At 62.8% G+C, this 56,710-nt stretch carries 54 protein-coding genes (1 of these 54 running past the window's edge); 34 read left to right on the forward strand and 20 right to left on the reverse strand.

Annotated features, from left to right (window positions below; translation table 11 throughout):
• The 6 genes in view from KUG85_RS03720 to KUG85_RS03745 are tightly spaced (at most 33 nt apart) and all read left to right on the forward strand, a layout consistent with a single transcriptional unit that may run on beyond the window.
• Positions 1-1,766: the 3' portion of a TonB-dependent receptor domain-containing protein gene (locus tag KUG85_RS03720; protein ID WP_255606240.1), read on the forward strand. 301 nt of this gene lie to the left of the window's left edge; only the last 1,766 of its 2,067 coding nucleotides appear in the window; its start codon lies off the left edge, out of view; the stop codon is at positions 1,764-1,766.
• Between the two features lies 1 nt (position 1,767).
• On the forward strand, positions 1,768-2,229 hold the full coding sequence (locus tag KUG85_RS03725) for a hypothetical protein (protein ID WP_223004168.1): 462 nt from the start codon (positions 1,768-1,770) through the stop codon (positions 2,227-2,229).
• A 33-nt stretch (positions 2,230-2,262) separates the two neighbouring features.
• Positions 2,263-2,970 carry a MotA/TolQ/ExbB proton channel family protein gene (locus KUG85_RS03730; protein ID WP_223004169.1) on the forward strand — a complete coding sequence of 236 codons (708 nt, stop codon included), beginning with the start codon at positions 2,263-2,265 and terminating at the stop codon, positions 2,968-2,970.
• A complete protein-coding gene (locus KUG85_RS03735; RefSeq protein ID WP_223004170.1) occupies positions 2,960-3,349 on the forward strand; it encodes a biopolymer transporter ExbD in 390 nt (129 codons plus the stop codon). Before KUG85_RS03730 ends, KUG85_RS03735 begins: the two co-directional genes overlap by 11 nt.
• Before the next feature lie 5 nt (positions 3,350-3,354).
• Complete coding sequence (locus KUG85_RS03740; RefSeq protein ID WP_223004171.1) at positions 3,355-3,765, forward strand: ExbD/TolR family protein; 411 nt, start codon at positions 3,355-3,357, stop codon at positions 3,763-3,765.
• Positions 3,766-3,767: 2 nt separating this feature from the next.
• Complete coding sequence (locus KUG85_RS03745) at positions 3,768-4,667, forward strand: cell envelope integrity protein TolA (RefSeq protein ID WP_255606241.1); 900 nt, start codon at positions 3,768-3,770, stop codon at positions 4,665-4,667.
• Positions 4,668-4,792: 125 nt separating this feature from the next.
• On the opposite strand, the gene putA is transcribed toward KUG85_RS03745, so the two are convergent.
• Positions 4,793-8,407 (reverse strand): bifunctional proline dehydrogenase/L-glutamate gamma-semialdehyde dehydrogenase PutA, encoded by a 3,615-nt coding sequence (gene putA, locus KUG85_RS03750; protein WP_223004173.1) that lies wholly within the window; start codon positions 8,405-8,407, stop codon positions 4,793-4,795.
• Positions 8,408-8,567: 160 nt separating this feature from the next.
• On the opposite strand from putA, the gene KUG85_RS03755 reads away from it, so the two are divergent.
• A complete protein-coding gene (locus KUG85_RS03755) occupies positions 8,568-9,020 on the forward strand; it encodes an Lrp/AsnC family transcriptional regulator (protein ID WP_223004174.1) in 453 nt (150 codons plus the stop codon).
• Positions 9,021-9,106: 86 nt separating this feature from the next.
• On the opposite strand, the gene KUG85_RS03760 is transcribed toward KUG85_RS03755, so the two are convergent.
• The 4 genes from KUG85_RS03760 to KUG85_RS03775 form a co-directional block, all read right to left on the reverse strand.
• Positions 9,107-10,336 carry a cytochrome-c peroxidase gene (locus KUG85_RS03760; protein ID WP_223004175.1) on the reverse strand — a complete coding sequence of 410 codons (1,230 nt, stop codon included), beginning with the start codon at positions 10,334-10,336 and terminating at the stop codon, positions 9,107-9,109.
• Between the two features lies 1 nt (position 10,337).
• Positions 10,338-10,757 carry a FixH family protein gene (locus KUG85_RS03765; RefSeq protein WP_223004176.1) on the reverse strand — a complete coding sequence of 140 codons (420 nt, stop codon included), beginning with the start codon at positions 10,755-10,757 and terminating at the stop codon, positions 10,338-10,340.
• A gap of 175 nt (positions 10,758-10,932) precedes the next feature.
• Positions 10,933-12,390, reverse strand: coding sequence for an NAD-dependent succinate-semialdehyde dehydrogenase (locus KUG85_RS03770; protein WP_065817578.1), 1,458 nt, complete (start codon positions 12,388-12,390; stop codon positions 10,933-10,935).
• Between the two features lie 69 nt (positions 12,391-12,459).
• Complete coding sequence (locus KUG85_RS03775) at positions 12,460-13,401, reverse strand: AEC family transporter (RefSeq protein WP_223004177.1); 942 nt, start codon at positions 13,399-13,401, stop codon at positions 12,460-12,462.
• Positions 13,402-13,531: 130 nt separating this feature from the next.
• Here KUG85_RS03775 and KUG85_RS03780 point away from each other — a divergent pair, with 130 nt between their 5' ends.
• The 6 genes from KUG85_RS03780 (at position 13,532) to KUG85_RS03805 (ending at position 18,994) form a co-directional block, all read left to right on the forward strand.
• Complete coding sequence (locus KUG85_RS03780; protein ID WP_223004178.1) at positions 13,532-14,083, forward strand: histidine phosphatase family protein; 552 nt, start codon at positions 13,532-13,534, stop codon at positions 14,081-14,083.
• Between the two features lie 107 nt (positions 14,084-14,190).
• Entirely contained in the window at positions 14,191-14,469 is a 279-nt protein-coding gene (locus KUG85_RS03785) for an acyl carrier protein (RefSeq protein ID WP_007009717.1), read from the forward strand.
• 33 nt (positions 14,470-14,502) lie between these two features.
• Complete coding sequence (locus tag KUG85_RS03790) at positions 14,503-15,690, forward strand: beta-ketoacyl-ACP synthase (protein ID WP_223004179.1); 1,188 nt, start codon at positions 14,503-14,505, stop codon at positions 15,688-15,690.
• Positions 15,691-15,775: 85 nt separating this feature from the next.
• Positions 15,776-16,996, forward strand: a complete 1,221-nt coding sequence (locus KUG85_RS03795) for a beta-ketoacyl-ACP synthase (RefSeq protein WP_065817582.1) — start codon at positions 15,776-15,778, stop codon at positions 16,994-16,996.
• 39 nt (positions 16,997-17,035) lie between these two features.
• Positions 17,036-18,064, forward strand: a complete 1,029-nt coding sequence (locus tag KUG85_RS03800) for a zinc-binding dehydrogenase (RefSeq protein WP_223004180.1) — start codon at positions 17,036-17,038, stop codon at positions 18,062-18,064.
• A gap of 9 nt (positions 18,065-18,073) precedes the next feature.
• Positions 18,074-18,994: a lipid A biosynthesis lauroyl acyltransferase gene (locus KUG85_RS03805; RefSeq protein WP_223004181.1), complete on the forward strand. Its 921-nt coding sequence runs from the start codon at positions 18,074-18,076 to the stop codon at positions 18,992-18,994.
• 16 nt (positions 18,995-19,010) lie between these two features.
• Here the strand turns inward: KUG85_RS03805 and KUG85_RS03810 are convergent, their stop codons facing one another.
• A complete protein-coding gene (locus tag KUG85_RS03810; protein ID WP_065817761.1) occupies positions 19,011-19,442 on the reverse strand; it encodes a L,D-transpeptidase in 432 nt (143 codons plus the stop codon).
• A 188-nt stretch (positions 19,443-19,630) separates the two neighbouring features.
• Between KUG85_RS03810 and KUG85_RS03815 the strand changes: the two genes are divergently transcribed.
• The 5 genes from KUG85_RS03815 (at position 19,631) to KUG85_RS03835 (ending at position 25,975) form a co-directional block, all read left to right on the forward strand.
• Positions 19,631-20,914 carry an acetylornithine deacetylase/succinyl-diaminopimelate desuccinylase family protein gene (locus tag KUG85_RS03815; protein WP_223004182.1) on the forward strand — a complete coding sequence of 428 codons (1,284 nt, stop codon included), beginning with the start codon at positions 19,631-19,633 and terminating at the stop codon, positions 20,912-20,914.
• Between the two features lie 82 nt (positions 20,915-20,996).
• Positions 20,997-22,478, forward strand: a complete 1,482-nt coding sequence (locus KUG85_RS03820) for an ABC transporter substrate-binding protein (protein ID WP_223004183.1) — start codon at positions 20,997-20,999, stop codon at positions 22,476-22,478.
• Between the two features lie 49 nt (positions 22,479-22,527).
• A complete protein-coding gene (locus KUG85_RS03825; protein ID WP_223004184.1) occupies positions 22,528-23,475 on the forward strand; it encodes an ABC transporter permease in 948 nt (315 codons plus the stop codon).
• Positions 23,472-24,344, forward strand: coding sequence for an ABC transporter permease (locus KUG85_RS03830; protein WP_223004185.1), 873 nt, complete (start codon positions 23,472-23,474; stop codon positions 24,342-24,344). Before KUG85_RS03825 ends, KUG85_RS03830 begins: the two co-directional genes overlap by 4 nt.
• Complete coding sequence (locus KUG85_RS03835; protein WP_223004186.1) at positions 24,341-25,975, forward strand: ABC transporter ATP-binding protein; 1,635 nt, start codon at positions 24,341-24,343, stop codon at positions 25,973-25,975. The genes KUG85_RS03830 and KUG85_RS03835 overlap by 4 nt, the downstream gene beginning before the upstream one ends.
• An 80-nt stretch (positions 25,976-26,055) precedes the next feature.
• Here KUG85_RS03835 and KUG85_RS03840 read toward each other — a convergent pair whose 3' ends face one another.
• On the reverse strand, positions 26,056-26,427 hold the full coding sequence (locus tag KUG85_RS03840) for a TerB family tellurite resistance protein (protein ID WP_065817589.1): 372 nt from the start codon (positions 26,425-26,427) through the stop codon (positions 26,056-26,058).
• Between the two features lie 258 nt (positions 26,428-26,685).
• Here KUG85_RS03840 and KUG85_RS03845 point away from each other — a divergent pair, with 258 nt between their 5' ends.
• From KUG85_RS03845 to KUG85_RS03860, 4 genes are all read left to right on the forward strand, one after another.
• Entirely contained in the window at positions 26,686-27,471 is a 786-nt protein-coding gene (locus KUG85_RS03845; protein WP_065817590.1) for a TSUP family transporter, read from the forward strand.
• Positions 27,472-27,521: 50 nt separating this feature from the next.
• The gene (locus KUG85_RS03850; RefSeq protein ID WP_007009729.1) at positions 27,522-27,692 is read left to right on the forward strand and encodes a hypothetical protein; all 171 of its coding nucleotides are present in this window, start codon (positions 27,522-27,524) and stop codon (positions 27,690-27,692) included.
• A 40-nt stretch (positions 27,693-27,732) separates the two neighbouring features.
• Positions 27,733-28,584, forward strand: coding sequence for an AraC family transcriptional regulator (locus KUG85_RS03855; protein WP_223004187.1), 852 nt, complete (start codon positions 27,733-27,735; stop codon positions 28,582-28,584).
• Between the two features lie 73 nt (positions 28,585-28,657).
• Positions 28,658-29,092, forward strand: coding sequence for a VOC family protein (locus tag KUG85_RS03860; RefSeq protein WP_223004188.1), 435 nt, complete (start codon positions 28,658-28,660; stop codon positions 29,090-29,092).
• Positions 29,093-29,094: 2 nt separating this feature from the next.
• On the opposite strand, the gene KUG85_RS03865 is transcribed toward KUG85_RS03860, so the two are convergent.
• On the reverse strand, positions 29,095-30,564 hold the full coding sequence (locus KUG85_RS03865; protein WP_223004497.1) for a cobyric acid synthase: 1,470 nt from the start codon (positions 30,562-30,564) through the stop codon (positions 29,095-29,097).
• Positions 30,565-30,690: 126 nt separating this feature from the next.
• Here KUG85_RS03865 and KUG85_RS03870 point away from each other — a divergent pair, with 126 nt between their 5' ends.
• Both KUG85_RS03870 and mmsB read left to right on the forward strand, forming a co-directional pair.
• The gene (locus KUG85_RS03870; protein WP_223004189.1) at positions 30,691-31,860 is read left to right on the forward strand and encodes an isobutyryl-CoA dehydrogenase; all 1,170 of its coding nucleotides are present in this window, start codon (positions 30,691-30,693) and stop codon (positions 31,858-31,860) included.
• A gap of 43 nt (positions 31,861-31,903) precedes the next feature.
• Positions 31,904-32,788, forward strand: a complete 885-nt coding sequence (gene mmsB, locus KUG85_RS03875) for a 3-hydroxyisobutyrate dehydrogenase (RefSeq protein WP_223004190.1) — start codon at positions 31,904-31,906, stop codon at positions 32,786-32,788.
• 455 nt (positions 32,789-33,243) lie between these two features.
• On the opposite strand, the gene KUG85_RS03880 is transcribed toward mmsB, so the two are convergent.
• Positions 33,244-34,626, reverse strand: coding sequence for an aspartate aminotransferase family protein (locus tag KUG85_RS03880; RefSeq protein WP_223004191.1), 1,383 nt, complete (start codon positions 34,624-34,626; stop codon positions 33,244-33,246).
• A 435-nt stretch (positions 34,627-35,061) separates the two neighbouring features.
• Between KUG85_RS03880 and KUG85_RS03885 the strand changes: the two genes are divergently transcribed.
• Both KUG85_RS03885 and KUG85_RS03890 read left to right on the forward strand, forming a co-directional pair.
• The gene (locus KUG85_RS03885) at positions 35,062-36,630 is read left to right on the forward strand and encodes a trimethylamine methyltransferase family protein (protein WP_223004192.1); all 1,569 of its coding nucleotides are present in this window, start codon (positions 35,062-35,064) and stop codon (positions 36,628-36,630) included.
• 28 nt (positions 36,631-36,658) lie between these two features.
• Positions 36,659-39,223, forward strand: coding sequence for a GcvT family protein (locus KUG85_RS03890; RefSeq protein WP_223004193.1), 2,565 nt, complete (start codon positions 36,659-36,661; stop codon positions 39,221-39,223).
• An 82-nt stretch (positions 39,224-39,305) separates the two neighbouring features.
• Here the strand turns inward: KUG85_RS03890 and KUG85_RS03895 are convergent, their stop codons facing one another.
• The 3 genes from KUG85_RS03895 to KUG85_RS03905 all read right to left on the reverse strand — a co-directional run bounded on the left by KUG85_RS03895 (position 39,306) and on the right by KUG85_RS03905 (position 41,442).
• A complete protein-coding gene (locus KUG85_RS03895) occupies positions 39,306-39,548 on the reverse strand; it encodes an acyl carrier protein (RefSeq protein WP_223004194.1) in 243 nt (80 codons plus the stop codon).
• A gap of 93 nt (positions 39,549-39,641) precedes the next feature.
• On the reverse strand, positions 39,642-40,391 hold the full coding sequence (locus tag KUG85_RS03900; protein WP_223004195.1) for a phosphate/phosphite/phosphonate ABC transporter substrate-binding protein: 750 nt from the start codon (positions 40,389-40,391) through the stop codon (positions 39,642-39,644).
• A 40-nt stretch (positions 40,392-40,431) separates the two neighbouring features.
• A complete protein-coding gene (locus KUG85_RS03905; RefSeq protein ID WP_223004196.1) occupies positions 40,432-41,442 on the reverse strand; it encodes a fatty acid desaturase in 1,011 nt (336 codons plus the stop codon).
• Positions 41,443-41,625: 183 nt separating this feature from the next.
• Between KUG85_RS03905 and KUG85_RS03910 the strand changes: the two genes are divergently transcribed.
• The 3 genes from KUG85_RS03910 to KUG85_RS03920 all read left to right on the forward strand — a co-directional run bounded on the left by KUG85_RS03910 (position 41,626) and on the right by KUG85_RS03920 (position 45,146).
• Entirely contained in the window at positions 41,626-42,477 is an 852-nt protein-coding gene (locus tag KUG85_RS03910; protein ID WP_083213075.1) for a helix-turn-helix domain-containing protein, read from the forward strand.
• Between the two features lie 94 nt (positions 42,478-42,571).
• Positions 42,572-43,600, forward strand: a complete 1,029-nt coding sequence (gene bmt, locus KUG85_RS03915) for a betaine--homocysteine S-methyltransferase (RefSeq protein WP_223004197.1) — start codon at positions 42,572-42,574, stop codon at positions 43,598-43,600.
• 136 nt (positions 43,601-43,736) lie between these two features.
• Positions 43,737-45,146, forward strand: coding sequence for an MATE family efflux transporter (locus KUG85_RS03920; RefSeq protein WP_223004198.1), 1,410 nt, complete (start codon positions 43,737-43,739; stop codon positions 45,144-45,146).
• Here KUG85_RS03920 and KUG85_RS03925 read toward each other — a convergent pair.
• Positions 45,112-45,588 (reverse strand): hypothetical protein, encoded by a 477-nt coding sequence (locus KUG85_RS03925; RefSeq protein ID WP_065817600.1) that lies wholly within the window; start codon positions 45,586-45,588, stop codon positions 45,112-45,114. The genes KUG85_RS03920 and KUG85_RS03925 overlap by 35 nt on opposite strands.
• A gap of 233 nt (positions 45,589-45,821) precedes the next feature.
• On the opposite strand from KUG85_RS03925, the gene KUG85_RS03930 reads away from it, so the two are divergent.
• Positions 45,822-46,853: a DUF1176 domain-containing protein gene (locus KUG85_RS03930; RefSeq protein WP_223004199.1), complete on the forward strand. Its 1,032-nt coding sequence runs from the start codon at positions 45,822-45,824 to the stop codon at positions 46,851-46,853.
• A gap of 7 nt (positions 46,854-46,860) precedes the next feature.
• On the opposite strand, the gene KUG85_RS03935 is transcribed toward KUG85_RS03930, so the two are convergent.
• Genes KUG85_RS03935 through KUG85_RS03965 form a run of 7 tightly spaced genes read right to left on the reverse strand, consistent with a single transcriptional unit; the run spans position 46,861 to position 53,088 of the window.
• Entirely contained in the window at positions 46,861-47,745 is an 885-nt protein-coding gene (locus KUG85_RS03935) for an alpha/beta fold hydrolase (RefSeq protein WP_223004200.1), read from the reverse strand.
• Positions 47,742-49,352, reverse strand: a complete 1,611-nt coding sequence (locus tag KUG85_RS03940) for an NTP transferase domain-containing protein (protein ID WP_223004201.1) — start codon at positions 49,350-49,352, stop codon at positions 47,742-47,744. Before KUG85_RS03940 ends, KUG85_RS03935 begins: the two co-directional genes overlap by 4 nt.
• On the reverse strand, positions 49,349-50,053 hold the full coding sequence (locus tag KUG85_RS03945; protein WP_223004202.1) for an XdhC family protein: 705 nt from the start codon (positions 50,051-50,053) through the stop codon (positions 49,349-49,351). Before KUG85_RS03945 ends, KUG85_RS03940 begins: the two co-directional genes overlap by 4 nt.
• A complete protein-coding gene (locus tag KUG85_RS03950) occupies positions 50,053-50,391 on the reverse strand; it encodes an XdhC family protein (RefSeq protein WP_223004203.1) in 339 nt (112 codons plus the stop codon). The genes KUG85_RS03945 and KUG85_RS03950 overlap by 1 nt, the downstream gene beginning before the upstream one ends.
• On the reverse strand, positions 50,384-51,646 hold the full coding sequence (locus tag KUG85_RS03955) for a vWA domain-containing protein (protein ID WP_223004204.1): 1,263 nt from the start codon (positions 51,644-51,646) through the stop codon (positions 50,384-50,386). Before KUG85_RS03955 ends, KUG85_RS03950 begins: the two co-directional genes overlap by 8 nt.
• Positions 51,647-52,564 carry an AAA family ATPase gene (locus KUG85_RS03960; protein WP_407673642.1) on the reverse strand — a complete coding sequence of 306 codons (918 nt, stop codon included), beginning with the start codon at positions 52,562-52,564 and terminating at the stop codon, positions 51,647-51,649.
• 29 nt (positions 52,565-52,593) lie between these two features.
• The gene (locus KUG85_RS03965; RefSeq protein ID WP_065817768.1) at positions 52,594-53,088 is read right to left on the reverse strand and encodes a flavin reductase; all 495 of its coding nucleotides are present in this window, start codon (positions 53,086-53,088) and stop codon (positions 52,594-52,596) included.
• A 254-nt stretch (positions 53,089-53,342) separates the two neighbouring features.
• Between KUG85_RS03965 and KUG85_RS03970 the strand changes: the two genes are divergently transcribed.
• Genes KUG85_RS03970 through KUG85_RS03985 form a run of 4 tightly spaced genes read left to right on the forward strand, consistent with a single transcriptional unit; the run spans position 53,343 to position 56,707 of the window.
• A complete protein-coding gene (locus tag KUG85_RS03970; RefSeq protein ID WP_223004206.1) occupies positions 53,343-54,401 on the forward strand; it encodes a branched-chain amino acid ABC transporter substrate-binding protein in 1,059 nt (352 codons plus the stop codon).
• Positions 54,401-55,414, forward strand: coding sequence for a P1 family peptidase (locus tag KUG85_RS03975; RefSeq protein WP_223004207.1), 1,014 nt, complete (start codon positions 54,401-54,403; stop codon positions 55,412-55,414). The genes KUG85_RS03970 and KUG85_RS03975 overlap by 1 nt, the downstream gene beginning before the upstream one ends.
• 31 nt (positions 55,415-55,445) lie before the next feature.
• Positions 55,446-56,171 (forward strand): DUF2259 domain-containing protein, encoded by a 726-nt coding sequence (locus KUG85_RS03980; protein WP_223004208.1) that lies wholly within the window; start codon positions 55,446-55,448, stop codon positions 56,169-56,171.
• A 38-nt stretch (positions 56,172-56,209) separates the two neighbouring features.
• A complete protein-coding gene (locus tag KUG85_RS03985) occupies positions 56,210-56,707 on the forward strand; it encodes a hypothetical protein (RefSeq protein WP_223004209.1) in 498 nt (165 codons plus the stop codon).
• Positions 56,708-56,710: the final 3 nt, after the last annotated feature.

Genomic DNA, 56,710 nt, shown 5'->3' on the forward strand with positions numbered 1-56,710 from the left:
CGGTCAGCAACATCAACATTCGCGGCCTTCAGGACGCCGGACGCGTTTCCGTCATCGTGGATGGCGCCCGCCAGAATTTCCACAAGGCTGGCCATGAAGTGTCCCGCATGTTCTGGCTCGACCCGCAGCTTGTCCAGCAGGTGGACGTCATCCGTGGCCCCAGCGCGAACACGTTTGGTTCAGGCGCGATTGGCGGCGTCGTCTATTTCGAGACCAAGCAGCCCGATGATTTCCTGCGTGACGACGAGAATTACGCGCTGTCGCTCACGGGGCGTTATGAATCGAACGGCTCCGGCTGGACCACGAGCGCGATCGGCGCCTATCGCTTCAACGAAGCCGCCTCCGTTCTGGGCAACATCGTCTGGCGCGACTATGGCGACTATAAGGATGGCGATGGTTCACGCGTCGACAACTCCGGCTTCGACGTGCTGAGCGGCCATGTCAAGGGAACCATCAGACCGACCGAGAACAGTGAGCTGACGCTCGGCTGGACCGGATCCCGCGACGACTGGTCTTCGACGGCAACCCGCGACTACCGGCTCGACAGCGACACGTTCACGGGCGAGTTCAAGATCTCCGACGCCGAGGAGAAGTGGCTGAATCTCAACATCAAGGGTGCGGTCAACAGCATCGATCTGACCCAGACCGACACGGGCCCTCGTCCCGGAACATCGGGCTATGATCTCAGAACGACCAGCTTCGACATCTGGAACACATCCTATTTCGACACCGGGATGGTCGCCCACGAACTGACAGTGGGCGGCGACTGGGTCTATGACGATTTCACCTCGAATGCGGCGTCAGGCGGGTCCGACACTTACAACCCGACCGGCACCCGCAGGGTCTGGGGCGCCTATGTTCAGGACAAGCTCACTTATGACTGGCTCGAAGTCGTCGCCGGGCTGCGCTACGATTCCTACGAACTGGAGGCGTCCGACAAGAATTCAGGCGACCGGTTCTCCCCCCGCCTCAGCGTTGGCGTTTCCCCCTTCAGGGAGGGCGTGCTTTCCGGTCTGCAGTTTTATGGCTCCTATGCAGAAGGTTACCGTGCACCCAACACGTCGGAGGCCTACATCACCGGCGGCCATTCCTTCCCCGGCTTCAGCTTTGCATTCCTGCCAAATCCCGACCTCAGGCCCGAGACCGGCAAGACGTGGGAGGCGGGCATAAACTACAAGGCCGACGGAATCTTCGATGCCGGAGATACGCTGCGGCTCAAGGCAGCCTATTTCCACAACGACATCGACGACTACATCACCATCCCCACTTTCCCGGCAATTCCAGGCAGCGAATGCGCCAGCCTTGGTCACTCCATGTGTGCGCAGTACCAGAACGTCTATGCTGCAGAAATCCAGGGCTTCGAACTCGAGGGGCGCTACGATGCCGGGCGCTATTTCGCCGGTCTCGGCATCTCCGTCATCGACGGTCATCAGACGGACAGGGATGGCGTGCGTTCGGACCTCACGACCATTCCCTCAGCCAGCGTCACGCTCGATGGCGGCATGCGTTTTCTCGAACGCCGCCTGACACTCGGTGGCGAGGTGCAGTTCAACAAGGCCCCCAGCGGCACGACCTTCGCCGAGGATTATACGCTGGTGAATCTCTATGCGAACTATCAGCCCAATGAGAACCTCCGGTTTGATTTCCGCGTCGACAACCTTTTCGATAAGCGTTACGTGCTGCCGATCGTTGACGTCTCCGATGGTATGCATGCACAACCCGGCCTGACCGTGAAGCTCGGCGCAACCGTCCGTTTTGGAGGATAAAATGCCGTCTCGATTACTTCCGTCTTCTCTTCTGTCCACCGCTGGCCGTATCGCGCTGGCGGTGGCCGGCACCCTGGCAGCAACCCTGCCAGGGGCCGCGCAGGAGCCCGCCACCGGCGCGATCAAGCTGGAGCTCAACGCTCTGCAGAAAAGCGAAAAGGGCTGCCGCATCGCATTCGTGGTCGAGAATGCGATGGGCAGGGATATCGCCAGGGCAGCCTACGAGATTGCCCTGTTCAACAAGGAAGGCCTCGTTGACCGGCTTCTGGTCCTCGACTTCCAGGAACTGCCCAACGAGAAAACCAAGGTGCGGCGATTCGATCTCGCCGATGCCGATTGCGATGCGATCGGGCGTGTCCTGATCAACGACGCTTCGGCCTGCGAAGGCGATGGGATCGAGCCCGGTGACTGCATTGCCCGGCTGGAGGCAACCAGCCGCAGCACGGTCACCTTTGGCAAATAACGTTCACAAAACAAACCCCACAGGAATGCCCCAATGTTCGACGGCGTCATCTCTTCCATAGGCTCCTTTCTCAAGCTCGGCGGCCCCGTCGTTGCGATCCTGCTTGTTCTGTCGGTCTTCGCTCTGGCGCTGATACTCCTCAAATTCATGCAGTTTCAGCGCGAGCGGGTCGGCCGGCACGGGCGTTCCAACCGCGCGCTCCATGCCTGGTTCCACCACAATCAGGGCGAGGCACGCTCAATGCTCGCCAATGCGCGTTCGCCGCTGGAGGAAACGCTCGCAACCACCATGCGGCTTGCCGCTGCAAAAGCCGACAAGGGTGCCGTGGAAGACGAGGTCAGCCGCCTGGCGCTTGGCCGCCTGCACGATCTGCAACGCGGGTTTCGCGCGCTCGACGCCATCGCCCAGGTTGCCCCTCTGCTCGGCCTGTTCGGCACGGTTCTCGGCATGATCGAAGCCTTCCAGAAGCTGCAGGAAGCCGGGAATTCGGTGGATCCGTCACTGCTCGCAGGCGGCATCTGGGTGGCGCTTTTGACCACGGCCTGCGGCCTTGCCGTTGCCATGCCCGTTTCGCTCCTTCTCACATGGTTCGAAACACGCATCGAAAACGAGCGGGTCGCCATCGAGACGATGACCGCAACCGTTCTGTCCCACGCGTCGATCGAAAAAGCGGAAGAACAGGCAACGTCGGCAGATTCCGGCGCGCCACGGCTTGTGACAGGTGAGACCTATGCGCATTGACGCAGCTGCGGTCAGAAAGAGAAAGCCCCTGTCGCTCACATCGCTGATCGATGTGATCTTCCTCCTGCTGCTCTTCTTCATGCTGACCTCGACCTTCACCCGCTTCGCCAGGGTCGAGATTTCCGGCGGGCCGGCGTCAGCCTCTGCCGGCGGCAAGCCGCCGGACGTGCTGATCCGCGTCGATGATCCGGCGGGTTGGCGCGTCAATGGCCAGACGCTCGCCGAAGAGGCAGCCATCGTCGAACTCGCACGCCTGAAGGAAGCCGGCGCGGAAACCGCCGTTCTCCTGGTGCGCGGCGAGCTTACATCCCAAGAACTGGTCGAGGCGGTGGAGAGCATTCGTCGCAACACCGAACTCGACCTTTCCGTCGCGAGGTAATTCCCATGCTCCGCCTTGCCCGTCCCACGCAGCCCCGCCAACGGGAAAGCACGATCGCTCTGATCAACATCGTGTTCCTGATGCTGATCTTTTTCCTCGTTGCCGGCACGCTGACCCCGCCGCTCGACAATGACGTCAGCCTGATCTCGACCGTCGAGGCCAATCCGTCGGAACCACCGAATGCGCTGTTCGTCACCGAAGAGGGTGAGATGCGCCTGCGCGGTACGGCGACAGATGCGCAGGGTTTCATGCTCGCGCGCACACAAACCCTCGGTGAAGAGGCTGCAAGACAACTCGAGATCAAGGTGGCAGCGGACCGCGACCTGCCGGCCGCCAAACTCGTCGACATCGTCGGCGCCCTCAAGGCGGCCGGTGCCAGCAGGATCAGCATCATCACGGAACGTACGGCAGAATGAAAATGCGGGCATGGAAATGGGCCGTAGCGCTGGCCGTATCGCTAAGCCTTCACGCAGGGGCGGCGGTCTATGTGATGAGCCGCCCGACAGATGTCGAGATCGCCGGTGGCGGCTCGACGGAAATCGCGATCGCCGGCAACGCCTTTGCCGATATGGTCGCCGCCGGTGAAACAACCGAGGAAGTCGTGCCGGAAACGCAGCCGGAGGTGGAGCCGGTTCAGCCCGAGACGGCAAGCGAGGTGCCGCCCGAGGCACCGGTCGAAACCGTGGTTGACGAAGCCCCGACCCCGGTCGTGGAGGCCGAGCAACCCGTTACCGAGGTGACGGAGGCAGAGACAGCAGAGGCTGTCGAGCCGGTCGAGAACGCGCAGATCGTGGCAGCGCTCTCGGAAGCGCCGGTTCCAACGCCCCGCCCCGCCTACACACCGCCGCCAAGGCCAAAGGTCGAGAAGAAGCAGGTCCAGAGGGCCAAAACGGCACCGCCCAAAAAGCGCAGCGCCGGCTCAAAGGGCCGCGACACACAGGACGCGCGCCGCGGAACAACCTCCGGAAAGCAGAATGCCGGTCAGGCCTCCAAGGGCCGGCAGGTCGCGCGCGCCACACAAAGCGGCAATGCGCGCGTCTCCAACTATCCCGGAAAGGTCGTCTCGAAACTGCGACGCTCGCTGCGCTATCCGAGCGCGGCAAAACGCCAGCGGCTCAAGGGCGAGGTCCGCATACGCTTCACGGTCGCGCGGAACGGTTCCGTGAGCGGCATCCGCATTGTCCGCAGTTCCGGCTCGAGCGTCCTCGACCAGGCCGCCCTCGAGACGGTTCGCCGTGCAGCGCCCTTCCCCCGAATTCCGGATGAAGCCGGTCGTTCGAGCTGGGGTTTTACCGTTCCGCTGGCCTTCCGCCGCTGATCGCGCCAGACCGTCCGCGCAGCCATCGGGCTGCGCGGTGGAGGGTTTCAAGCTGTAGCGCTTCATCTTATCGTTTTTGCGCAATTCCGGACGGAAAACCGGTAGCCACTTTTCCTGGAATTGCTCTAAACCGAAGCCAAAAGGCTCGCATTGCCGCCTGCTGCCGTCGTGTCGACACAGATGGCGCGTTCATGGGCAAAGGCGGCCGGGTAGATCGGCTCGACGATCAGCGGGACAATCGCCCCCTCGCGCCCGGCAAGTGCCCGGCGCAGGTCCCGCAGCCATTCTTCCCCGCCACAGGCGGCCACCAGATCGATGCCGGGAGCGCCCAGTGTCTCCGGAGCCACGGTGCCATCGGCTGCCTCAAGCGGAAGTCCCTGCCCGAGCAGCGGCCTGAGAATGCGGCGTGCTTCCGGGTGCACTGCGAGCACCGCGTTTCCGACCGACAGTGCCTGCACGACCTGCGCCAGAAGAACCTCTTCCTCAGCACCCAGACAGAGCGCGCGGCCGCGCGGCGTCAGCATCAGCGTGTTGGCCTCGCCCGTCGGTCCCGGCAGGTCGAGTGGCCCCTGATCCAGCGCCGCCGAGGCTGCCATCGCTTCCTGTGCCCTGCCACGCAGGAGCTTCCGCAGGACCGGGAGCCTGTCTGCACGCGCTGTCCACTTTGCATCCATCGCAGGCAGGAGACGGCTCACCGCATCGGCGGCAAGCTCGGGACCTGACGGCGCTACCTGCGCGATCTCCGCACCACGCCGGAAGCGGCGCAGATAGTGCGGGCCACCGGCCTTGGGCCCCGTTCCCGAAAGCCCCTCGCCGCCGAAGGGCTGCGAGCCGACGACAGCGCCGATCTGATTTCGGTTCACGTAGATATTGCCGGCATGCACCCTATCGATCACGTGCTGTGCGCGGGCATCGATGCGCGTGTGAAGCCCGAAGGTCAGGCCATAACCCTTTGCGTTAACATCGGAAATGACCCTGTCAATGTCATCCGCCTCGAATGTCGCCACATGGAGGATCGGGCCAAAGATTTCGCGCTCCAGTTCGCCGATCCCGGACACTTTGAAGGCGGATGGCGCCACGAATCGCCCGCCATCCGGCACATCGAGTGCCGCGATCCGGCGCCCCTTGTCGGACATCTGCTGTGCATAGCCGCCGATCGTGTCGAGTGCTTCACTGTCGATCACCGGGCCGACATCGGTCGAAACCTCCCATGGATCGCCAATGCTGAGCGCCTGCATCGCCCCCTTCAGCATCTCGATCACCCGGTGCTCCACATCCTTCTGCACATAGAGCATGCGCAGGGCCGAGCAGCGCTGACCGGCGCTCTGGAAGGCCGAGGCCACGACATCGCGCACGGCCTGCTCGGGCAGTGCCGTGGAATCGACGATCATCGCGTTAAGCCCGCCCGTTTCGGCAATCAGCATTGCGCCCGGACCGGCATTGTCGGCAAGCTGGCGCTCGATCAGCCGTGCCACTTCGGTCGAACCGGTGAAACACACGCCGGCGATCCGGGGGTCGGCCGTCAGCGGACCACCCACTGTCGGGCCATCGCCGATCAGAAGCTGCAGCACATCGGCCGGCACGCCCGCCTCATGCATCATCGTCACGGCGCGGGCGGCGATCAGCGACGTCTGCTCGGCCGGCTTGGCAATCACGGCGTTGCCGGTCACAAGTGCGGCTGCGATCTGGCCGGTGAAAATGGCGAGCGGAAAATTCCACGGCGAAATACACACGATGACACCGCGCGCCTGCGTTTCCCTCTCCACATGCTGCGCCTCGCGTGCGTAATAGCGCAGGAAGTCGACCGCTTCGCGCACTTCGGCAATGCCGTCTGCAAGCGACTTCCCGGCCTCGCGCGTGGCGAGCGCGAAAAACTCTGCCGCGTGCGCCTCGTAGAGATCGGCAATCCGCCGCAGGATGTCGGCGCGCTCTCCAACCGGCGTCTCCGCCCAGCCGGGCTGTGCCCCGAGCGCAATATCCACAGCCGCGCCCGCCTGCTCCCGCGTGGCATCGCGTACCCTGCCAACGGTCTCCGACAGCCGCGCCGGATTGACCACCTCGCGCCTTTCGCCATCTCCCTTCGCCGACGTGATGGAGCTGGCCTCCCATTCATGCGGCGCGGCAAAGGGCGCGCGGGCCGCATCGAGCTCGGCCATGGTCACGGGGTCCGTAATGTCCCAGCCCCGGGCGTTCTTTCTGGAAAGCCCGAAAATCTCCGAGGGGCGTTCAATGGCCGGGTTGGCGGCTTTGCCGTTCGCCTCAATGGCTGCAAACGGGTCGGCAGCGATTTCCTCCGCGCTGACATCCTCATCGACGATCTGATGCACGAAAGAGGAATTCGCGCCGTTCTCCAGAAGCCGCCGCACCAGATAGGCAAGCAGATCCTGATGCGCGCCGACCGGCGCATAGATGCGGCAGCGTGTGTTTTCACGCCTGCGCACGGTCTCGTGCAGCGCTTCGCCCATGCCATGCAGACGCTGAAACTCGAACCGGGTCTTGTCCGGTGCCATGGCGAGGATCGCGGCTGCCGTGTGCGCATTGTGGGTGGCGAATTGCGGATAGATGCGATCCGTCATGCCAAGCAGTTTGCGGGCGCAGGCAACATAGCTCACATCCGTGTTGACCTTGCGTGTAAAGACCGGAAAGCCGTCGAGCCCCATCACCTGGGCGCGCTTGATTTCCGTATCCCAGTAAGCGCCTTTCACAAGGCGCACCATGATGCGTCGGTCAAGCCGCTCTGCAAGCTCATAAAGCCAGTCCAGCACGAAGGGCGCACGCGGTCCATAAGCCTGCACCACGACGCCGAACCCGTCCCAGCCGGCAAGCTCTTCGTCCGCCAGCACCGCTTCGATCACGTCGAGCGACAGGTCGAGGCGATCCGCCTCCTCTGCGTCGATGTTGAGCCCCATGCGGGCGTCGCGGGCTGCAAGGGCCAGGCTTTTCAGCCGCGCGATCATCACCGGCAGCATCTGCGCCTTCTGCGTCGCCTCATAGCGCGGGTGAAGCGCGGAAAGCTTGACGGAAATGCCAGGGTTCTCCCGGATGTCGTCCCGGTTGGAATACCGCTTCAGTGCGGCAATGGCATCCGCATAGGCCTTGTGATAGCGCAGCGCATCGACTTCCGTGCGGGCTGCCTCGCCCAGCATGTCATAGGAATATGTGTATCCCTTCTCTACCATGGACCGGCCGCGCTTCATCGCTTCCTCAATGGTGCGCCCGAGCACGAACTGCTCGCCCATTTCGCGCATGGCGCGCGATACGGCTGTCCGGATCACGGGTTCGCCCATGCGCCGCACGAGGCCGCGCAGGACCGCTTCCACGCCCTCGCCCTCATCGTCGAGCACCCGCCCCGTGAGCATCAGTGCCCAGGTGGATGCGTTGACGAAGATCGAAGCGGATTCGCCCGAATGTGCGGACCAGTCATGCGGCGCAATCTTGTCGCGGATCAAATCGTCCATGGTCTCTGCGTCCGGCACGCGCAGCAGCGCCTCGGCCAGACACATCAGCGCCACGCCTTCCTGCGTCGAGAGACCGTATTCGGAAAGAAACGCCTCCATCATGTGCATGTCGCTCGAGGCGCGCACCGCCCGCACCAGATCGGCTGCATTGGCCGAGATCCGGCCTCTGTCTTCGCTCGACAGGTCGGCCAGGGCGATCAGCCGCTGCAACGCCTCCGCCTCATCGGCCAGATAGTGAGCCCTGATGTCCTCTCGCAGTTTTTCCGGCGCATTCTTCTGCATGACGTCCTCAAATATGGAATGGCTTGCGCGGCGCTCCCGTCACCGCATTTGCGCCGATCATAGCACAGCGAATTCAGTCAATCGGGCTGATTGCTTGCACATTCCAGTTCATATGGACTATCTTCTCGGGAAAAATCAGCCTCAGAAAGGTTCATCCTACATGGCGACAGAACGCGTAGACCGCATCGACCGCAATATCCTGGACGCCCTGACCAAGGATGGCCGGCTTTCCATCGCCGAGCTCGCACGCCGGGTGGGTCTCTCCAAGACGCCGGTTCAGGCACGGCTGCGGCGTCTGGAGAAGGAAGGCTATATTCGCGGCTATTCCGCCATCATCGATCGCGCCCGCATCGGCGAAGGTCACATCGCCTTCGTTCAGGTGGAGCTTGAAGACACGCGTTCATCCGCACTTGCCGCCTTCAACAAGGCGGTGCTTGCCGTGCCCGAGATCGAACAGTGTCACATGACCGCCGCCGGCTTCGACTATCTGCTCAAGGTGCGGACCCGTGACATTTCAAGCTATCGAAAAGTGCTCGGCGAACGCATCTCCGCCCTGCCCCATGTTGCCCGCACCTCGACATTCGTGACGATGGAAACAGTCAAGGACCGCTAGATCGCCGTGCGTCCATCCGGACGCACAAAGGACGATCTAGTCTGGTGATGGAGCATCGGAATAACCCGAAAGCCGGATTCCACTTTTCAGTCCGATGCTCTGACGTCCTCCGCGTCCAGTGTTTTGAGGAACGCAATGAGCGCCTGCCGCCCGCGATCCGTGAACACCACGCCACGAATCTCGCTCTGGCCTGAAACCGCGGCGGGCGCGCTGCTGTAATGGTCGATCACCGCTTCGAGCGAAGCAATCTGGCCGGCATGCATGTAGGGCGGGCGTCCCGCCACGCCGCGCAGCGAAGGCGTCTTGTAGGCCCGCTCCATCGCGGTCGCCTCGCGCTTCATGAAACGCAGGGCTTCACAGGCCTCGGGCGTTGCATCGCTATGGCGTCCCAAGCAGTTGAAAGGGTCGGACTGCACGGCGGCGATGCCCGTGGCACGCCCCAGATCCTCCGGCAGCCCCGCGGCAGGCGCCACGCCCGTATTGTGGAAATGGTCGTCCGTTAAACGCGGCCCGTTGTGGCATTCAAGGCAATTGGCCTTGCCGATGAAAAGCCGCAGCCCCTCGAGTTCCAGATCGGAAAAGGCTGCATTCCCGGCCGGCTGCTGCCCTGCCACTATCGCCCGCGCAAAACGGTCGAAGCGGGTTTCGGTCGGTGCCAGCGTGCGTTCGAAGGCAGCGATCGCCTTGCCGATATTGGCAAACACCTGGTCGACCGCTTCCCGTTGCTCCGGCGCCATTGCAGACCAGTCTGCGCGCTCGGCCTCTGTGCCAAGCGGGCTGGCGTTTTCCGGAGTTTGCGAAAGATCCGGCAGGGAGCCGAAAATCTCCTCATAGGTCCCGGCATAGACCCCGGCGATGTAGCGCGCATATGCAGTGCGGTTGCCGGCGTGCTCTCGCTGGTCCTCCAGAGGTGTGAGCGCCTGCGCCCAGAGGCTGTCGCGCCGCCCGTCCCAGAATTGCCAGATGTTCCATGCGGCACCCGCAAGCGGCATTGTGCGTCGGTCTGTTTCTGCAACCCCGACACCCCGCGGAAGTCCGTCCTGAAACTGCCGGTCGGGGTTGTGGCATGTGGCACAGGAGACGGTTCCGGTGCCGCTAAGCCCCTCATCGAAAAAGAGCCGTCTGCCGAAATCCGCCGCCCGCGGATCATCCGCATACCGATTTCCTGGTGAAGGCGGGAGAGGCCCCAGCGCATCGATGGAGAGAGACGCGATCTTCCCCCTCTCGTCTTCGCTCAGTGCACCGGAATCGCAGGCGGACAACGCAAGAAGACCGCACAGCGCGCCGATTGCAGCGTGGCGGCGCGCCGTCCTCATGTCACAGATCCAGATTGAAAACCGCCTCATCGAGCCCCGGATCGGCCGAGATCCCGATGCGGATTTCCCAGTGCCCGCCCATATTGAAGCGCATTCCCTCCACCCGGTAACGCCCCTCTCCCAGGTTTTCGGCTGCCTGCGGCTCGGTCGGCAGGCCGTGCCCGTGGGCCGGCATGCCGCCATCGACGGCTATCGAAGCATCCGTCACCGGCGCGCCATCGGGCGTGGTGACCGTCACCACCCACTCGTGGGTCTCGTTTACCGGTACGGGCTGTGCGTCGGTCTCGAACATGACCTGATAGAGCCCGTCCCTGCTCACCGTGTTGTAGGCGATGTCGATCTCGGGTGCGGGCGGGGTGAAGAGACGGTAAGCCGCATAAATCGCGACGGCCACTGCGAGCAGGCCCATACTCGCAAGCATGAAGCGCCTTGTTCCGTTAACACGCTGTGGCGGCATGTGGTCCCTCCGACTCGGCAGATGCCCTACTTAACCCGCAGCCCGGCTCCGGTTCCATAGCTACGCTGTCGCAGTCCGGAAAAGACAAAGAAAAACCGGCGTATGGACGCCGGTTTCCCCACTTGATCCTGGCCTGACCCTAGAGCCCCAACCCGCCAATGCAGACATATTTGGTGTCGAGATAGTCTTCGATGCCCTGGTGACCGCCTTCCTTGCCAAGGCCCGATTCCTTGAGACCGCCGAACGGCGCTTCCACCGTGGTGATGATCCCTTCATTGACCCCGACGAGACCGTATTTCAGCCCTTCCATCACACGGAAGGCGCGGCCCAGATCGCCGGTGTAGAAATAACAGGCGAGACCGAAGACGGTGTCATTGGCAAGCTTGACCGCTTCTTCCTCCGTCTCGAAGCGGAAGACCGGCGCCACGGGGCCGAAAATCTCTTCCTGCATGAAGCGCATGTCGGGTGTGGCGTTGGAGATCACGGTGGGCTGGAAGAAAGAGCCGCCCAGCGCATGGCGCGCGCCGCCGGCAGTCACCCTGCCGCCCTTCTCCGTAGCGTCGGCGATCAGTTCCTCCACCTTCTCGACCGCCTTCTCGTCGATCAGCGGTCCCTGCTGGGTCCCGTCCTCTAGGCCGGATCCCACCTTCAGCTTTTCGGCCGCCGCCGAAAGCTTCTCCACAAACCTGTCATAGATGCCGGCCTGCACGAAAAAGCGGTTGGTGCAGACACAGGTCTGACCGGAGTTGCGGTATTTTGCGGCCATGGCACCCTCAACCGCCCGGTCCAGGTCCGCGTCGTCAAAGACGATGAACGGCGCATTGCCGCCCAGTTCCATCGAAACCTTCTTCACCGTGCCCGCGGTCTTCTGGATGAGAAGCTTGCCGATTTCGGTCGAGCCGGTGAAGGTGATCTTGCGCACCAGCGGGTTTTCGCAGAGCTCGTCGCCGATCTCGGAGGCCGAGCCGGTCAGGATGTTCACCACGCCTTTCGGAAATCCGGCCTCTTCGCACAGAACACCCCAGGCGAGCCCGGAATAGGGCGTCTGCGACGCCGGTTTGGCAATCGCGGTGCAGCCTGAGGCAAGCGCCGGGCCAAGCTTGCGTGCCAGCATTGAGGAGGGAAAATTCCACGGCGTGATCGCGCCGATGACGCCGACCGGCTCCTTGGTCACCAGAATGCGGCGGTCCGCCCAGGGCGACGGCACCACGTCGCCATAGACCCGGCGGCCTTCTTCCGCGTACCAGAGAATGTAGGCGGCCGACATGCCCACTTCGCCCTTCGCCTCGGCAAAGGACTTGCCCTGCTCCATCACCAGCAGCTCGGCGAGCGCATCCTGATTGTCCATGATCGCATCGTGGAGCCTGCGCAGAAGTTTTGCGCGGTGGTCGGCAGATGTCTTCTTCCAGGAGTGGAACGCGGTTTCGGCCGCTTCGATCGCGCGGCGGGTTTCAGCCGTGCCGGAGCGCGGCACGGTGCCGATCTTCTGGCCGTTGGCCGGATTGACGACATCGATGGTCTGCCCCGAATCCGCCTCGACCCAGGCTCCATCAATGAAATTGGCCTGGCGCATGAAATGACTGGTCTTCTGAAGCATCTGGGTCTTCTCCTCTGTTTGCGCGGCACCGTACTGTCCCGAGGCGCCCCGGCTAGGGGCTGACTGGCCCTATTGATAGGTCCAGTGAAGCACGGAAAGCCAGAACGCAGTCGAAAGCACGGCGAACGCCGTGGCGATGGTCATCGCGTTGGAGGCGAGCGCCTGTCCCGTGCCGAAGCGTGAAGCGATCAGATAGGGATTGACCCCGGAGGGCAGCCCCGCCGCAACGACGGCGATCTGCGCGCTGAAGATCGGAAGACCGATCAGGAGCGCGACACCAAGGGCAACGGCAGGCATCAGGAAAAGTTTCAGCACAGCGATCACGATTGCGGGACGCACATCGCCCGAAATTCCGAACCGCCGCAGTCCGAGCCCCATCGCAAAGAGTGCCACTGGACCCGCGACATTGGCCAGCGCATCCACGAAACGGGTTCCGAGCGCAGGCATCTCGAGCCCGGAAAAACGCCAGAGCAACCCGGCAATGATGCCGATGATCAGCGGACTGGAGAAAAGCGTTGTCAGAAACTCGCGGACAATTGAAAGCGCACTGCCGCCCTTTCGACCGACGAGCGCGAAAAGCAGAATCGACATGCCCATCATGATCGGCAGATGAACCGAAACGATCAGCGAGAGGACCTCGAACCCCTCCTGCCCGAACACGCCAAGCATGAACGGGATTCCCAGCAGGACGAGGTTGGAGAAACTGGTCGAAAGACCGGCCACCACGCCGGCGCGCGCGTCGCGCCCGAAAAAATGCACAATGATAAAGTGCCCTGCCCCCCAGGCGACGGCAACGGCGCTGAAATAGGTTGTCCAGAGCGCCCAGGGCAGGTTTCCGTCGAATGCGGCGCCCGCCATGGTGCGGAAAAGCAGAAGCGGCACCGCGACGGTCACCGCAAATTCGCTTAGTGCATCGCCGGTTTGCGGCTTCAAAAGGCCGCTCCATCCGGCGACATAGCCGAATGCGACAAGACCAAAGACGAAGGAGACGGTTTCAACGAGTGGAGACATACAGCCTGTTTAGCGACAATGGTTGCCAAGGGAAACCATCAGTCAGACAAATCCACTCAGGGCAGCAAGGCGGCTTTCAAGTCCTGTCCCTGTGCCTATATGCTAGGAAGAATAGTTTGAGGATTGCCATATGTTTCGCCAGCTCGTTGCCATCTTTCTTCTTTTCAGCGTCTTTCCGGCGCAGGCAACCGAGGCGGGATGGGCGCTTTTGCGCAATGGCGGGCAGGTCGTGCTGATGCGCCATGCCATTGCTCCAGGCAGCGGTGACCCGGCCAATTTCGACATTGAGAACTGCGGCACCCAGCGCAACCTGTCCGAGCGCGGGCGCCTGCAGGCCCGCCGTATCGGCGCCCTCGTCGATGCCCGCGCTGCGCCGGTGGAAAAGGTGCTTGCGAGCCGCTACTGCCGGACCCGCGACACGGCCACGCAGGCCTTTGGCTCCGACATGGTCGAGCTCTTTCCCGCGCTTGATCTGCCCGCAGACGACAGCGCCATGGAAAAGCAGAAGGCGGAGATTCTCGCACGAATCAACGACTACACCGGCTCGGGAAACCTGTTCCTGATCACCCATCTTGAAATCATTGAAGCGCTGATCGGCGCCTCGGCGCGAGAAGGCGAGGCCATTATTTTGTCACGCGGAGGCGACAATCTGCATGCCGCCGCGCGCATCAAATTCAACTGATCGTGCCATCAGTGGAGCCTATAACCCCTTTTCCTGCCGGCAAAAAGCGATTAGAGACCCCACGATCATCCTATTGTAAGAGAATCTCCCCAGACTGAGGGCCACACGTGACGACATTCGACAAGGTTGCCGACATCATCGCTGAAACCAGCGAGATCGACCGCGAGAAAATCACCCCCGAAAGCCACACCATCGACGATCTGGGCATCGACAGCCTCGACTTCCTCGACATCGTCTTTGCCATCGACAAGGAATTCGGCATCAAGGTTCCGCTGGAAAAGTGGACCCAGGAGGTCAATGACGGCAAGGTTTCGACGGAAGAGTATTTCGTCATGAAAAACCTCTGCGCCAAGATCGACGACCTGGTGGCTGCAAAGGCCGGCTGAGTTTTCCTGACAGTGCATCGTTAAAGGAACGGCATGAGCCCGCGCGACGTAGTTATCACCGGTATGGGGATCGTTTCCTCGCTTGGCGAGGGTGTAGACGCCCACTGGCAGGCGCTGACGGCGAAAACGCCGTCTCCCGTCCTCGACAGGGAGCGGTTTGCGCCATACAGCATCCATCCCCTCCCCGAGATCGACTGGGGCCAGCAGATCCCGCGCCGCGGCGATCAGCGCCAGATGGAGACCTGGCAGCGGCTGGGCACCTATGCCGCGGGCCTGGCGCTCGACGATGCAGGCTTAAAGGACGACGAAGCGCTCTGCGCGACGATGGACATGGTGGTCGCCGCCGGAGGCGGAGAGCGTGACGAAACGGTGGACGAGGCCATCCTCGCCGCATCGCTCGAGCGTGAGGACCACGACATCCTGCTCAATGAGAAGCTGACGACCGAGCTGCGCCCGACCCTGTTCCTGGCACAGCTTTCAAACCTTCTGGCCGGCAACATCTCCATCGTCCACAAGGTGACGGGATCGTCGCGCACCTTCATGGGCGAGGAAGGGGCAGGCGTTTCGGCCATTGAGACAGCAGCCGCGCGCATCCGCGCCGGCCAGTCGTCTCACGTTCTTGTCGGCGCGTCCTTCCAGACCGAGCATTCCGACATGCTTCTGGCCTATGAGCTTGCCGGCTTCCTGCATCGGGAAGACTGGAAGCCCGTCTGGCAGCGTGCCAATGCGGAAGGCGGCGGCGTGGTTACCGGTTCCGGCGCGGCATTCCTCGTTCTGGAATCGCGCGAACACGCCGAAAAACGTGGCCGCGATGCCTATGCATCGATCGGCCCGGTTGTTTCCCGTCGTAGCCGCCGTCAGAGCGAACCGCTCGCAGACGGCATCGCCGAGATGCTTGACCGGCTTGCCCTCCCCAAAACACCTGTTCTTGCCCTTTCAGGCGCATCCGGTGCCCATGCGGCGACGGCAGCCGAACTGGAAGCGCTCACCCGCCACGACAACCTCGCGCTGCGCGGTTTTTCCTCGCTCACCGGCCATCTGAAAGAGGCTCAGTTCCCCTTCGCCGTAGCGCTGGCCGCCCTTGCCGTGCATCATGGCAGCCCCTACCCGGCGTTCGACGAGAGCGGTGAACCCGCCTTCAATGGCGAGCTGGATGCCGTTCTGGCCACAGCCATCGGCTATCACTGCTACGAGGGAATGGGCCTGGTCAAAAAGGCCTGATCCTTCCGGCCCGGAGGATTTTAGAGAAAGCGATCCCGTGAAAACGACCGACAGCTTTGGAAGACCCGTTATCGCCGTCACCGGAATGGGCGTCGTCACCTCTCTCGGCCAGGGCCGACAGGAAAACTGGGACGCGCTGATCAGCGGGCGCTCCGGCATTCACCCCATCACGCGCTTCCCAACGGACCACATGGCGACCACCATTTCCGGCATGGTCGATTTCCTGCCGTCGAGCACCAGGGGCGCCAGCGTCCACACCCATCATCTTGCCGATCTCGTGGCGGCGGAAGCCATCGAACAGTCCGGGCTTCCGAATTCCGAATTCGGCGGCCCGCTCTTTCTTGCCGCTCCCCCCGTCGAGCTCGACTGGCATCATCGCCTTGCGCTTTATGCCAAGGCCCGCAGTCACAACGGCAATCCTTCGCTCATCGAGGCAGCCCGCGAAGCGCGCGCCATGGAGCTTTTCGAGGAAAGCCAGTTCGGCACCATCGCCGATCGCCTCGCCGAGCGCTATGGCACAAGCGGCCTGCCGATCACCATGTCGACCGCGTGCGCATCGGGCGCAACTGCGATCCAGCTCGGCACCGAAGCGATCCGCCGCGGGGAATGCGACCGGGCGCTTGCCATAGGCGCGGACGGGTCGGCGACCGCCGAAGCGCTGATCCGCTTTTCGCTTCTTTCTGCGCTGACCACCCAGAACGATGCGCCGGAAAAGGCCTCGCGCCCCTTCTCAAAGGACCGCAGCGGCTTTGTCCTTGCCGAAGGAGCCGGTGCGCTCGTCCTGGAATCGCTCGAAAGCGCGCTTGCCCGCGGTGCCGAAATTCTTGGCATCATGCGCGGCTGCGGCGAAAAGGCCGATGATTTCCACCGCACGCGCTCCAAGCCCGACGGCTCGCCCGCCATCGGCGCGGTCCGCGCGGCCCTGGCGGATGCCGGCATGGCCGAAGACGAGATCGAATATGTCAACGCCCACGGCACGTCGACACCGGAAAACGACAAGATGGAGCATCTGTCGCTCTCGACCGTTTTCGGCGAGCGCATGAAGACAACGCCCATCTCCTCCAACAAGTCGATGATCGGCCACACGCTTTCGGCAGCCGGTGCCATCGAGGCCGTTTTCTCGCTGATGACCATGCGCGAGGGCGTCATCCCGCCCACCATCAACTACGATACGCCGGACCCGGCAATCGAGCTCGACGTGGTGCCGAATGTGAAGCGTGAGGCGCAGGTTTCAACCGTATTGTCCAACTCCTTCGGCTTCGGCGGACAGAACACCTGCCTTGTCATGGCCCGCGAACCGGTCTAATCGACCGGTTCCCATTGCCCGAAACCATCGGAATTCATTATGCGCGCACTTCAACTCGTCGCCGACCGCAAGCTTGAAACCGTCGATCTTGCGCCGCCCCCTGCTCCCGGACAGGGCGAGGTGACGTTGAAGATCCGCGCCGTCGCCCTCAACCACATCGATGTGTGGGGCTGGCGCGGCATGGCGTTTGCCAAGCGCAAAATGCCACTCGTGGTCGGTGCGGAAGCCTCCGGCGTGGTGGAAACGGTCGGTCCGGGCGTCAGCAATCTGCTCCCCGGCCAGCTCGTTTCCATCTACGGCGCGCGCACCTGCGGCCTGTGCCGCCCCTGCCGCGAAGGCCGTGACAATCTGTGCGAACATGTCTCCGGCGTGCACGGTTTCCACCTCGACGGCTTTGCGCAGGAAAAGATCAACCTGCCGGCCCGCCTCCTCGTCCCCGCCCCGCCCGGCGTCGACGAGATCGGTGCAGCGGTTGCGCCCGTCACCTTCGGCACCGTCGAGCACATGCTGTTCGACAATGCGAAGCTCGAGCCGGGCGAAACCATTCTCGTTCAGGCCGGCGGCTCCGGCATTGGCACCGCCGCCATCCAGCTTGCCAAGAGCATGGGCTGCACCGTCATCACCACGGTGGGCTCAGAAGACAAGATGGAGAAGGCAAAGGCGCTCGGCGCGGATCATGTCATCAACTACCGCGAGGACCGTTTCGAGGGCGTTGTGCGCAAGATCACGAAGAAGCGCGGTGTCGATGTCGTGTTCGAGCATGTGGGTGCCGATACGTGGGCAGGCTCGCTCCTCTCCATGAAGCGCGGCGGTCGCCTCGTCACCTGCGGCTCCACCTCCGGTGTCTCGACCAACATGAACCTGATGCAGCTCTTCCAGCAGCAGCTCAAGATTTTCGGATCCTTCGGCTGCCGCATGGAAAACATGGCCGACGCCATGCAGAAAATGGCGCGCGGGCTGGCTTCCCCGGTGATCGATACCGAGGTGGGTTTTGCCGACATCGACAAGGCGCTTTCTCGCATGGAAGGCCGCGACGTGTTCGGCAAGATCATCCTGCGCGTTGACTGACCCGCGCCCATGAAGCGCTCTCTGTTCCTTCTCGGCAAACGCCTCAAGACGCTCGAATACTGGCTCACCGCGCGGCTGGTGATCGGCGTTCTGGCGCTCCTGCGCCGCCTGCCACCGGAAAAAGCGCTTGATCTGGCCGAGAAAGTCGCGCGCACTGTCGGCCCGAAAGTGGGTCGCCATCGCCTCGCCGTCGACAATCTGCGGCAGGCCTATCCCGAAAAGAGCGAAGCTGAGATCGAGACCCTAGCCCTCGACATGTGGGGCAACATGGCTCGGCTTGCCGTCGAGTATGTGTTTCTCGACAAGCTGTTCGATTTCGACCCGGAGGCCGAGACCCCTGGTCGTGTCGAGGTGGAAGGTGTTGAGATATTCAAGCGTCTGCGCGACGAAAAAGATGTCCCGCACATTTTCTTCACCGGCCATCTGGGCAATTTCGAATTTCTGCCCATAGCGGCCTCACGCTTCGAGCTCGCCACCACATCCCTCTTCCGACCGCCCAACAATCCCTATGTGGCCGACTACATCCTCAAAACCCGCAGCAGCGCCATGGGCGGGCTCGTGCCGTCACAGGCGGGTGCTGCCCTCCAGCTTGCCCGCGTTCTCGACGATGGCGGCAATATCGGCGTTCTCGTCGACCAGAAGTTTCGCAAGGGCGTGAAGACGCGCTTCTTCGGCCGTGAATGCCGCACCAACCCGCTGCTTCCCAAGCTCGCGCGGCAGTATGACTGCGATGTCTACCCGGCCCGCTGCAAGCGGCTACCCGGCGGGCGCTACCGCCTGATCGTAGAAGACAGGATCACCCTGCCGCGGCAGGGCGACGGCACAATCGACATCGATGCCAGCGCCCAGTTGCTCAACGATGTGGTCGAGCGCTGGGTGCGCGAGGATCCCGGCCAGTGGATGTGGTTCCACAAGCGCTGGCAGATCTAGGGTCAGGCCCGAACGGTCAATCCGTGACCACAATGCGCGTGTTGCCGGGGCCGATCTTTTTCACCAGCGCATAGAGCCGCTTCGCGTTGGATGTGTGCAGGCGCACGCAGCCATGTGAGGCGGGCCGGCCGAGCTTCGACACGGCATTGGTCCCGTGAATGGCATATCCGCCATAGTAAAAGATCGAATACGGCATTGGCGACATGTTGTATTTGCGCGAATGCCACATTCTGTGCATGCGCTTCGGTCGCCATTGCCCGCGTGGCGTCACATAGCCTCGCCGCGCGGTGGACACACGCCAGCGGTGCAGCACGCGCCCGCGATGCATCACCGTCATCGTCTGTTTGGAAACACTGACTTTAGCCACGAGGCTCGCGGCTACACTTTGAGCCACGCCGCCCGAAAGAATCAGGCCTGCAATGGCTACAGCAAAGAAAATTCGTTTCATGAGCGCCCCCCGCTGCATGTGTGAAGTTTCTGCACGTAGACTTGGAATGCTTAGTTTCAATTCATGACGAAACCCCAAACGTCCTTGGTAAATAGAACTATACCTCTGTTTTTCGGGCAAGTTTCCACTCTTCACAATCGCGTGCACGCGATCTTGCCAACAAGGCTGCATATCGCTCTATTGCACACATGAACGAACAGCTTGCCTTGGCAGTGCGCCGCCGGACGGACGACCTCGTCGCACTCACTTCCGATCTGATCCGCTTTCCCACCGTGAACCCGCCGGGTGACGCCTACACACCGTGCTGCGAATACATCGCGCGCCGACTGAAGGCGAAGGGGTTTCAAACGCAGTTCGTCCGGGGCGTCGGTGCGCCGGGCGATTCGGACCGTTTTCCACGCACAAACGTCATCGCGCGGCGCGAAGGCCGCAGCCCCGGCGCCACCGTGCATTTCAACTCCCATATCGACGTGGTGGAAGCGGGCGAAGGCTGGACGGTCGATCCCTATGCCGCCGTCGTGAAGGATGGCAAGGTTTTCGGGCGCGGAGCCTGCGACATGAAGGGAGGTCTTGCCGCCTCCATCATCGCGGCCGAAGCGTTTCTGGAGGTCTATCCGAATTTTCCCGGCGCCATCGAGATCTCCGGCACGGCGGATGAGGAATCGGGCGGCTTTGGCGGGGTCGCCTATCTGGCGCGGGAGGGTTTCTTCTCGAAGCCGCGTGTGGATCACGTCATCATTCCCGAACCGCTCAACAAGGACCGCATCTGCCTCGGCCATCGCGGCGTGTGGTGGGCGGAGATCGAAACGCGCGGCGCCATCGCCCATGGTGCGATGCCCTTCCTCGGCGATTCGGCCATCCGCCACATGGGTGCTTTGCTCCATGCCTTCGAAGAGGAGCTTTTCCCGGCACTCGACGCCAAGGAAACCCGCATGCCGGTCGTGCCCGAAGGCGCGCGCCGCTCCACCATGAACATCAACTCGGTGCATGGCGGCCAGACGGAGGACTTCTTCCCCGGACTGCCCTCGCCCAATGTGGCCGATTCCTGCCGCATGGTGATCGACCGCCGGTTTCTGATCGAGGAAGACATTTCGCAGGTGAAGGGCGAAGTGGTTTCCATCCTCGAACGCCTGAAGCGCGAGCGTCCGAAATTCGACTATTCCATGCGCGACCTGATGGAAGTGCTGCCGCTGATGACCGAGGAGGACGCGCCCGTGCCGAGCGCCATCGCCGCGGGCATCCGTGAGGTTTTCGGCAAGGAGCCGGAATATGTCATTTCGCCCGGCACCTATGACCAGAAGCATATTTCGCGCATCGGGCACCTGCACGACTGCGTCGCCTACGGCCCCGGCATTCTCGACCTCGCCCACCAGCCCGACGAATGGGTCGGGATCGAGGATATGGTGCAATCGGCCACCGTCATGGCCATGAGCCTCGACGTTCTGTTGCGCGGTGTCGCGCCACCTCGATAAACCTCGTTTCAATGCGTGATTTACAGCCGCGCTGAATCACGCTTCAATCCTGAAAAATTACACGGCCCTGCGGGAGAGAGACATGAAGACGATCAAGTCCATTATCGGCGGCGCGACACTGTTATTGGCTGCAGGAACGGCGGCCCTGGCGGCCCGCACCGATCTCGTGATCGGCATCGTTCTGGAACCGCCGCATCTCGACCCGACCGCCAGCGCTGCAGCGGCAATCGACGAGATCCTCTATGCCAATCTCTTCCAGGGCCTGACCCGCATCGGCCGCAATGGCGAGGTTCTGCCCGCCCTTGCCGAAAGCTGGGAGGTTTCCGACGACGGCAGGACCTACACATTCAAGCTGCGTTCCGGCGTCACCTTCCATGACGGCACCACGTTTGATGCCGAGGACGTGAAGTTCACGCTCGACCGCGCCCGTGCGGAAGATTCGACCAATGCGCAGAAGCAGCTTTTCGCTGCCATCGATACCGTCGAGGCAGTCGACCCGGCCACGGTCAAGATCACGCTTTCGGCCCCGCAGGGCTCTTTCCTTTACAATCTCGGCTGGGGCGATGCGGTCATCGTTGCACCCGAATCCGCCGAAACCAACAAGGAAAATCCCATCGGCACCGGCCCCTTCAAATTCGATAAATGGGCAAAGGGATCGTCCGTCACGCTCGTGAAGAACCCGGACTACTGGGGTGAGCCCGTTGCGCTTGAAAAGGCCGAATTCCGCGTCGTGCCCGATGCGGCTGCCGCAATTCCAGCCCTCTTATCGGGCGATGTGCAGGCTTTCCCGCAGATGCCCGCCGGCGACGCCCTCATCCAGATCGAGAGCGACCCGCGCTTCGTGGTCGCCATCGGTGCGACCGAGGGCGAAACGATCCTCTCCACCAACAATGGCAGGGAACCCTTCAGCAACATCAAGGTGCGTCAGGCCATCGCCCATGCGCTGAACCGCGAGGAGATCATCGCCGGCAACGGTTCAGGCTATGGCACGCCCATCGGCTCGCATTTCTCGCCTGCCAACGAGGCCTATGTGGATCTGACCGGCACCTATCCCTACGATCCCGCGAAAGCGAAGGCGCTTCTCGCCGAAGCCGGCTATCCAGATGGTTTCAAGGCGACGCTCAAGCTCCCGCCGCCGCCCTATGCGCGCGATGGCGGACAGGTCGTCGCCTCGCAGCTGCGCCAGGTCGGCATCGAGCTTGAAATCATTCCCGTGGAATGGGCGCAATGGCTCGAACAGGTGTTCAAGAACAAGGATTACGACCTCACCATCGTCTCCCACACGGAGCCGAACGACATCAACATCTACGCGCGCGACGATTATTACTTCAACTATAAGAACCCCGCCTTCAAGGAAGTCATGAACGCGCTTGAGGCGACCGCCGACCCGAAAAAGCGCATCGAGCTCTATCAGACCGCTCAGAAGATCATCGCCCAGGATGCGGTCAACGGTTTCATGTTCCAGCTTCCCAAGATCGGCGTATGGGATGCGAAGCTCGAAGGCATGTGGGAAAACTCGCCCATTCAGGCCAACGACCTTACGGACGTCAGGTGGACTGACTGATCGGTGAAAGGAACCGCGCCGCACACGCGGCCTGGTTCCGGGGTCGCCCATGCTCGCCTATCTCTTAAAACGCATCGCCATCGGCCTCGTCACGCTCATCGTGGCGTCGGCTGTCGTGTTTCTCGTTCTTGAGATTGTCCCGGGCGACCCGGCCCTCGTGATGCTCGGCATGAACGCCGAACCCGAGGCTCTGGCTGCCCTGCGCGAAGAAATGGGCCTCAATCAGCCGGTGCTCATGCGCTATCTCGGCTGGGTCTCGGGCATGGCGACCGGCGATTTCGGCAATTCCTATACCTATTCATCGCCGGTGCTCGAATTGATCGGAGAGCGCGTCATGGTCTCGCTGCCGCTCGCGCTCATCTCGCTCTTCCTGTCCACGGCAATCGCCCTGCCCGTCGGGATTTTCGCCGCCTCGAGGCGCGGAAAGCCTGCCGACACGATCAGCATGGGCGCGGCCCAGATCGGTGTCGCCATCCCCAATTTCTGGTTCGCGCTCATCCTGATCTATCTTTTCGCCGTATGGCTTCGCCTCGTGCCTGCCGGTGGTTTTCCGGGCTGGGATGCAGGACTGTGGGCCGGTTTCAAGGCCCTTCTTCTGCCCGCCATCGCACTGGCGCTACCGCAGGCGGCGATCCTCGCCCGCGTCACCCGGTCGGCCATGCTTGAAGTGCTTGGCGAAGACTATATCCGCACCGCACGCGCCAAGGGCATGCCGCGCCGCATTGTCCTGTGGCACCACGCGCTGCGCAATGCGCTCATTCCGGTCCTCACCATACTCGGCCTGCAATTCGCCTTTCTGCTTGCCGGCACCATCATCATCGAAAACGTGTTCTATCTGCCCGGTCTCGGACGCCTGATTTTCCAGGCCATCACCCAGCGCGATCTCATCGTCGTGGAAGGTGTGGTGATGCTGCTGGTCGCCACGGTCATCGCCGTCAACATTTTGGTCGACATCGGCTATGCCATCGTCGATCCGCGCCTGAGGACCCGCCGATGACCCTAGATGCGCCTACACCGCAAGCCCCGCCCGAACGCCACTTTCTGCAGACGGCGCTTGCCAACCGTTCCTTCGTGATCGGTCTTGTCATCACCGCCATTATCGCCGCCATGGCGCTCCTTTCCTTCATGTGGACCCCCTACGACATCACTCATCTTGTCGTGGCCGACCGCATGAAGGGCCTGTCGCTTGCCCATCCACTCGGCACCGACCATCTCGGTCGCGACATTCTTTCCATGACCATGATCGGCGCGCGCAATTCCATTGCGGTTGCCATTGTCGCCGTCGGTATCGGCATGGGGCTCGGCGTGCCGCTTGGCACATGGGCGGCGGCACGCGGCGGTCTGGTCGATGAAGTGCTCATGCGATTCAACGATCTCGTCTTCGCCTTCCCCGCCCTACTCTCCGCGATCATGATCACCGCCATTTTCGGACCCGGCGCAATCAACGCCATCATCGCCATCGGCATCTTCAACGTACCGGTCTTTGCCCGCGTGGCGCGCGCCGGCGCGCTGTCCATCTGGCCGCGTGAGTTCATCCTCGCTGCCCGTGCCGCCGGCAAGAGCAAGACGCTCATCACCATCGAGCACATCCTGCCCAACATCGTGGCGCTGCTTCTGGTGCAGGGCACGATCCAGTTTGCGCTGGGCATTCTGGCCGAAGCCGGCCTCTCCTATCTCGGCCTCGGCGCGCAGCCTCCCATGCCTTCCTGGGGGCGCATGCTGTTCGAGGCGCAGACGCGCATGATGATCGCCCCGCATCTCGCCATTTTTCCGGGCCTTGCCATCGTCATCACGGTGCTGGGGCTCAACCTTCTGGGCGACGGCCTGCGCGACCTTCTCGACCCGCGGCTGAGGCGCGAACGATGAGCCTTCTCCAGATCGAAAATCTGTCGCTCTCCATCGCCGACTATCCGGTTTTGAAGGACATCGACCTCGAAATCCAGCCCGGCGAGGTTCTTGGCCTTGTCGGCGAATCCGGATCCGGCAAATCGATGACCGCCCTCACCGTCATGCAGCTTCTGCCTGAGCTTGCACGGGCAAAGGGCCATGTCGTCTTCGACGGGATCGACATTCTGTCAGCCCCAGAAGAGGCCATGTGCCGTCTGCGCGGCGACGATCTCGGCATGGTCTTTCAGGAGCCCATGACCGCGCTCAATCCGGTCAAGACCATCGGCGAGCAGGTGGCCGAAGGCATCCGCTGGCACACCGGCGCCAACCGGCCGGATGCCGAGGCACGCGCCCGCGCCATCCTTGAACGCGTCGGCCTGCCCGAGGCCAGATTTCCGCTCTCCCGATATCCCCACGAGCTCTCCGGCGGCCAGCGCCAGCGTGTCGTCATCGCCATTGCCTGCGCGTTGAAACCCAAGCTGCTGATCGCCGACGAGCCGACCACCGCGCTCGACGTGGTGCTTCAGGCGCAAATCCTCGACCTACTGCGCGATCTGGTGGAAGAAAACCGCATGGGGCTTCTGCTCATCTCGCACGATCTCGCCGTCGTCGCAGACATGGCCGACCGCGTCACCGTGATGCGCCATGGCGCTGTCATGGAAAGCGGCCCTACCGCGCACGTTCTGAGCCAGCAGAAACATCCCTATACGCGTCAGCTCGCCGAAGCCTCCACCCATGTGCCGGCGAGAGCCCGGCCGCAGGAAGCAGACAGCGACAGGCGTCAGACGCCGCTCCTCACCGTTTCCAGCGTAACGCGTGATTATCCCGGCCGTCGCAGGGGGCTGTTTTCCCGCCCCGAACCCTTCCGCGCCGTGGACAATGTCAGTTTCTCGCTCATGCCCGGTCATGCCGTGGCGCTGGTCGGGCGGTCGGGATGCGGAAAATCCACGCTGGCCCGCATGATCCTGGCGCTCGACACGCCGACATCGGGCGAAATCCGGCTCGATGGCGAGGCGCTCGGCGGCAGGAGCGAGCATGAGCTGCGCCACGCCCGCCGCAACATGCAGGTGGTGTTTCAGGACCCCTATGGCTCCTTCAACCCGCGCCATCAGGTGGAGCGGCTGGTGGCAGAACCCCTGCATCTGCTTGATCAGAAACCCTCGGCCAGCGAGCGCCGCGAACGGGTGGGCGAAGCGCTCGAATCCGTCGGCCTGAAAGCCGGTGACATGCATAAATACCCGCATGAGTTTTCCGGCGGCCAGCGCCAGCGCATTTCCATCGCCCGCGCCATCATCACCCGCCCGAAGCTCATCGTCGCCGACGAACCGGTCTCAGCCCTCGACGTCTCGATCCGTGCACAGGTTCTCGACCTCTTCGCCGATCTCAACCAGCGCCTCGATTTGACCTATCTCTTCATCACGCATGATCTCACGGTTGCCCGCGCGATCACCGACGAAGTCATGGTCATGCACGAGGGACGCATCGTCGAAAGCGGCCCTACCGCAAATGTTTTGAGACACCCGGAATCGGAAGCGGCCCAGGCGCTTGTCAATGCCGCCCCCGATCTGGAGCGAGCCATAAGTGCGCGGCTGGCCGGGCAAGTTGTTTGAGTTCCTGCTTCACATCATATGTGCACGCATTGCAGTCGCAGTGCAGCCGGCGGGCTCTTCTCACGCCCGCAGGCTCCGTTTCAGCCCGACAGATGCGCCACTTCGTCCGCACCTAGGCCCAGCACGTCGCACACCCGTGCCGTCAGTCGCTCGGTCCGGGAGGCAAGCTCCGCGTCACGCATAGCCAGTTCAAACAGTGTTTCGGCGAGGATCAGCCGCCGCTCCTGGCTCATCTGACGCAGGCTCGCTCTCGCCTGCATCACTTCAGCCTCCGTTGCCAGCGCTTCGAGCGCGGCGACAATATCCGCGGTGTCGTCCTCGGAAAGCTTGAGCATTTCGGAAGCGAAACGGCCAAGAACAGCCTTTTCCCGGTTTCCCGGCACCTCATCGGTCAATGCCAGACGAAGCAGAAGGAGCACGTCGGCGGCCATGGCATTCAAAGCGGCTGACATCGAAGGCCCCTCCGCTCCTGAACCGGACTCTGGCGATGCAAACATGGCTTGCTCCCGGTTTCTTCGTCCGTCACGATGACGCTCTGGCAGTAATCAATTACAACACTTCCAGACAGGCTCACCAAGCAGCTTCGCCAGGGCAGTTCTGTCATTCATTGCACCACAGCGCAAAGCTTCCTGTACAGTCGCAAATCCACCTTGCGGTGTGTATCCAGTTGTGCTGCAAGAAGCCATCTTACCGCTGGCTACCCCCTGAACATGTTTGAAGCAAGTCTCGAAATTCTCCTGCTGTTGACGCTGGCCGCATTTTTTGCCGGTTTCATGGACGCGATTGCCGGCGGTGGGGGTCTCGTCACCATCCCGGCACTGTTGCTCGCGGGCTTCCCGCCGGTGCTGGCGCTCGGCACCAACAAGCTGCAGGGCATGTTCGGCAGCGGAGCCGCTGCATACGCCTATGCAAAAGCCGGGCATGTCCGCGTTTCGAGCCAGATTTTTCCGGCAGTTTTCTCTTTCCTGGCGTCCATCGCCGGTGCGCTTGTGGCCACGGTTCTGCCGGCCGATCTGCTGCGCGGCATGCTCCCTTTCCTGCTGATAGCGGTCGCGCTCTATTTCGCGTTTAAACCGAATTTGAACGACATTGACCGCGCACAGCGCATCACCCCGTTTCTGTTTGGCCTGACCATCGCGCCCCTGCTGGGGTTTTATGACGGCGCCTTCGGTCCTGGAACGGGATCGTTCTTCATGCTCGCTTTCGTCGGCCTCGCCGGTCAGGGCATGCTCAAGGCGACGGCTCACACCAAGTTCCTCAATTTCGCATCGAATGTCGGCGGCTTTGCAGCCTTCGCTGCGGTCGGCGCGATTGCATGGAAAGTAGGGCTGGTCATGGGCCTGGCCCAGATCGCCGGGGCACGCATCGGCGCGGCCTTTGCCATGAAGAAGGGCGCACGCATCATCAAGCCACTGCTGGTTCTGGTCTGTCTTGCGCTGGCAGTGCGCCTCCTGATGGACGGTGACAACCCGCTCCTGAGATATATTGGCCTATAAGTTGTAGCTGGCTTTATCTTTTCCCCGCTAACTCTTGATCGGGGATACCCATGACACTCAACGCACCCTCCAAGCTTGTTTTCCTTCTCAGCCTCGTTATCGCCGTCATCGCGCTTCTCGCGGCTCTGAACCTGCTGTCCTTCGTGCCGATCCCCTCTTTCTGGATCATGACACTGGCCTACATCCTGCTCGCAGGAGGAACGATGCTGAAAGGCGTCTGAAGTCCTTTCCAGAAAGGACGCGCGGCACTATCGTGCCTGCATGTACGATGTTTCAGGACTTCCAGGACTGGAAACGGCGGCAGGCCTTCTTCCGCCGAATCCTGATTGCTTTTTCCTCATCAGGCGCCCTCCACAGCCGGCATTTTGCGACGCGGTCCTCGGCTTCACCGGCTATGCCGAGCGGACGAGCGGTCATTTTCGTCAGATACAGGCTGCTCCACTGGCCGTGCCGCTCATCATCAGTTTTTCGTCTTTCTTCACCATCGCTCTTGGTCGCGCACCTGAGCAGAATGAACGATTCACCTGTTTCACTTCAGGCCTCTATGCCGGACCGGCAGTCATCGACTCCTTCGGCACCAGCGCCTGTATCCAGGTCGATTTCACGCCGACCGGCGCGCGCCGCTTCTTCGGTGTGCCGATGCATGAGCTCGCCGCGCGTATGATCGCGCTCGACGACATTCTGGGGCCGCTTGCCTCGCGTCTGCGCGAGCGTCTGGGGGCAGAGCCCGACTGGAACCGCCGCCTCGGCATCGTCGAGAGCATTGTCTATCGGCGCCTGCTTGAATGCCCCGCGCCGGATCGGCAAACCGCCATCGCCCTGCACCGCATCGCGACCTCTCACGGATCAGCATCCATGGCCGGTCTCGCTGCCGAACTCGATTGCAGCCGCAAGCACCTCGTCGAAATGTTCCATCGAAACGTGGGGATCGCGCCCAAGACCTATGCGCGCATGGTGCGTTTTCACCGCGTGCGGCAGCTTGCCATGAGCAGCGGACGGGCTCTGGCCGATATTGCGTTTGAATGCGGGTTTTCCGATCAAGCACATATGAGCCGCGATTTTATGGAGTTTTCCGGTGAGACCCCGTCCCGCTGGAAACGCCGCGTCAGCTGATCAGCGGTAACATTTCTTCAAGACGTTTCCGCGTGCCGGTGACAATGTGGCCGCGTGAGAAACGGAGAGAGTGATGAACCAGATCATTTCGCTTGAGGCCCCGCGCATCTATCCCACCTTCCGCTACCGCGATGCCGCCCGCATGGCTGACTGGCTTGTCGAGGCGTTCGGTTTCCGTATCCACGCCAGCCACGAGCGAGACGGCCGCATCGTCCATGCCGAGCTTGCCCTTGGGTCGTCCATGATCATGATCGGCGAAACGGCCGACGATGCCTATGGCGATCTGGTGGGCGCTCCGGGCGCGACAGGAGGCAAATCCACCTATGTGGCGATTGACGATGCAGATCTCCTTTTCGCCCGGGCGCGGGGCGCCGGCGCGAAAATCCTGCAGGGCCTGAGCGACACGGACTACGGCAGCCGCGATTTCATCTGCGCCGATCCCGAAGGCAATGTCTGGTGCTTTGGCACCTACTGGCCAAAGGCGCATGAAAACCCTGCCGCCGAATAGGGTCAGCGCGCTGCGGCCAGCAGGGCATCGCAGTCGAGATGCCGTTCGAGTTTTAGGGCGATGTCGTCGAGCGCGCTCTCGACCTGGGCGCGATAGCTGCCCCCGCCCGTCTCGATGCCAAACTCGTTGAGAAACCGCGCCCGAAAAGCATCGGAACCGAACAGACCGTGCAGATAGGTGCCCGACACCCTGCCATCCCTGGACGTCGCCCCCTCTGCCCGGTCGTCGATCATGGCAACGGGCCGGGCGCAGTCCTTCCCTTCCGTCCGGCCGATGTGGATTTCGTATCCTGTGACCGGCACGCGATATCTGGCCGAGACGGCCTCCACCTCACGCAGCGCTTTCTGCTGCTGCATGACCGTCTCGACATCCAGCAGGCCAAGCCCCTCGACACGGCCTGCCGCGCCCTCGAACCCTTCCGGGTCCTCCACAGTGCGGCCCAGCATCTGATAGCCGCCGCACAGGCCGACGATATACCCGCCGCGCTCCCGGTGCGCTTTCAGGTCTTCGTCCCAGCCCTGCCGGCGCAGGAAGGCGAGATCGCCGATGGTCGATTTCGAACCCGGCAGCACGATCAGGCCCGCATCGCGCGGCAGGCGCTCGCCCGGCGGCACAAACACCACCTCCACCTCGGGTTCGGCCGAGAGCGGGTCGAGATCGTCGAAATTGGCGATGCGCGAAAGCATCGGAACGGCGACCCTGAGCTTTGCCGGCAGCGCACTCGTGCGGCGCGCCAGCGTGACCGAATCCTCCGGCGGAAGTCGGTGCGCTTCGGAAAGCCACGGCACCACACCGAAAGAGGGCCAGCCGGTGAAACCGTGAATGGCGGCAATCCCGTCGTCGAACAGCGAGAGGTCGCCGCGAAACTTGTTCACGATATAGCCGACGATCATACGCCGGTCCGCTTCATCGAGGATCAGATGCGTGCCCGCCAGCGCCGCGATCACGCCGCCCCGGTCGATATCGCCCACCAGCACCACCGGCACGTCGGCTTCGGTGGCAAAGCCCATATTGGCGATGTCGCGCGCGCGCAGATTGATCTCGGCCGGCGATCCCGCCCCCTCGACGATCACCAGGTCCGCCTCCTTGCGCAGCCGTTCGAAGGATTCCATCACCGGCGCCATCAGCGCGCCCTTGCTGCGCTGATAGTCGCGCGCCCGCGCGGAGCCGCGCGCGCGCCCCTGCACCACGAGCTGCGCGCCCATGTCGCTCTCCGGCTTGATCAGAACCGGGTTCATGTCGACTGTCGGCGCGACCCCGCAGGCCAGCGCCTGCAGCCACTGCGCCCGCCCGATCTCCCCCATTTCGGACGATCCCGGTATGGCCGCGATGGCAGCATTGTTGGACATGTTTTGCGGCTTGAACGGGCGAACGCTGAGCCCCCGCCGCTTCGCCATTCGGCACAGCCCTGCCACAAGCACCGATTTTCCCACATCCGAGCCCGTGCCCTGCAGCATGATGGCGCGCGCCATGGTCATCCCCGTCTTCGTCTTCACCGCGTTTGATGCACAGCGCCTGTGCCACACCTCGCATTGCGCGGTTCCCTCAATGCACTAAACTGATCCATCAGGGAAGGAATTCCATTTCGGGAGGACGTTATGGACGCCAGCGTTTCGCAAGCTGCGGAGCAGTTCGAGCTCAATGCAGACCAGCGCGCCATTCAGGAGATGACCCAGAGCTTTGCCGCCGACCGCGTCGCGCCGCACGCGCTCGACTGGGACCGCGACAAGCATTTCCCGGCCGATGTGGTGCGCGAAACCGGCCCGCTCGGCTTCGGCGGCATCTATGTGCGGGACGATGTCGGCGGTTCGGCGCTCGGCCGGCTCGACGCGGTGCTGATCTTCGAAGCCCTTGCCGCCGCCTGCCCCGGTTTCTCCTCATTCATATCCATCCACAACATGGCCGGCTGGATGATCGACACATTCGGCAATGAAGAGCAGCGCCAGCGCCTTCTGCCGAAACTCACCTCGATGGAGTGGCTTGCAAGCTATTGCCTGACAGAGCCCGGCTCCGGATCCGATGCCGCGGCGCTGAAGACAAAGGCTGTCAAATCCGGTGGCGACTACGTGCTGAACGGCACCAAGCAGTTCATCTCCGGTGCAGGCGAAAACGACATCTATGTCGCCATGGTGCGCACCGGGGAGGACGGCCCCAGAGGCGTTTCCACGGTCGTCGTCCCGAAAGATGCGCCCGGCCTCTCCTTCGGCCCCGCCGAATTCAAGATGGGCTGGCACATGCAGCCGACGCGGCAGGTGATCTTCGAGGACTGCAAAGTGCCTGCCGAAAACCTTCTGTCCAGCGAGGGCGCAGGCTTCGGCATTGCCATGGCCGGCCTCGACGGCGGAAGGCTCAACATCGCCGCCTGTTCGCTGGGTGGCGCGCAATCGGCGCTCGACAAGGCCCTCGCCTATACGGCCGAACGCGAGGCCTTCGGCCAGGCGATCAACCGTTTTCAGGCGCTCCAGTTCAAACTGGCCGACATGGAGACGAACCTGCAGGCGTCACGCATGATGCTCTACACGGCTGCCTCCAAGCTGGATGCAAAGACGCCCGACGCCTCCAAATGGTCGGCCATGGCCAAGCGTTTCGTCACAGACACCTGCTTCGACATCGCCAATGACGCGCTGCAGCTTCACGGCGGTTATGGCTATCTGCATGAATACGGCGTCGAGAAACTGGTGCGGGACCTGCGCGTTCACCAGATTCTCGAAGGCACCAACGAAATCATGCGACTCATCATTGCACGGCACCTGGTCGGCCGCGGCTGACCGGTTCGCCGAAGCCGCCCCGCCACGCCCCCGGAGGAAACATATGGCAAGCATTGCATTCATCGGTCTCGGCAATATGGGCAATCCCATGGCAGCCAATCTCGTCAAGGCCGGTCACACGGTTCTCGGTTTCGACCTGATTACGGAAAATCTCGAGACCGCTACCCAAAATGGCGTCACGGTCATGGCGAGCGCGGCAGCGGCGGTGAAGGATGCGGAGGTCGTGATCACCATGCTGCCGGCCGGAAAGCATGTTCTTTCCGTCTATGCCGACATTGCTGCGAAGGCCCACAAGGGCGCGCTCTTCATCGATTCTTCCACCATCGACGTGGAGTCGGCCCGCAAGGCGCATGATATTGCTGCAGAACACGGGCTTCTCTCCATCGACGCACCGGTTTCGGGCGGGGTGGGCGGTGCGGAAGCCGGCACGCTGACCTTCATGGCAGGCGGAACATCTGACGCCTTTGCGAAAGCCAGCCCCATTCTGGAACCGATGGCGGGGCGCGTCGTCCACTGCGGCGACGGTGGCGCCGGTCAGGCGGCGAAAATCTGCAACAACATGATCCTCGGCATTTCGATGATCGCCGTTGGCGAGGCCTTCGTTCTGGCCGAAAAGCTCGGGCTTTCCCATCAGGCGCTGTTCGACGTCGCCTCTACATCCTCGGGTCAGTGCTGGTCGCTGACAAGCTATTGTCCCGTGCCCGGCCCCGTGCCGGCCTCGCCCGCCAACCGCGACTACAAGCCCGGCTTTGCGGCCGGTCTCATGCTTAAGGATCTGAAGCTCGCGCAGGAAGCCGCCCAGAGCGCAGGTGCCGCCACGCCGCTCGGCGCCGAAGCAGCGCAGCTCTACACGCTCTTCAACGCCATGGGCCACGAAGGCACCGATTTTTCCGGCATCATCAACTTTCTCCGCGGCAGGCAAGGCTGAAAAAATAGAACGCCGGCAAAAAAACGTGATTTTATATGTCCCGCTAACTTCCCGGTAACCATGAGCGGCTAGAAATGACGTCGAGGCGGCTTTGAAGCCTCCCCGACGCCGGATCAGGTCTCGCGTACCGGTACGGGAACTCTTCGCAGCGTTGCGTAAGTGCGAAGAGCAGTATTCGAGTAATGTAAAACCGCGTCTCTTCCCGCCCGAAGAAACGCGGTTTTTCTTTACAGCGCCGCGCGTCTTATAAGACGCGCAAAGGACGCTGTAACACTTTGAATTAATGCATGTTCGTTGTCTTTCAAATGAATTCATTTGAAAGCGCCATGCATTAGTGCATTTTGCAGCCAGGTGGACTCACCTGATGTCCGCATAAATGCGGAGAAACAGACAGATAGAGCGGAGTAGCGTTTCCCTGAAACGGTGAACCGCTCTGGTGTCAGAACCCTACGGGATCATCCTCCCTTGCGCAGTTCGGCTTCGGCCCTGTTCAACGCCGTCTCGATCCGGTCGCACGCCATGTCGATGGTCTCGCGGGTCCAGATCAGCGGCGGCGACAGAATCATCGTGTCACCCACGGCCCGCATCATCATGCCGCCGTCGATTGCGTGGTCGCGCACGCATGATGCCGCCGCCCCCTCACCTGGAAAGCGCTTGCGCGTTTCCTTGTCCGCAACAATCTCGATTGCTGCCATCAGCCCGAAGGACCGGACCTCGCCGACAATGCCGTGTCCGCCAAGCCGCGCCTGAAGCGTCTCGGCCAGATAGGGGCCCGTATCGGTGCGCACCCGCTCCACCAGGCCTTCCCGCTCGATGATCTCCAGGTTTTTCAGCGCCACCGCGCACGCCACCGGATGGCCTGAATAGGTGTAGCCGTGGAAGAACTCGCCGCCCTTCTTGACCAGCGTTTCAGCGATACGATCACCGACAAGAAGCGCTGAAAGCGGCTGATAGCCCGACGTCAGCGCCTTGGCCGTGGTGATCGTGTCGGGCTGCAGTCCAAGCCGCTCGGCGGCAAACCACGCGCCGGTGCGACCATAGCCGGTGATCACCTCGTCCAGCATCAGGAGCACATCGTATTTTTTGCAGATCCGGTCTATCTCCGGCCAATAGCTTTCCGGCGGGATCTTGACGCCGCCTGCCCCCATCACCGGCTCGCCGATGAAGGCTGCGACGTTCTCCGGCCCGGCCTCGAGAATGGCATCTTCGACCGCCTTCGCAGCGCGCAGACCGAAATCATGGTCGCTCTCCCCCGCCTCCCGGAGTTCGAATGCGTAGGGCGGCATTACGTGGTCAATGTTCGGCACGGCGCCATAGAGCTGTCCATGCATCGCCCCCATGCCGCCCAGCGAGGTCGCCGCAACGGTCGAGCCGTGATAGGCCCAGTTGCGCGAGATGATGCGGTTCTTTTCCGGCTTTCCTTCGAGCGCCCAGTAGTGCCGCACCAGCCGAAGCGCGGTGTCGTTGGCTTCCGATCCGGATGACCCGTAGAAAACCTGGTTGATGTTTGCGGGCGCGATCTCCGCCAGTCTCTGCGAAAGAAGCACCGGGGTCGGCGTGGAACAGCGAAAGAAGGAATTGTAATAGGGCAATTCCTTCATCTGCTCATGGGCCACTTCGGCGAGTTCGTCGCGGCCATAGCCGACGTTCACGCACCACAGCCCGGCCATCCCGTCGAGTATCTCCCTGCCCTCCGTATCGTAGACGAAAGGCCCGTTGGCGCGGCTGATGATGCGTGACCCCGCCGCCCGTAGATCCTCGTGGTCCGTGAACGGATGCAGATGGTGCGCAGCGTCCATTTCCTGAAGCTGATTCAGGGAAAAATTCCTGTATGTCATAGGCTTGCTCTCTTCGTTTGAACTGTTCCGATAAGATCGGAGGCCGTTTCAAACGACGCCGGGAGGCGAATATCCGATGCGTGCGCATAGCCGCAGGAGTTCCGTATGCCGTGTGCGCGGTGACGGTTTGGGCGCGGGCAAATCGTTCTCCTGTGGACCGGGACATGGGTTCATGCACCAAATCTAGAGCATCGGACCGAAAAGTGGAATCCGGTTTTCGGGCTATTCCGATGCTCCAGCAATAGTCTAGATCGTCCTTTGTGCGTCCGGATGGACGCACGGTAGCCACACTGCCGCAGGCCGTTCAAGCCGGTACGACAGGCGCCGGTTCCCGAAAATGTCGCATCTCTCGCTCTACGGGTCGCCAGCCCGACCTTTCGCCGGCTGGCTTGGCCCCATCATATGATCCCATCGCAGCAGTCACGAAGGATGCCCATGACGCAGGACCTCGCAACCGCTGATTCCGGCCCAACCCGTCCACGACGCGGCGGGCGCGCCGCCAAGCGCGGCAATACAGGCAGCTTCGAGCAGCCTCCCTTTCGCCGCCTCGTCAATCCGTTCACGCCCACCCGCATTGTCTCGGAGGACGAGCTCGAAGCCATTCATCTGGCATCGCTCCGGGTGCTGAGCGAGATCGGCGTCGAAGTGCTTCACGATGAAGCGCGCGCCATCATGAAAGCGCATGGTGCCGATGTGCGGGCCGATACCCAGCGCGTCCATTTCGATCCTGCGCTGATCCTCGAATACGTTGCCCATTGCCCTTCGGAATTCGAGGTTCATGCGCGCAATCCGGCGCACAATCTGCATATGGGCGGGAACAGCCTTATTCTCGCGCAGATGGCGTCGGCGCCGAACTGCTCCGACCTCGACCGCGGCCGCCGGCCGGGCAATCAGGAGGACTTTCGAAACTTCATCAAGCTGTCGCAGATGCACAACATCATCCAGTGCCAGGGCGGCTACCCGGTCGAACCGATCGACATCCATCCGTCCATCCGGCACCTGGAATGTCTGCGTGACATCGCCACGCTCACCGACAAGGCCTTCCACATCTATTCGCTGGGGCGGGAACGCAATCTTGACGGTCTCGAGATTGCACGGATCGCACGCGGTGTCAGCGCCGAGCAGTTTGCCAGCGAAGTTTCCTGCTTCACCATCATCAACACGAACTCCCCTCTGAAACTCGACATTCCGATGATGGAGGGCATCATCCATATGAGCCGTCACGGACAGGCGGTCATCGTCACGCCGTTCACGTTGGCCGGCGCCATGGCGCCCGTCACCATCGCCGGCGCGGTGGTGGAACAGAATGCCGAGGCGCTGGCCGCAATCGCTTTCGCGCAGATGGTCAGGAAAGGCGCGCCCGTCGGCTATGGCGGTTTCACGTCGAATGTCGACATGCGCTCAGGGGCTCCGGCCTTCGGCACGCCGGAATACATGAAGGCGCAGCTTTTGGGCGGGCAGCTTGCCCGGCGCTATGGCATTCCCTATCGCAGCTCCAATGTCTGCGCCGCCAACACGGTCGATGCGCAGGCTGCCTATGAAAGCACCTTCTCGCTCTGGGGTGTCGTTCAGGGCGGCGCAAACATGGTCAAGCATGCTGCGGGCTGGCTCGAAGGCGGGCTGTGCTGCTCTTACGAAAAGATGATGCTCGACATCGATCTTCTGCAGATGGTGGCCGAGTTTCTTCAACCGCTCGATCTCTCGGAGGATGCGCTCGGGGTCGAGGCCATCCGTCAGGTTGGCCCCGGCGGGCATTTCTTCGGCTCCCCGCACACGCAGGCGCGCTACAAGACTGCTTTCTATTCCCCCATCATTTCCGACTGGCGCAATTACGAGACCTGGGCGCAGGCCGGCTCTCCGACCGCAATCGACCATGCCAATCGCCTCTGGAAGGAGCGGCTTGCCATGTACGAGCCGCCCCCCATGGAGGAGGCGATCCGGGACGAACTCGACGCGTTTGTCGAGCGCCGCATCCGCGAAGGCGGCGCTCCGACAGATTTCTAGTTTCGATTCCAGTAGCAGGTACAACCTCATGAAATCTCATGCAAAAGCAGTTGTCATCGGCGGCGGCGTGGTCGGGTGCTCGGTGCTCTATCACCTTGCCCGCGCCGGCTGGAGCGACGTCATGCTCATTGAACGCTCCGAGCTCACCTCCGGGTCTTCCTGGCATGCGGCGGGCGGCTTTCACACACTCAATGGCGATCCCAACGTTGCGAAGCTCCAGGCCTATACGGTCCAGCTCTACCGGGAAATCGAGGAACTGTCCGGCCAGCCCTGCGGGCTTCATCTGACAGGTGGCGTCATGCTGGCCGACAGCCCCGAGCGCATGGATTTCCTCCGCCTTGCCCATGCCAAGGGCCGCTATCTCGGCATGGAGACCGAGCTCATCACACCGTCTGAAGCCAAATCCATGTTTCCCCTCATGGATGAGCGCCATTTCGTCGGCGCCATGTGGGATCCGGTCGAGGGCCACCTCGACCCGTCCGGCACCACCCACGCCTATGCCAAGGCTGCCCGGAAACTGGGGGCGGAGATCGTGCTCAGAAACCGAGTCACGGAACTCACGCAAGCCATTGATGGAACGTGGAAAGTCGTCACCGAGCGAGGCACGGTCGAGGCCGAGCACGTGGTCAATTGCGGGGGCCTTTGGGCGCGCGAAGTGGGCCGCATGGCGGGCCTGGAACTCCCGCTTCTGGCCATGGAGCACATGTATCTCCTCACCGAGCCCATGCCGGAAGTGGAGGCCTTCAACCGCGAGACCGGCCGCGAGATGATCGGCGTCATCGACTTCAAGGGCGAGATCTACACGCGTCAGGAGCGCAACGGCATTCTGCTCGGCACCTATGAGAAGGCGGCGAAGCCGTGGTCGCCGCGCGAAACCCCGTGGGATTTCGGCCATGAGCTTCTGGAGCCGGACATCGATCGCATCGCTCCCTCGCTCGAAGTCGGGTTTCGCCATTTCCCGGCACTGGAAAATGCCGGCATCAAGCAGGTGATCAACGGCCCCTTCACCTTCGCGCCCGACGGCAATCCGCTTGTCGGCCCGGTTCAGGGGCTGACCAATTACTGGGTCGCCTGCGCGGTCATGGCCGGTTTCAGCCAGGGCGGCGGGGTCGGGCTCGCACTCGCAAACTGGATGGTGGAAGGCGATCCCGGCTTCGATGTGTGGGGCATGGATGTGGCGCGCTTCGGCGAATGGGCAAGCCTGCGCTATACAAACGCCAAGGTGCGGGAAAACTATTCGCGCCGCTTCTCCATCCGCTTCCCGAACGAGGAGCTGCCAGCCGCCCGCCCGGCGCAGACAACGCCGCTCTACGACATCATGGTGCGCGACAACAATGCGGTGATGGGCGATTCCTGGGGGCTTGAAACGCCCCTCTGGTTTGCGCCGGAAGGCACCGAGCCAAAAGACATCGTCTCTTTCCACCGGTCCAATGATTTTGCGCCGGTCGGGCAAGAGGTGCGCGCCGTGCGTGAGGGCGTGGGCATCACCGAGATCGCCAATTTTGCAAAGTATGAGATTTCCGGCACCGGCGCGCGAGCCTTCCTCGACCACCTGATGACCAACCGCCTGCCGAAGCCCGGCCGCATCGTCCTCACTCCGATGCTCAACGAATTCGGCAAGCTCATCGGCGATTTCACCATTGCCAGTCGCGGTCCGAAGGACGGCGCCGACCGTTTCATGGTCTGGGGCTCGTCAGCCGCGCAGATCTACCATATGCGCTGGTTCGAAAAGCACATGCCGCGCGACGGAACCGTCGATATCCACCGCTTCGACCAGACCCTTGTCGGCCTGTCGCTCGCCGGCCCGAAATCCCGCGCCGTGCTCGAAAAATGTGTCGACGTCGACATTTCGAAAAATGCCTTCCGCTTCATGGATTTCCGCGAGATGGCCGTCGCCGGCGCGCCCTGCATGGTCAATCGCCTCACCTATACGGGCGATCTCGGCTACGAAATCTGGATGCCGCCGGCCTATCAGCGCCTCGTCTATACGGCGCTGAAGGAGGCGGGCGCCGAATTCGGCATTGTCGATTTCGGCATGCGCGCCCTGCTCTCGATGCGGCTTGAAAAGAATTTTCCGACCTGGTTCCGCGAGCTGCGCCCGATCTACGGCGCCTTCGAAGGGGCGATGGAGCGTTTCGTCAAACTGGACAAGGGCGATTTTATCGGCCGCGAAGCAGCCAAGCGTGAAGAACGGGAGGGGCCGCGCCTGCGCCGTGTTTCCTTCATCGTCGATGCCGAAGACGCCGATGTGATGGGCGACGAACCCATCTGGGCGAAGGTCGGCGATCAGGATTTCGGCACCGTCGAGCCGTCCCATGGCTATGGTGCGCCCCGCTTCGATGCGAAGGGTGCCGAAATCGCCACCGCCGGCGGCGGTATTGTCGATGGCGAATGGCGCGTCGTCGGCTGGGTGACCTCCGGCGGCTACGCGCATTCGGTCGAGAAATCCATGGCGCAGGGCTATGTGCCTGCGGACCTTTCACAAGACGAGAGCGCCGGTCTTTTCGAGATCGAGATTCTCGGCCGCCGCCGCCCGGCACGCGTCAATGTCGAGCCACCTTTTGATCCCGGGGGCGGGAGAATGCGCGCATGAGCAGAATGGCACCACTCTGCATTGGTGCGTGTCCGCCGGTTGATATATCCGGGAAATGCAAACCCCGCTGCCCGGTCGATCGTCAGAGCTCGTTCTCTACGATCTTCACCAGATCGCCAAAAGTTGTCTTTTCGGTTATCAGACTATCGGCAATCCCAATCTCATACTCTTTCTCGACGCTTAAAACGAGCTCAAACACTTCATATCCATCATCAAGAATACCACCGATTAATATGGATTCTACGCTTACATCCTCTTCAGAAACCCCAAATTCATAGAACAATATTTTATGTAATTTATCACATATTTCACTATTCACACTCATTTAAATAACTCCCTCAAATCCATATAACTCAATATTAATGCTCTTCACCAAAAGGTTATACAATCTACAATTTCATGAAATAAGCATAAAGGCTTATGCTCTGAAGCACCCGCACCCACGATTTGTGCGCACAACATGTTGAACGGCCTTCACCACAGAATCGCTTGCACGCCGGCTCGTAATATAGGGAAGCCCCAGGCGTCGCGCCGTCCAGCCGACGACACGCAGGCCATCGACACCCGGTTCGAAACGCTGCGCCATTGCCCAGCTCCGGCAATCGACAGCACAGACATCCGCCCGCCCGTCCCGCACAGCTTCAAGCGAAGCGCGGTGCCCGCCCGTTTCCAGTTTTTCTGCAAACAGATCAGCGGCTTCCCCCACCTCCTTTAGATCCTGAATCAGGGCAAGGAAGCCGGAGCGCGAGAGCGCTTCATTGTAGGCAAGGCGTTTGCCCCGCATGCGATCGGGCGAAAGACGCGCCCGCCCGTCTTCGGGTGCGGCCATGTCTGATGCGGCCATGTCGGGCCCGGCCACGTCCTTCCGCATCACGATGACGCTCGAATAATACGCCCCCTCACCGCCTTCATAAGCCGAATAATCCGGCTGCCCGACCACACGTACATGCTCGGCGAGCCCCGCTTCCATCGGGCCCCAGCATGTCTGCGCCAGAAGCAGGTTCGGGTGTCGCCACAGCGCCTGCAGATCGCCGGTGCGTGTCAGTGCTTGGGGCGCATCGACACCGCGCCTGCGCAGGGCGTCGCGCCAGCCCTGCCACAGGGCGTCAGTGTCCTGCCGGCATTCGGGCCAGTCATACATGGGAAGGGCGGCAATCCATTCGTTCATGCGTTCTTATCGGGTGCCTGGTGTGTCAAACGCAAGCGCCCTACTCCTTCGCTGGCCTGGCCGGCACGGGCCTTTCCCGCCCGCCAACCGTCCGGCCATGAGCGTGCGGGCGAAAGCCGCTGGGCGCTTCAGGCGCGCGCCGCAGGGCCGGATGCGGCACCGGCTCCTTGGGCCGGAATGCGAATTCCTTCAGAAGCGCCCAGTAACTCCCATAACTGTAGCCATCATTCATGGCGAGCCACTCCGCACGCCGTTCCCGATAGAGTGCCGGCAGGCGATACCAGGGCGCGGTCGGCACTTTGTGATGAACCAGGTGCAGATTGTTGTTCAGAAACAGCAGTGCCAGCGGCGACCGCTCCACGATGATCGTCCGCCCGTCCGGCCGCTCGGACCATTGGTGCTCTGCAAAAGTGCGCACCGAGATCAGCGACTGTCCGAGCCAGGCCGGCACGAGGATGTAAAGCCACAGCGGCATGTCGAACCCATAAGCGATGACCGGCAGAACGAGCGCCAGCCCCGCCCCGTGCAGGAGCCACGCCCGGCGCACGCCGCGCACATTCCGCCTGATCAGCGTGGCCTCGGCAGCGAAGAACCCGATATTCATGATCAGCGGCCCCAGAAGGAAACGTCCGATCATCGTGTTGTTGACTTCAAGGACGCGGCGCGCCCAGCCAGGCAGTTCCTCATATTGCCAGAGCGCCTTGTAGTAACTCTCCGGATCCTCGAACGGATCCGTCAGCCGCTCGTCCGCATGATGGCGCAGATGCAGCGCCTTGAAGCGCCGATAGGGATAGACAAGCCCGACGGGCAGGAAAACCAGCGCTTCGTTGAGGGCGGATGAGCGTGTGGGATGCCCGTGCAGGCATTCATGCATCAGCGAGCTCTGCAGCGCGATCATCAGTGTCAGGAGCAGCAGGCCTGCCAGCGGCCAGTTTGGCCACAGCAGGAGGCCCGCAACCGCCCAGCCCCCGTAGCAGAGGACGATCAAGGCGAGCGTCGGCCATTCCGCCGCCGCAGGACGTCTGCCCCGGCGTCTGGTCATCTTATCCATTATTGTTCCGGTTCTGCACTGCACCCAAGCCCTGATCGGCAACCAAAGCAGCGCGTTTTGATCCTGACATGATTCTGTCAGGAGCAGCCGATACACGCAATGCGAGAAAGCGCACAATTCGTTGACAATGCGCACCAATCATATCATTTGTTTACTAAAGTCATCATCTGCGTCGAAAGAGAGATGGAAAAGTCAGTCATCGACAAGCGGGATCTTTCCGGCACCTTTCGCGATCGCCTGAAAACCCTGCTCCAGCGCTCCGGCCTCAACCAGTCGACCTTTGCCGCAGCCGTCGGCATAGACCGCTCGGCCCTGTCGCAGCTCCTCTCTGGCGCCTCCACACGCCTTCCGCGCGCCGAAACGCTCATCAACATTGCTGCCGAGCACAAGGTATCGCTCGACTGGCTGCTCGGCCTCAGCCAGGACGAGGGCATCACCGGAGACCTGCGCGAAAGTCTCGAAATCGCCGAAGCACAGGGCGGGTTCGACGACACGATGCTCGCCAGATGGCACGCCGAAGCCGTGGGCACCAAGATCCGCTATGTGCCCTCGGGCATTCCGGACCTGCTGCGCACGGAAGCCGTCATCCTCTATGAATCGGAAGCCATGCCGCAGCGCCGCGCGACCCAGATCAGCGAGGCCCGATACCGCGTCGACTACAACCGCAGACCAGAAACCGACATGGAGGTCTGCATGCCGCGCCAGACTCTGGAACTCTTCGCCAAGGGCGAAGGCATGTGGCGCACCCTGTCCGAGCAGGTGCGGGCCGAACAGATCATCCACATGGCACGCCTGCTCGACGATCTCTATCCCACCTTCCGCCTTTTCCTGTTCGACGGACGCAGGCGCTATTCCGCCCCCTATACGATCTTCGGCCCCTACCGTGCGGCGCTCTACATGGGCGGCATGTATCTGGTGCTCAGTTCCACCGGCTCCCTGCAGCGCCTGACCCGCCATTTCGACGGGCTCATCCGCGATGCCGAGGTCAACGCCCATGAGGCAGCCGAATTCGTCAGGAGCCTCAGGCTCGGGTAAATTCTCCGGATTGACGGATATAAAGATTTCTTTATATCTTCACTCAAAGAACGCAGGCTCGCCCGTCAGTCTCGACCCAATGGAAGGTTCCCCGATGCAACAGCCGGCACCCGACAATCCAATCGATGCACTCATTGCAGAAAAGGGCATCCTTCTCGCCGATGGCGCGACGGGCACGAATCTCTTTGCCATGGGGCTGGAATCGGGTGAAGCGCCCGAACTCTGGAATGAAGATGCGCCAGAAAAGATTGAGGCCCTGCATCAGGGGTTCGTTGATGCCGGCGCCGACATCATCCTCACCAATTCCTTTGGCGGCACGCGTCACAGGCTCAAGCTGCACAACGCACAGGATCGCGTCTTCGAGCTCAACAGGAAGGCGGCGGAGATCGCCTGCCGCGTTGCCGGCCAGGCCGGGCGGCGCGTCATCGTCGCTGGCTCCGTCGGCCCCACCGGCGAGCTTTTGGTGCCGCTCGGCGCCCTCACTTACGAGGAAGCGGTCGAAGCCTTTGCCGAGCAGATGGAGGGGCTGAAGGCAGGCGGTGCGGAAGTCGCGTGGATCGAAACCATGTCCGCACCGGATGAAATCCGCGCTGCCGCCGAGGCGGCGATCCGCGTTGGGCTGCCATACACCTACACAGGCTCGTTCGATACGGCCGGCCGCACCATGATGGGCCTTGCGCCCAAAGACATTCACACCGTCGTTGACGATCTCGGCCAGTCCCCGGTTGCCGTTGGCGCCAATTGCGGCGTCGGCGCGCCGGACATTCTGGCCGCACTTCTCGACATGACCGAAGCGCGGCCCGATGCCACGGTTGTGGTGAAGGGCAATTGCGGCATTCCGGAGTTTCGCGGCACCGAGGTTCACTACTCCGGAACGCCGGAGCTGATGAGCGAATATGTCCGGCTTGCGGTCGATGGCGGTGCGCGGATCATCGGCGGGTGCTGCGGCACTTCTTTCGAACACCTGGCGGCCATGCGCGCAGCGCTCGACGGCCACAGGGAACCCGAAAACCGCCCCGGTATCGAAGATATTGTCGCCCGCGTCGGACCGCTGCGCAACAAGTCGGCTTCCGAAAGCGGCGCAGGCACCGGGACACGACGGTCCCGGCGCGCCCGCGGCTGACGGGACTGGACCAAACGAAACCGCCTTGCCTGTCAGGCTCGGTGCATTAAAAGCGTTTTTTCGCCGAAGGCATCCTCCTTCCGCGCATGATTCCGGCAGGCGTCGAGATTTCCGCCCGCCGCAAGGGGTAGACGACATGACGGCCATTGCTCCCGGCGCCCGCGCGCCGGCCAATCCGTGGACCGCTGAAGCACGCGCAATGCTGGCGCTCGCCTGGCCGATGGTGCTCACCAATCTGGCCCAGATCGCCATGACCACGACCGACGTCATGATGATGGGGCGGCTGGGTCCGGATGCGCTGGCGGCCGGAACCCTCGGTTACAATCTCTATTTCGCGCCGCTCATTTTTGGGCTCGGCCTCCTGCTTGCCACTTCGCCCATGATGGCGAGCGCGCTTGGCCGCAAGCTTCACTCCGTGCGCGACGTGCGCCGCACCGTGCGGCAGGGCCTGTGGCTTGCCATTGCTGTCTCCATCCCCATCTGGCTTCTGCTCTGGCAATCGGAGCGTATTCTCTTATGGATGGGGCAGGAACCGGCGCTTGCTGGCATCGCCGGCAGCTATGTGCGCACGCTGCAATGGGCCGCCCTGCCCTTTTTCGGGTACATCGTCCTGCGCTCCTTCATTTCCGCGCTGGAGCGTCCGGGCTGGGCGCTGACCATCATGTTCATCATGGTGGCCTTCAACGTGCTGGCCAACTGGTGCCTGATGTTCGGCAATCTCGGCTTTCCAGCACTCGGCGTGCCCGGCTCCGGCATCGCCACGACGCTTTCCAGCATTCTGATGTTTTTCGGCCTCGTACTCGTCGTCTCGGTGGAGCGCCAGTTTCGCCGCTACCAGCTCTTTGGCCGCTTCTGGCGCTCCGACTGGCCCCGATTCTTCGAGCTGATCCGGCTTGGTCTTCCGATTGCGGGTTCGATGACATTCGAGGTCACGATCTTCAATGCCGCAGCCCTCCTCATGGGGCTCATCAGCGCGCCCGCACTCGCGGCGCATGCCATTGCAATACAGATCGCGTCCATCAGCTTCATGGTGCCCATGGGCCTCAGCCAGGCTGCCACGGTGCGGGTGGGCCGTGCCTTCGGCGCGCAGAATCTGGATGGCATCACGCGCGCCGGCTGGACAGCCTTTGTCATGGGCGTCGGCTTCATGGCGCTGATGGCCCTGCTGATGGTCACCATACCCCGGCCGCTCATCGGCGCCTTCATCGACCTCGAGCTGCCGGAAAACGCCGAGGTCATCGGCCTCGCCGTCACCTTTCTGGCTTTTGCCGGCCTGTTCCAGATTTTCGACGGCGCGCAGGCGGTCGCTGCCGGAATGCTGCGCGGCCTGCACGACACGAAAGTGCCGATGATCTATTCGCTGTTCGGCTATTGGGGCCTTGGCATGACGTCGAGCGTGGTTCTCGCCTTTGCCCTCGGCATGGATGGACCCGGCATCTGGATCGGCCTGGTCAGCGGCCTCGCCATCGTATCGGTGCTGCTTTACGTGCGCTGGCTGAGGCGCGAGCGCCTCATGCCCTGGCTTCACCAGAGCCGCGTGGCCTGAACCTGCCGCGTTTGGCTTCGTCGATCAGCATGTTCGCCACCTGCATGCGCATCATGGCGTTGGCCCGCAGATGGGCCGGCACTCGGTCGGGGTGATTGCGAAAGGCAAAATCGCGGCGCAGCCGGTCGAGCGATCTCGGCTCGATCGTTTCGCCCAGTCCCAGCTCACGGGCAATCTCGTCCGGGTCCGTCGTCAGCGGTGGCGCTGGAGGCGGTTCGGCAGCCGCGGCCTCCGGCTCAACCGGCTCCGCTGTCTGGTGCTCGCCATATTCCACCTGGGCGCGCCGGTCGGTGAAGTTGATGCGGCCGGAATGGAGTTCCTCGGCTACGGAGAGATAGTCGAGGGAGTTGAGGCTCGCAGACGCACCGCCTGCGTGCTCAATGTCCTCACTGATCAGTTCATCAAGCAATGCCGCGAAATCGCGGCGCCTCCCGATGGCCATATCGCCTCTCCCGCCTATGCGAGAGCTCCATTCATCAAAACAGCACCAGGCGCAGCCTTAGCCCGGTGCGGTTAAGAAACTTACTCTTTACTTCACTCTATTTGAAGCAATGGCGAAATGCACGCCTGTCTCAATACCGCGATCACAATCTGGGCAATATTCAAACGCTACCATCTGTGCGAATCGATGTTTCCCGCGTTACCCTGCAGCCGTTTCGAGCCGAGGAGGCCCTGATGAAGTCCGCTTTCACAACCGCTGCAATCCTTGCCGCACTGCAAGCGCCGGCACTCGCCCAGGACGAGCCCTATCTGGATGACCGGTCGTCGCCCGAGACCCTGTTGCAATCGCTGTACAATGCGGTCAATCGCAAGGAATACGCGCGTGCCTACGACTATTTCGCAACGCCGCCGGCGGCCAGTCTCGATGCCTATCAGGAAGGCTATGCGGACACGGATCACGTTGCTCTGGTGACCGGGACAGCCTCCTCCGAAGGCGCTGCCGGCAGCATCGTCTATTCGCTTCCTGTCGCCATCCGCGCGAGAGCAGGCGATGGCGGCGAGCGGGTTTTCGCCGGCTGCTACACGCTGCGCCTGTCAAACCCGCAAATTCAGGGAACGCCGTATGCGCCGCTGCACATCGAAAAGGCGGAGATGAAGCCTGCAACCGGGGAACTGCACGATGTTCTGCCCGCCAGTTGCGGCGACGGCACGCCCGATGAAACCGATACGGTTCTGGCCGATGCGAAGGCGCTCTTCTCGACCCTGTACGGGCGCGACTGTCCGCAGGCGCCGGACAGGGACGCCAGCGACCAGGTGCAGAGCTACACGATCCCGTTCAACTATTCGCATGAAAGCCTCGATACGCCGAAACACGAGGCCCGCCTCTTCCGCTTCTATTGCGGAAGCGGTGCCTATAACGAGAACCACGCCTATATCCTGGCCAATGAGGAAGGCGGGCTCACACCCCTGCAATTCGCAACGCCCGAGACGAGTGTGCAGTACGAAAACGGCGACAGCGACGGCAAGGTCGAGGACATCCGCATCGTCGGCTACACGGTCGACGACATGCTCGTGAACTCCACCTACGATGCCGACACATTGACGCTCACCAGCTACAACAAGTGGCGCGGCGTCGGCGATGCCTTCTCCGCCGGCACGTGGATTTTCCGCGAAGGAACTTTTACGCTCGTGCGCTACGATGTCGATGCGTCCTATGATGGCGAGAAGGATCCGGTCACGGTCCTCGACTATCACACGGGGCCCTGAAGCCCCGTCACCGCTCAGCGAGCATCCAGTTCAGCGTCTCGCGCCAGTCTGTCATGCGGATCGGCGTTCCGTGCGTGCCTGTCTCAAACCGCACGAAGCGTGCGGGATATTCCCCTGATGCTGAACGAATCTTCCTGAAAAAGGCCTCCTGTTTCCCGACGGGAAACACCCGGTCGGCGCTGCCATGGCCGAAAAAGACGGGCACGCGCGCCGCAAAGGCCGGGCTTTGCAGAAACGCCTCGTTCCACATGGACCCCAGCAGCAGGAGCCCGCCCAGTTGTCTGACGGTCTGGCCGTCCTGCGCCAGCCGCCAGCAAAGCGCACCGCCCATCGAGCCGCAGGCGACGAAAACACGCGCGCCGGGCGAGGACGCCGCATAATGGGAAATCAGCGCCGCAATCTGCCGGGTGCCTAGCGCCTCGAAATCCGCAACATCCGGCGAAAGATAGAGCCCGCCGCTCTTCACCATCAGGTTCTTGATGCGGTTGAAATTGCCGCCGAAGGTAAAATCGTTCACGCCCTGCCGCCGGTTGCCGCCCTGTCCATGCAGGTAGAGCACGATGGCGCTGGCGCCCCTGCTCTTGCCGACCGCGAAATAGCGCACCGTCCCGGCCTCTGTCTGGAGCGCCAGTTCCTGCTGGGCGCGCCGCACGCCCGTGGAGACATAGCGCCCGTCCACGCGCCGCTCCGGTACTGCATCGCGGCCATTGATGTCGCGCATTTCCTGGTAATCGACGACGCGGTAGGCCCCGCCATCGCTCGACGAAAGAACCGCCGGATAGGCGAAGAGCCGATCCTTGTGTGCGGCAAGCTCGAAGCCCTGCGCCCCTGCATTCCAGAAAACGGCAAAAAGACAGATAAAACAGAACCTTGAAAAGGAAAGAAAACTCATCGATTCAACACGCCACCTGCTTTTTCAAGCGCCTCCGGCGTGTCCACGTCGAGATGCGCGCCAGCGCCCGTTTCCACATCGATCACCGAGACAAGCCCCTGTTCCACCACATGGCGCGCGCCGGTGTCGCCGGTCAGCTTTTCGACCTCGGCAAAAAGCGCACGCGGCAGGATCACCGGATTGCCGCGCTTGCCATTGTGTGTGGCCCGCACCACGGCATTGCCGCCCGCCTTCACGAAGGCGTCGACGAGCCGGTCAAGGTCGCCGCATCCGATCTCCGGCATGTCGGCCAGCATGATGAGTGCGCCGGCGGCCTCGTCCGGCAATGCCGCAATCCCTGTCCTGAGCGAGGTGGAGAGCCCGCCCGCGTAATCCGCATTGCGCACGCATTTGACCGCGATCCCCTCCAGCGCGGCCTCCACCGCCTGCGCCTCATGCCCCAGCACCGCAATGGCGCCGGAAACGCCGCTCCGCGCCAGCGCGTCCCCCGTTCGACGCACCAGCGGCACGCCGTCGAACGAGGCGAGAAGCTTGTTGTGCCGGCCCATGCGCCGCGACTGGCCCGCTGCCAAAAGCACGCCCCACACGGCGGACGGATCGCGTGCACCTGCTTTTCCCTCGCGCGGCTGCGGCCGCGTCGGGATTTCGGCCAGAAGCCCGCCCACCCCCATGCCGGCAATGTCTGCCGAGGATACGTCGAGCCCCGCCACCACCCGGTCGAGCACCCAGTCGAAGCCATTCGTCTTCGGGCTGCGCGCGCAGCCGGGTGCGCCGATCACCGGCTTGCCGTCGATCGTGCCCAGCACCAGGAGATTGCCCGGGTCCACCGGCATGCCGACCCGCTCCACCGTGCCGCCAGCCCGGCGGATCGCCGCGGGGATCACATCATCTGCATCGCATATGGCCGATGCGCCGAAGAGAAGCAGCAGGTCGCTCTCCTCCTTCAGCGCCGCGATGGCGCGCGCTACGGCCTCTTCCTCATGCGCCGGTCGCAATTCGCGCGTCACGCGGCTGCCCGAACGCGCCAGCCGCTCGCCGGTGATGCGCGCCGTCTTGTCGAGCACACTGTCTTTCAGGCTCGGAAGCGCCGTCTGCACCACGCCGACCGAAAGCGTCCGGAATGGCGCAATGCGAAACACGTCCCCACGGATCGCTTCCATCGCCTCGTCCACCCGCCCGGCCTGAACCGCGAAGGGGATGATCTTCACCGTTGCGACCATCTGGCCTTCGGACACCGCGCTGTAGTCTGGCAGCGTGGCGAGCGTGATTGCCGGGTCGACAGCGTTCAGCCGGTCGACCGAAGCCCTGTCGACAACGAAAAGACCGGCCTTTTCGGCATAAAGGTTCACCCGCCCCGTGGAGGGCGCGCGCACGGCGATCCCATCCACGGCAAGCCGTTCTGCAAGCCGCTCCGCCGCCTGATCCTCATCCAGATCACCGGCCTCGAGCTGCGCCGCGATCACGCTTAAAACCCCTTCCGCCCGCAGGAGGCGGATGTCTTCTGCCGTCAGCCGGTGCGCCTTGCGCAGCCGCGTCCGGCCGGCCATCGTTGCATGCGCCAGCACCGCGCCCTCGGCCTCGTCTATGGAAAGCGGCCCGAACTTCACGCCGGGACACTCCCGCCCTGCAGCCCGCGCGTCCGCAGCGCCCGGATCACCGCGCCAAGCACCGCCACGGCGATCTCTGCCGGCGTCGCCGCCCCGATATCGAGCCCGATGGGCGCATCGATCCGCTCCAGCGCCTCTCCCGAAACACCGGCATCAATCAGCCGCTCGACACGTCTGGCATGGGTCTTCCGGCTTCCCAGCGCACCGATGTAAAAACATTCCGCTTCGAAGGCGGCCCTGAGGGCCGGATCGTCGATCTTCGGATCGTGGGTGAGTGCGGCCAGCGCCGTATACGCATCGAGTGGCTGGCGCGCCAGCGCTTCGTCCGGCCACTCGGCGTGAAGCGCCACCTCGGGAAACCGCTCCGGCGAGGCAAAGGCGGTGCGCGGATCGATGATCGTCAGGTCGAAACCGGCGATTTTCGCCATCGGCGCCAGCGCCTGGCTGATATGCACCGCGCCGATCACCACGAGACGCGGCGCGGGCAGATGCACATTGAGGAAAAAATCGCGCCCGTCGATCTCCGCCACGCCGGATTTGCCGGATCGGAAAGCGCGCGCCACCGCGTCGCCCAGAGCTCCCGCCACCGTGTCGCCTTCGCCAATCACCCGGTCGCGTCCGTCGCCCAGATCCGTCAACAGGATCGCAGCCTGGCGCTCGCGCCGCAGCGCGTTCAGCTTCTTCAGAGAATGCGGGTCCACTAGCCGAGCCTCTCCACATAAACCCTGATGCGCCCGCCGCAGGAGAGCCCCACCTCCCAGGCGGTCTCGTCGGCAACGCCGAACTCCAGCATGCGCGCCTTGCCCTCGGCAAGCACATCGGCAGCCTCGGCCACCACCGCGCCCTCGACGCAGCCACCCGAAACCGAGCCTTCGAAATTGCCGTCTGTGTCGATCACCAGATGGCTTCCCACGGGCCGCGGCGCAGAGCCCCAGGTTTCCACCACCGTGGCTATCGCCACATCACGGCCAGCCTTCATCCATTCCTCCGCGATCATCAGCGGATCGCGCGCATGGTCTCTTCGCACAAGTTCAGACATTGGCATTTCTCCCGCTCCTCATATGGGCACGCCGGAAGTGCCGTGCCAAGTCCCCGCCGCTCGCCGGTGCCGTCAGCGCAGCGACGAGATCGCCAAGCGCATCGAGCGAGTGCACGGCCCGCAATTCATCCACATGGGGCAGCATGGCCCGCATCCCGCGTGCCCGCGGCTCGAACCCGTCGAAACCCAGCAGCGGGTTCAGCCAGATCAGCCGCCGGCAGGATTTCGAAAGCCGTTCCATCTCGCGTGACAGAACCTCGATATGGTCGCGCTCCAGTCCGTCCGTGATCAGAAGCACGATGGCGCCCTGCCCCAGAACCCGGCGTGACCACAGCCGGTTGAAATCGCCAAGTGCCGTACCGATCCGCGTGCCGCCCGACCAGTCGCGCACGGTTTCCGACGCCTCGTCCATGGCCTCGTCCGGATCGCGCCTGCTGAGCGCCCGCGTGATGTTGGTCAGCCGCGTGCCGAAGGTGAAACTGTGAACGCGCCGGCGCTTTTCCGTCAGCGCATGCAAAAAATGCAGGAAAACACGCGAATACTGGCTCATCGAGCCCGAAATATCGACCAGCGCCACCAGCGGCGGCGCAATCTCGCGCGGCGAGCGGAATTTCGGCAGGATCAGGTCGCCGCCCGTGCGCAGGCTCGTCCGCAGCATGGCGTGGGGGTCAATGCGCGCGCCGTGCGGGTCCGGCCGGAAACGCCGCGTCGCCACACGGTCGAAAGGCAGGGTGAGGTCGCGCATCGCAAGACGCGCCTCGGCCAGTTCCGCAGCCGACATCTGTGCAAAGTCCTTGCCGCGCAGCACTTCCATCGCAGTGAAGGAGAGCCTGGCATCGAGTTCGAATTCCGGGCGCTTCCTGATAATCGCGCGCCGCTCTTCATCGAGCGCATCTTCAGCGCGCCGGTCTCCCGCACGCTTCTTCTCGCGCAGCACCTCCGCCTCCTCGTCATCCCCGTCCTCGCCGCTCTCATCACGCGCCTCCCGGCGTGCCCAGTAAAGGCGGAACACGGCATCGAATACGGCATGATCCTCGCGCCGCGAGATCATTGTCGAATGCAGGGTCCAGTAAAAATCCACGCGCTTCTCGATGCCGACCGAGAGCACCGCGCGCACCGCATCCATCACCGCTGCCGGCCCGATCCTGAGGCCGGCGCGGCGCAGCATGCGGGCAAAGCCGACAATGCGGCTTGCCAGCCGCGCGCCCTGAGGCTCTTCAGAAGCCGTTATCCGCGATGCCGGAGCGGCGGCCATTCAGCCGACCCTCACCTCTTCCAGAACCCGCACGCCCTCGCCCTCTTCCATACGCGCAATGTCGTCCTGGTATTTCAGGAGAACGCCCATCGTGTCGGACACGGTCTCGGCATCGAGCGATTCCTTGCCGAGCGCGGTCAGCGCCGTTGCCCAGTCGATCGTTTCGGCAACGCCGGGCGCTTTGAAGAGATCGAGCTCGCGCAGCTTCTGGACGAACACGACCACCTGTCTGGCCAGCGTCGCGTTGGCGTTCGGCACCTTGCGGGCAAGAATATCGAGCTCGCGCTGCGCGTCCGGGTAATCGACCCAGTGGTAGAGGCAGCGCCGTTTCAGCGCGTCGTGTATTTCGCGTGTCCGGTTCGTGGTGATCACGACAATGGGCGGTTCTGCGGCCCTGATCGTGCCAAGCTCCGGCACGCTCACCTGATAGTCGGAAAGCACTTCCAGAAGATAGGCCTCAAAGGCTTCGTCAGCCCGGTCCAGCTCGTCGATCAGAAAGATCGGCGGCCCGTCCACGCTGCGTTCCAGCGCTTCCAGCACCGGGCGGCGGATCAGATACTTTTCGGAGAAAACACCGCTTTCCATCTCCGCGCGGTCATGAACGCCTGCCGCTTCGGCCATGCGGATCTCGATCATCTGGGCGGCATAGTTCCACTCATAGACGGCAGAAGAGACATCGAGCCCTTCATAACATTGCAGCCGGATGAGTTTTCGCCCCAGCCGGTCGGCCAGAACCTTGGCGATCTCGGTCTTGCCGACACCCGCCTCGCCTTCCAGAAACAGGGGGCGCTGCATCGTCAGGCTCAGGAACAGCACGGTCGCAAGCGCGCGGTCGGCCACATAGCCACCGTCGGTCAGAAGCGCCAGCGTTTCATCGATAGATTGCGGCAGGCCGCGTGTGCTCGGTTGGGCCATCATTCCCCCAGTCTTCCCGAAAGGACTTGCGGCTACAATACCCGGTAGCCCCGCTCATGGTAGAGGAGCGGGCTGGATTTGTCGCCGATGCTGAGACCGGCAACACGGCCGAAATAAACCCGGTGCGTGCCCAGTTCCACCGTCTGCACCACGTGGCAGTCAAAAACCGCCAGCGCGTCCGACAGCGTCGGTGCGCCTGTGGCGATCGTCTCCCACCGCGCCTGCGCGAAGCGTTCCTCGGGCGAAAGCCCGGTCAGCCCTGAAAACGCGTTGGAAAGGTCCTGGTGGTCCGCTGCCAGCGTGTTGAGCGCAAAAACGCCGTTCTCCACAAAGCAGTCATTGCTCGGGTTTTCGCGGTTGAGACACACAAGCACCGTGGGTGGGTTGTCCGAAACCGAACAGGCCGCAATGGCCGTCACACCGCGTTTGCCCGCCGGTCCATCCGTGGTGACGACATGAACGGCACCGGCAAAACGGGCCATGGCATCGCGGTAGTGGCGCGGTTCGATCTCGTTGGTCTTCAGCACGGTCAACTCTTTTCAACTCTTGTGTGCGATATAGGTTGGGTGGGCAGGCTTACCAAGGAGCATCAGGGACCGACAGTCCAAAAACGGAAAAAGGGCTGCGCCAGCCACAGCCCTTCAAAACAGGTTCACATTACCCGAAGTGCCATATGACACGGTTATTTACCAGTTCCGCATCTTTACGGTTAAGTTCGGATGCGGTCGGGCTGATTCTCGTGTTACTGCGCAACCGTCAAACGGGTGATTGATCTCCAGCTATGCGTTGCTTCGCCTTTTTCATTTTGAGCAGCCTTGCGGCCTTCAGCCCTCCTGCGGCCCATGCGCAGGCTCCTGTTGTCGGCCTCGCCGCTCCGCTGACCGACAGTTTTGCCCTGCTCGGCCAGCAGATGCGCGATGGCGCGCGTCTGGCTGCACAAGCGAGTGGCGCGCAGATTGTCGAAGCAGACACACAGTGCAGCACCGAGGGCGGTGAAGCAGCCGCCCGCGCGCTCATCGAGCAGAAGGTGCCGGTCGTGGTGGGCTTTTTGTGCACGGACGCCATCGAAGCAGCCCTGCCGCTTTTTGCCGAAGCCGGCATTCCTGTGATCACGCCCGGTGTGCGCACCGCAACCCTTACCGACCAGCGGGAGCGCACGGGCTGGCCCATCTTCCGCACCGCCCCGCGCGCCGATGCCGAACGCGATGCCGTTGCCGACATCCTGCTTCCCCGCTGGCGGGAAAACTTCTTTGCCATTGTGGACGACGGTACGATCTACGGACGCGAGCTGGCGGAAAATCTGCGCGCTACGGCCGAATTGCAGGAACTGAAACCGGTTTTCGTGGACACGTTCCGTCCCCAGCTCGACAATCAGATCGGTCTGGCCGGTCGGCTGAAGCGTTCCGGCGCCACGCATGTGTTCGTCGGTGGAGACCGCAGCGACATTGCCATTCTGTCACGCGATGCGGGCGGCATGGACTATGATCTCGTCATCGCCGGCGGCGAAGCGCTGCGTGCCGAGGAAAGCGCGATCCCGCTTGCGGAAGGCACGCTGATGGTCGGCCTGCCGCGCTGGGCCGATATTGCAACGGATTCCGCCGGGAAAGCGCTCGAGGAGGCTGGAATCGTTCCCGACGGCTACGTCCTACCCGCCTTCGCGGCGACCGAGCTTGCCATTGCCGCGCTCCGCACCGGGTCAGGCCCGGTGACCGATGCACTCGAATCCGGCACGTTCCAGACAGCGCTCGGCCCCTATTCCTTCGATCGGAAGGGTGACCTCGAGCAGCCCCTCTATCGCCTGTTCCGCTTCGACGGACAGACATTTCAGGAGGTTGAGTGATGTGGCGGACCGGTTCCCGCAACCTGATCACCGACGTCGCGGGTCTCACCGTCGGCAACCACACCGACGGAAGCGTGAAATCAGGCGTCACCGCGGTGCTGTGCGAAACGCCGGCAACCGCCGGCGTCCAGGTTCTCGGCGGGGCGCCCGGCACCCGCGAGACCGATGCGCTCGAGCCGCATAATCTGGTTGACGGCGTGGACGCGATCACGCTGTCCGGCGGCTCGGCCTTCGGCATCGATGCGGCAGCCGGCGTGCAGGCAGCGCTGCGCGAGATGGGCCGGGGGTTTGAGATCCTGGGTTTTCGCGTGCCCATCGTGCCCGGCGCCATCCTGTTCGACCTGCCCAATGGCGGCGACAAGGACTGGGGTCGCTTTTCCCCCTATCGGGATTTCGGCTTTTCCGCCGCCATGGCCGCATCGCAGGATTTCGAGATCGGCACGGCAGGTGCCGGCACAGGCGCCACCACCGCCACGTTCAAGGGCGGGCTCGGCTCGGCCTCAACGGTTCTTGAAAACGGCATCACGGTCGGTGCACTGGTTGCTGTCAACGCCGTGGGTTCCGTCACCATCGGCAACACACCGCATTTCTGGGCCGCTCCCTTCGAGATCGGCGACGAGTTCGGCGGCCTTGGCCTGCCGCATCCCCTTCCGGCGAATGCTTCGAACGTCACCACCAAAATGCGCACCGCAGCGCGCGGCAACACCACCATCGCCGTGATCGCCACCGATGCAAGGCTTGATAAAGCCGCCGCAAAACGGCTCGCCATCGCCGCCCATGACGGGTTCGCGCGCGCCATCTGGCCGGCCCACACGCCTGTCGACGGCGATCTTGTCTTCGCGCTCTCGACGGGCCGCAGCGAAGCCGTGCTCGATCTGGAAGGCGTGATCGACCTCAATGCGGCCGCGGCCGCAACCATGGCGCGGGCCATTGCCAGAGGTGTTTTTGCCGCGACACCGGCCGAACGTGATCTATTTCCCACTTGGGCGAAACAGTCTGTCGTAGGGCGTTAAGACCAGAATTCAGGCCGAAAGGAATTTCAGCATGAAACACCTTCCCGCAATCGTCTGCACCGCAGCATTTCTTGCCGCCTCCGCCACGGCTCATGCAGGCGACACCGCCTCCGTCGAGATCCTCGGCTTTTCAGCCGACGGAGCAACGTTCGCGTTTGAGGAGTACGGCGTGCAGGACGGATCCGGCTTCGCTTACGCCAACCGCTACTATATCGACACCGCCAATGACAGTTTCCTGCCCGGCACGCCGATCCGCGTGACCGTCGAGCAAGATGGCGCCAGCGTTTCCGATGCACGCGCCCAGGCAAAAACGCAGGCCCAGTCCGTCATCTCCGACACGGTGCTCGCCGACAATCGCGGCTTTACCGCCGGCTGGAACGCCGTCACGGAACAATCCGCCGATCCCTTCCGCATGGCCGTCAATCCGCGCCCGGTCTTTCCCGCCATCGACAGTTCTCTCGAATTCCGCCTGACGGAGCTTCCCATGCCCGATGGCGCCGAATGCTACGGTTTCGGCGAACCGGCCGGCTTCCGCCTGACACGCATTGCCACGGAACCAAGGGCCGAAACCGCGCTGGTGCATGAGGACAGCACGATCCCGCAGAGCCGCGGCTGCCCTCTCGGCTACGGCATCAGCGGCATCCAGACCTTCCATCCCGAAGGCGGCGCACCGGTCTTTGCGGTCATGATCGCGGTTCGCAAAGTGGGCTTTGAGGGCCCCGACCACCGCTTCATTGCCGTTACCGGCCGGCTCTAGCGGCTGATGTCCGGGGGCGGCAAAAGCATCGGGTTTCCATGAGACAGCGTCTTGCCACCCTCCGGCAGGCGCTGCCGCCACCTGCGCTGGCGTTGAAAGGCGCGTTTCTCTGGGGCGCGGCAATGGGCTTCAACGCGCTCGGTTTCCTCTGGATGCGCGGCTGGCAGTCGATGCCGCATATGGTCGCCCTGACATCCATCTTTGCGCTTGGCGCGGCCCTCGCCTTTCCCATCGGCCACACGCTGCAGGCGCTCGTCGCGCGCAATGCCCGACCCGAATCCCGTTTCGCCGCCGCGTTTCTGTGCTTTGCGCTTGCCACGATCTGCGTCACGGCCGCCCTCTATGCGCTGCAATACCGCGCCTACTACGCCCAGTGGCATGGCGCGCTCCTCTCGCCTTCATGGGTGATCCATTTCATCTTCACCACAGCCGGAGCGGTCTATCAGTTTGCCGTGATCGGGCTCCGGTTCTATTTTCCCTGGGGATTGGCCGCACTTTTCGCCCTCTCCTGCATCTATGCCGCCAGGCCGCGTTGAGGA

The sequence above is a fragment of the Nitratireductor rhodophyticola genome, assembly GCF_019891355.1.
GTDB lineage: Bacteria > Pseudomonadota > Alphaproteobacteria > Rhizobiales > Rhizobiaceae > Nitratireductor > Nitratireductor rhodophyticola.

Coding starts and splice junctions, on each gene's coding strand:
- KUG85_RS03725 (WP_223004168.1), top strand. CDS start 1,768: ATGCCGTCTCGATTACTTCCGTCTTCTCTTCTGTCCACCGCTGGCCGT.
- KUG85_RS03730 (WP_223004169.1), top strand. CDS start 2,263: ATGTTCGACGGCGTCATCTCTTCCATAGGCTCCTTTCTCAAGCTCGGC.
- KUG85_RS03735 (WP_223004170.1), top strand. CDS start 2,960: ATGCGCATTGACGCAGCTGCGGTCAGAAAGAGAAAGCCCCTGTCGCTC.
- KUG85_RS03740 (WP_223004171.1), top strand. CDS start 3,355: ATGCTCCGCCTTGCCCGTCCCACGCAGCCCCGCCAACGGGAAAGCACG.
- KUG85_RS03745 (WP_255606241.1), top strand. CDS start 3,768: ATGCGGGCATGGAAATGGGCCGTAGCGCTGGCCGTATCGCTAAGCCTT.
- putA (WP_223004173.1), bottom strand. CDS start 8,407: ATGCAGAAGAATGCGCCGGAAAAACTGCGAGAGGACATCAGGGCTCAC.
- KUG85_RS03755 (WP_223004174.1), top strand. CDS start 8,568: ATGGCGACAGAACGCGTAGACCGCATCGACCGCAATATCCTGGACGCC.
- KUG85_RS03760 (WP_223004175.1), bottom strand. CDS start 10,336: ATGAGGACGGCGCGCCGCCACGCTGCAATCGGCGCGCTGTGCGGTCTT.
- KUG85_RS03765 (WP_223004176.1), bottom strand. CDS start 10,757: ATGCTTGCGAGTATGGGCCTGCTCGCAGTGGCCGTCGCGATTTATGCG.
- KUG85_RS03770 (WP_065817578.1), bottom strand. CDS start 12,390: ATGCTTCAGAAGACCAGTCATTTCATGCGCCAGGCCAATTTCATTGAT.
- KUG85_RS03775 (WP_223004177.1), bottom strand. CDS start 13,401: ATGTCTCCACTCGTTGAAACCGTCTCCTTCGTCTTTGGTCTTGTCGCA.
- KUG85_RS03780 (WP_223004178.1), top strand. CDS start 13,532: ATGTTTCGCCAGCTCGTTGCCATCTTTCTTCTTTTCAGCGTCTTTCCG.
- KUG85_RS03790 (WP_223004179.1), top strand. CDS start 14,503: ATGAGCCCGCGCGACGTAGTTATCACCGGTATGGGGATCGTTTCCTCG.
- KUG85_RS03795 (WP_065817582.1), top strand. CDS start 15,776: ATGGGCGTCGTCACCTCTCTCGGCCAGGGCCGACAGGAAAACTGGGAC.
- KUG85_RS03800 (WP_223004180.1), top strand. CDS start 17,036: ATGCGCGCACTTCAACTCGTCGCCGACCGCAAGCTTGAAACCGTCGAT.
- KUG85_RS03805 (WP_223004181.1), top strand. CDS start 18,074: ATGAAGCGCTCTCTGTTCCTTCTCGGCAAACGCCTCAAGACGCTCGAA.
- KUG85_RS03810 (WP_065817761.1), bottom strand. CDS start 19,442: ATGAAACGAATTTTCTTTGCTGTAGCCATTGCAGGCCTGATTCTTTCG.
- KUG85_RS03815 (WP_223004182.1), top strand. CDS start 19,631: ATGAACGAACAGCTTGCCTTGGCAGTGCGCCGCCGGACGGACGACCTC.
- KUG85_RS03820 (WP_223004183.1), top strand. CDS start 20,997: ATGAAGACGATCAAGTCCATTATCGGCGGCGCGACACTGTTATTGGCT.
- KUG85_RS03825 (WP_223004184.1), top strand. CDS start 22,528: ATGCTCGCCTATCTCTTAAAACGCATCGCCATCGGCCTCGTCACGCTC.
- KUG85_RS03830 (WP_223004185.1), top strand. CDS start 23,472: ATGACCCTAGATGCGCCTACACCGCAAGCCCCGCCCGAACGCCACTTT.
- KUG85_RS03835 (WP_223004186.1), top strand. CDS start 24,341: ATGAGCCTTCTCCAGATCGAAAATCTGTCGCTCTCCATCGCCGACTAT.
- KUG85_RS03840 (WP_065817589.1), bottom strand. CDS start 26,427: ATGTCAGCCGCTTTGAATGCCATGGCCGCCGACGTGCTCCTTCTGCTT.
- KUG85_RS03845 (WP_065817590.1), top strand. CDS start 26,686: ATGTTTGAAGCAAGTCTCGAAATTCTCCTGCTGTTGACGCTGGCCGCA.
- KUG85_RS03850 (WP_007009729.1), top strand. CDS start 27,522: ATGACACTCAACGCACCCTCCAAGCTTGTTTTCCTTCTCAGCCTCGTT.
- KUG85_RS03855 (WP_223004187.1), top strand. CDS start 27,733: ATGTACGATGTTTCAGGACTTCCAGGACTGGAAACGGCGGCAGGCCTT.
- KUG85_RS03860 (WP_223004188.1), top strand. CDS start 28,658: ATGAACCAGATCATTTCGCTTGAGGCCCCGCGCATCTATCCCACCTTC.
- KUG85_RS03865 (WP_223004497.1), bottom strand. CDS start 30,564: ATGGCGCGCGCCATCATGCTGCAGGGCACGGGCTCGGATGTGGGAAAA.
- KUG85_RS03870 (WP_223004189.1), top strand. CDS start 30,691: ATGGACGCCAGCGTTTCGCAAGCTGCGGAGCAGTTCGAGCTCAATGCA.
- mmsB (WP_223004190.1), top strand. CDS start 31,904: ATGGCAAGCATTGCATTCATCGGTCTCGGCAATATGGGCAATCCCATG.
- KUG85_RS03880 (WP_223004191.1), bottom strand. CDS start 34,626: ATGACATACAGGAATTTTTCCCTGAATCAGCTTCAGGAAATGGACGCT.
- KUG85_RS03885 (WP_223004192.1), top strand. CDS start 35,062: ATGACGCAGGACCTCGCAACCGCTGATTCCGGCCCAACCCGTCCACGA.
- KUG85_RS03890 (WP_223004193.1), top strand. CDS start 36,659: ATGAAATCTCATGCAAAAGCAGTTGTCATCGGCGGCGGCGTGGTCGGG.
- KUG85_RS03895 (WP_223004194.1), bottom strand. CDS start 39,548: ATGAGTGTGAATAGTGAAATATGTGATAAATTACATAAAATATTGTTC.
- KUG85_RS03900 (WP_223004195.1), bottom strand. CDS start 40,391: ATGAACGAATGGATTGCCGCCCTTCCCATGTATGACTGGCCCGAATGC.
- KUG85_RS03905 (WP_223004196.1), bottom strand. CDS start 41,442: ATGGATAAGATGACCAGACGCCGGGGCAGACGTCCTGCGGCGGCGGAA.
- KUG85_RS03910 (WP_083213075.1), top strand. CDS start 41,626: ATGGAAAAGTCAGTCATCGACAAGCGGGATCTTTCCGGCACCTTTCGC.
- bmt (WP_223004197.1), top strand. CDS start 42,572: ATGCAACAGCCGGCACCCGACAATCCAATCGATGCACTCATTGCAGAA.
- KUG85_RS03920 (WP_223004198.1), top strand. CDS start 43,737: ATGACGGCCATTGCTCCCGGCGCCCGCGCGCCGGCCAATCCGTGGACC.
- KUG85_RS03925 (WP_065817600.1), bottom strand. CDS start 45,588: ATGGCCATCGGGAGGCGCCGCGATTTCGCGGCATTGCTTGATGAACTG.
- KUG85_RS03930 (WP_223004199.1), top strand. CDS start 45,822: ATGAAGTCCGCTTTCACAACCGCTGCAATCCTTGCCGCACTGCAAGCG.
- KUG85_RS03935 (WP_223004200.1), bottom strand. CDS start 47,745: ATGAGTTTTCTTTCCTTTTCAAGGTTCTGTTTTATCTGTCTTTTTGCC.
- KUG85_RS03950 (WP_223004203.1), bottom strand. CDS start 50,391: ATGTCTGAACTTGTGCGAAGAGACCATGCGCGCGATCCGCTGATGATC.
- KUG85_RS03955 (WP_223004204.1), bottom strand. CDS start 51,646: ATGGCCGCCGCTCCGGCATCGCGGATAACGGCTTCTGAAGAGCCTCAG.
- KUG85_RS03960 (WP_407673642.1), bottom strand. CDS start 52,564: ATGATGGCCCAACCGAGCACACGCGGCCTGCCGCAATCTATCGATGAA.
- KUG85_RS03970 (WP_223004206.1), top strand. CDS start 53,343: ATGCGTTGCTTCGCCTTTTTCATTTTGAGCAGCCTTGCGGCCTTCAGC.
- KUG85_RS03975 (WP_223004207.1), top strand. CDS start 54,401: ATGTGGCGGACCGGTTCCCGCAACCTGATCACCGACGTCGCGGGTCTC.
- KUG85_RS03980 (WP_223004208.1), top strand. CDS start 55,446: ATGAAACACCTTCCCGCAATCGTCTGCACCGCAGCATTTCTTGCCGCC.
- KUG85_RS03985 (WP_223004209.1), top strand. CDS start 56,210: ATGAGACAGCGTCTTGCCACCCTCCGGCAGGCGCTGCCGCCACCTGCG.